Here is a 56,814-nt window from a genome sequence, read left to right as displayed (position 1 = left end):
TCATGACCATAGATCGCCGCCTTTGTCAAACTGGAGGTGACAATTGATTTGCTCAGTATAACCGCCTGCTCCTTGCTCTGGGCACCTGTCACCCTGACCTCAAACAATGCGGTTGCACCCTCTCCGTCTCCCGCAATTGCCTTTGCCAGATAGGTATTGACATAGTCAAGTGCCTCTTTAAAGATTACATAATCCTGATTTTTTTCTTTGATTTCCAGGTTGCAGGCAAGACCGTTTGCCATTAGCAGTACCGTATCATTTGTTGATGTATCTCCATCTACAGAGATCATATTATAGGTGTCCTTTACACTGTCGCTCAAAGCCTCCTGGAGCAGTTCCTTGCTGATCTCCACATCAGTCATAATAAAGCTCAGCATAGTACACATATTCGGATGTATCATACCCGAACCCTTGCACATTCCCCCAATGGTTACTTTTTGACCGCCGATCTCCACTTCCACGGCAATCTCCTTTTTCACAGTGTCTGTTGTCAATATGGACTGGGCAGCCAGAGAGCCGGCCTTTCTGCTTGGAGAGAGCAGCGGAACCATGTCCTTTACTCCCTGTGCCAGAATATCCATGGGGAGCTGTTTCCCTATGACTCCCGTAGAGGCAACCAACACCGACTCTGCAGGTATATGAAGTGCTTCACCTGCAGCTGCAGCAGTTTGTCTGCAGTATCCATAGCCTTCCTCCCCTGTGCAGGCATTGGCAATTCCGCTGTTGCACACTACTGCCTGAGCAAAAGGCTCCTCGGCCACAATTTTCTGATCCCATTTTACCGGAGCTGCCTTCACCACATTCGTAGTAAATGTCCCCGCTGCTTTACATGGCACAATACTGTAAATCATAGCCATATCTTTTGTGTTTTCCTTTTTAATGCCTGCTGCAAGGCCAGCCGCCTGAAATCCCTGAGGAGCGGTTACTCCTCCCTCAAATACTTTCATGATTCACTCTTCCTTTCTCTTATTGTTCTGTGTTTTTATGGAAACATGGGAACCAAATCCAGACCTTCCCATTCTTCAAATCCAAATAGCAGGTTCATATTCTGTACCGCCTGACCGGCTGCTCCCTTCACCAGATTGTCCAGAGCACCCATCATTATGATACGGTTCGTTCTGGCATCAATCTTAAAGTTAATATCCACGTAATTACTGCCTTCTACCCACTTCGTCTGGGGATATATATCCTTATCCAGTACCCGCACAAACTTCTCCCCGGCATAATACTTATCATAAGCTGCCTTTACGTCCTCATACGAGACGTCCTTCTTCAGTCCAGCATAGGCAGTAGCCAGAATTCCCCTGTTCATGGGCACCAGATGAGGAGTAAAATTGATTTTAATTTCTTCCCCGGCCGCGTATCCCAGCTGCTCTTCAATCTCCGGCGTATGACGGTGGGTAGCCACCCCATATGCCTTCATATTTTCATTCACCTCACAGAAAAGGTTATCTACTTTCGCCCCTCTTCCTGCTCCGGAGGTACCAGACTTAGCGTCTATGATAATGGTATTGGGGTCAATGATCCCTTCTTTTACCAAAGGATACACCGTAAGAATACTGCAGGTCGTGTAGCACCCCGGATTAGCTACCAGTCTGGCCTTCTTTACCTTCTCTCTGTTAATTTCACACAGCCCGTACACCGCCTCCTCTATAAACTGGGGGGATTTATGCTCTATCTTATACCACTCCTCATAGGTTGCTACATCCTTAATCCTGAAATCTGCACTCAGATCTACAATTTTAACTTTTTCCAGCATCTTCTCATTCAGCATAGATGCACAGAATCCCTGGGGGGTAGCGGTAAAAATCACATCTACCTGTTCTGCCAATGCTTCCATATTATCATCCATACATACATCATCTACAATTTGAAACATATTCTGATAAACTTCACTGTATTTTTTGTCTATGTAGCTTCTGGATCCATACCATGTAATCTCTGCCTCTTTATGTCCCTGCAACAGACGTACCAGCTCTGACCCCGCATAGCCGGTAGATCCGATGATTCCTGCTTTAATCATTGATTTTCCCTCATTTCTTTCTATTTTTTACAGTAGTCCTGCTTACTCATTCTTAATGATATAATACTTCTCCGGGCTTTTCAAGATATGATATTCAGTTTTGCCCGGCAGAACACTTCGCAGAACAGTGATGTGAGAACTGTGGCAGCTTTCTTTTCATTTGCATAATTATACATTATCATTGTATATTATGCAACCTTTTTTCTGTTTTTTCATTAATATAGAAGCGTCCGCTTAAATTTCCTCTGTTATAAAGGTTCCTGCAGATACCCGGTATAAAAAAATTCATCATTTTTGCTATTTATACTTGCATAATTATAACAAATGATGTATATTAACCATTAGTATAAGGCACGCACAAAAGACGGCCGTATAAATTTAGGAGGATATAAGCATGAAAGAAAAGGTAATTTTAGCATATTCCGGCGGACTGGATACCACAGCGATCATTCCCTGGTTAAAAGAAAACTTTGACTATGATGTAGTATGCTGCTGCATAGACTGCGGACAGGGCAACGAATTAGACGGACTGGACGAAAGAGCCAAGCTTTCCGGAGCATCCAAGCTTTACATAGAAAATGTAATAGACGAATTTTGTGACGACTATATTGTACCATGCGTACAGGCCAACTCAGTCTATGAAAATAAATATTTGCTGGGCACTTCCATGGCTCGTCCAGTTATCGCCAAGCGTCTGGTGGAAATTGCCAGAAAGGAAGGCGCAACTGCCATCTGTCACGGAGCCACCGGCAAAGGAAACGATCAGATCCGTTTTGAACTTGGCATCAAGGCGCTGGCCCCCGATCTTAAAATTATCGCCCCCTGGAGAATGACAGATGTCTGGACTATGCAGTCAAGAGAAGACGAAATTGAGTACTGTAAGCAGCACGGCATTGACCTGCCTTTCTCCGCAGACAGCAGCTACAGCCGGGACCGAAATCTATGGCACATCAGCCATGAAGGTTTAGAACTTGAGGATCCTGCCAATGAGCCTAACTATGAACATCTGCTGGTACTTGGAGTTACTCCTGAACAAGCTCCCGAAGAAGGAGAATATGTAACCATGACCTTTGAAAAAGGTGTTCCTGTGCGTTTAAACGGAGAAAGTCTAAAAGTTTCCGAGATCATCACCAAGCTGAATGAACTGGGCGGAAAACATGGCATTGGAATCGTAGACATTGTAGAAAACCGTGTGGTTGGAATGAAATCCAGAGGCGTCTATGAAACTCCGGGAGGAACTATTCTGATGGAAGCTCATCAGCAGCTGGAGGAGCTTGTATTAGACCGGGCAACTATGGAGACTAAAAAGGACCTGGGAAATAAATTTGCCCAGATCGTGTATGAAGGTAAATGGTTTACACCTCTTCGCGAGGCTATCCAGGCATTTGTAGAGTCAACACAGGAATATGTAACCGGTGAAGTTAAATTTAAGCTTTACAAAGGAAATATTATCAAAGCCGGAACCACCTCACCGTACAGCCTGTACAGCGAATCCTTAGCCTCCTTCACCACAGGCGAGCTATACGATCACAACGATGCCAGCGGTTTTATTACCCTGTTTGGTCTTCCCTTAAAAGTGCGCGCTATGAAAATGGCCGAGGCTGAGAAAAATAATAAATAATTTTGTTAATAAAGAGGTATGCCGCTCATCACGCGGCATACCTCTTTATTTATCCATCTTTCATTCTAACATCTATTCTCCACATATCTCTGAATATTAGAAGCATTTACATACTTTGTGGCTTCTCCCTGACTTACCACCACCAAAGTGGGAGCCTGCATAATTCCATATTTCTGAGCAAGATCCGGGTGCTGCTCCGCATCAATAATCTTAAACTCTTCCCCTTCCAGCATCTGTTTCGCTATCCGGCAGTTGGGGCAGGTGCTTGTGGTAAACAATAATTTCTTGTCATCAGCCACTGGTGTCACCTCCACAGTTTCCTGGGATATCTTAACCAGACTCTTATGGGCAGGCTTCATCTGGGAGTGAGACACATTGTATAGTTTTCTGTTTTTATATTCCTGGCTCTTACCGTCATTCCAGTTTTGAACCGGGCGATAATATCCGGTAATACGGCTGTATACCTCTGCGGATTTACCGCAGGTGGGGCATATAAAGTGTTCCCCTGCAATATACCCGTGTTCCTTGCACACAGAATACGTTGGAGACAGTGTATAGTAAGGCAGTTTATAATTTTCCGCAATCTTGCGCACCAGCGATGCCGCTGCTTTCCAGTCCGGAAGCTTTTCTCCCAGGAAAGCATGGAATACGGTTCCGGAAGTGTATAGTGTCTGAAGTTCATCCTGAATATCCAGGGCGTCGAATATATCTTCCGTATACTCAACAGGCAGGTGAGAGCTATTGGTATAGTATGGTGTATCCCCTTCAGCGCCTGCGGTTTTAATATCCGGCCACTGTTCTCTGTCATGCTTTGCCAGACGGTAGGTAGTGGATTCTGCCGGAGTTGCCTCCAGATTGTAGAGTTCACCGTATTCCTCCTGATAATCAGAAAGACGGTTTCGCATATAGTTCAGCACTTCTTTTGAAAATGCCTGAGTCTTTTCATCTGTCATATCCTGTCCCAGCCATTTTGCATTCAGCCCAACTTCATTCATGCCAATTAAGCCAATGGTAGAGAAATGATTGTCAAAGCTGCCCAGATACCTCTTGGTATATGGATAAAGTCCCTCGTTCAGAAGCTTTGTGATAACCGTTCTCTTAATATGGAGGGAACGTGCGGATATATCCATCATATGATCCAGATGCCTGTAGAATTCTTCTGCAGTATTGGAGCGGTATGCCAGCCTTGGCATATTAATGGTAACAACACCCACAGAGCCTGTACTTTCCCCGGAGCCGAAGTATCCCCCGGTTTTCTTTCTGAGCTCTCTCAGATCAAGTCTCAGACGGCAGCACATGCTGCGCACATCGCTGGGCTCCATATCACTGTTAATATAGTTGGAGAAATACGGGGTTCCGTATTTGGATGTCATTTCAAACAGCAGACGGTTATTTTCTGTATCAGACCAGTCAAAGTCAGAGGTAATGGAATAGGTCGGAATGGGATACTGGAAGCCCCTGCCGTTGGCGTCACCTTCGATCATGGTCTCAATAAATGCTTTGTTGATCATATCCATCTCTTTTTTACAGTCTTTATACTTAAAATCCATCTCTTTTCCGCCTACAATTGCGGGAAGCTCCGCCAAATCGTCGGGAACTGTCCAGTCCAGTGTAATATTGGAAAACGGCGCTTGTGTCCCCCATCGGCTCGGTGTATTCACTCCATATATAAAGGATTCAATACATTTCTTCACTTGCTGGTAGCTCAGGTCGTCGGTCTTTACAAAAGGCGCCAGGTAAGTGTCAAAAGAGGAGAATGCCTGGGCTCCTGCCCATTCGTTCTGCATAATGCCAAGGAAGTTGACCATCTGATTGCAGAGCACGCTCAAGTGTTTGGCAGGAGCGGATGTTATCTTTCCTTCTATTCCTCCCAGGCCTTCCTGAATCAATTGTTTCAGAGACCACCCCGCGCAGTAGCCGGTAAGCATAGATAAGTCATGAATATGAATATCAGCATTGCGGTGTGCCTCAGCAACCTCATCGTCGTAAATCTCAGACAGCCAGTAATTAGCTGTGACAGCACCGGAGTTGCTGAGAATCAGTCCTCCTACGGAATAGGTTACTGTGGAGTTTTCTTTTACCCTCCAGTCTTCTATCTTAACATAGCTATTTACAATATCCTTGTAGTCTACAATGGTAGATTTCATATTGCGGACTTTTTCTCTCTGTTTTCTGTAAAGAATATATGCTTTTGCCACTTCAGAATATCCGGTTTGGATCAGAACATTCTCAACACTGTCCTGGATATCTTCCACCGTTATCTGGTTGTCTCTGATCTTTTTCTGAAAATCTGAGGTTACGCGCAGTCCTAATAATTCCAGCATATCATCGCTGAAATGTTTCTCATTAGCAGCAAAGGCTTTTCCGATGGCACGGGTAATTTTGTTCATCTTAAATTCTGCTATTTCTCCATCTCTTTTTACTACCTGAAACATTGTATTTCCTCCTCGATCTATGTAGTGTTTTCCCTTAATTATCATTCCCCGGCACCTGCTTTTGCTTATCTGTTCCCTTCCAAGGCAGGTTCCTGTACGTAACATTGTATCAGAGACATATGGGAGAGTCAAGAGCAAAAAGCACCATATATTGTGTCTGCTTTTATGAAGAAACAATATATGGTGTAATTTTGACTACTATTTTCTATCTTCTATTTTGTAAAAGCTGTTGCTGAACAAGAGATTTTTCCGTAAATAGCAAATACTGCCGAACATTTACTGCCTTCCTCCACCTCAGATCTCTGTCTTCAAAAAGTTGTCCGCATTTACGAATTACCCTTTACTAGTTATGGTATTATTTACCAGTTTCTTTGTGCAACATTCACAATGCGCCTAAATCTTAGGGTAAATTTCCTTGGAGACAAATGCCTTAACGGAAATCCCTTCCGGAAGATATTCCTCTTCTAACAACTCTCCTCCCTGTCTGATAAGCTGAAGAAGCCCTGCTTTTTCATAAGGATAGAGCCTTTCAATATAAATCTGGCCTTCTCTGAGAATCTCTGCCAGTACTTCTCTTAGCTCCTCCAGGCCCTGTCCTGTTTTTGACGAGGTTAGAATAGAATAATCTGCCCGAAAATCCCGGAAGCCTCCCGGTACACACAGTCTGTCCTGTTTATTGAACAATGTAACTATGAGCTTATTTTCTACCTGCAGCTGGCGGAGAGTCTCATACACTACATGCATTTGTGTATCCATCCGGGGATTGGAAGCATCTACTACATGTATAATAATATCCGCATACCTGGCTTCCTCCAGAGTGCTCTTAAATGCCTCTATGAGGTGATGAGGCAGCTTTTGTATAAAACCTACGGTATCTGTGAGCAGGATCTCCTGCTTGCCGGAAAGCTTCAGTGCCCTTGTGGTGGTATCAAGTGTAGAGAACAACATCTCATCCTCATAGATGCCGGCATCTGTAAGGGCGTTCAGCATACTGCTTTTCCCAGCCGATGTATACCCCACCAGTGCTGCCACCTTTTTATGCGTCTTTGCTCTCTGCTTTCTTATTAGCTCCCGGTGCTGCTTTACATCCTCCAGTTCCCGTTTGAGCAAACCAATCCGAGTGTGGATCAGCCGTCTGTCCATCTCTAATTTCTTTTCTCCCGGCCCCCTGGTTCCTATTCCGCCCCCAAGGCGTGACAGCGAATTGCGCAGTCCCACCAGTCTTGCAGCTCTGTACCTAAGCTGTGCAAGCTCTACCTGAATCTTACCCTCACTGCTGGTAGCTCTGGCGGCAAAGATATCTAAAATCAGCAAAGTCCTGTCCATGATCTTACATTCCAGACTCTGCTCCAAATTTCTCAGCTGCACTGCAGACAATTCATCATCACAGATAATTCCTGTGGCGTCCAGTGCATAAACAAGCCCCTTCAGCTCCTCCAGCTTTCCTTTTCCTACATATGTGACAGGATGTATGGCTTCCCTGTTCTGGATTAGCGTACCTGCCACCTGTGCCCCGGCGGTTCTAGCGAGTTCTCCCAGTTCCTCCAGAGATTCCTCTGTATTCTCCCTGTCGTTCTCCTGTACTCCCACCAGGATGACTCTCTCTTCAATCTGACTCATATCGTATAACTGCATGGTATAGTCTTATTCTTCCTTTCCCTTGGGTTTTCATAGATATTATTATAAGACTTTTTCCCAATTGATATTCCCGCTGGCTTTTCATTCCCTCACTCAGCGCCTTGAGAAATCGTTCTGTAATCACAGGCTACCACAAGTATAGCAGCCTGTCCACCTCTGATTCCCAGTTCAAATGGCAAATATGAAAAAGATTGACAATAAAATCAGAAAGCTTTATACTTATCAATAGTGCATTTATTAGTTGGCGACTCAACTAATAATTTTTTTAATCTATGGAGGTATTATATGGAAAACACACGTGCACCGCAGGCAGAGAACAAGATGGGCGTTATGCCCGTACCCAAACTGCTTCTTACCATGTCACTGCCAATGATTATTTCTATGTTGGTACAGGCTTTATATAATGTTGTAGACAGTATGTTTGTAGCACAATTGAATGAGAATGCTCTGACTGCGGTATCTTTAGCTTTTCCGGTACAGAACTTAATGATTTCTATTCTCACCGGTACAGGAGTAGGCATTAACGCGCTTCTATCCAGAAGCCTTGGGGAAAAGAAAATTGATCGGGCAAATAAAGTAGCCAATCACGGAATTATCCTCACCATTATCAGTTTTGTTGTATTTCTTTTAATAGGTATCTTTTTTTCTAAATTATTTTATACCATTCAGACCCAGGATGCCCAGATAGTATCATACGGTACATCCTATATGAAAATTTGCTGTATTTTTTCCTTTGGTATGTCTCTTCAGATAACCTTTGAACGTCTTCTGCAGTCCACAGGAAAAACCTTCTATACTATGATTACACAGGGCCTGGGGGCAATTATCAATATTATTCTGGATCCCATTATGATCTTCGGACTTCTCGGTTTTCCTAAGCTGGGAGTGGCAGGAGCTGCCATCGCAACTGTAACCGGCCAGATCATCGCAGCCATCCTGGCTGTCTGGTTTAACCTGAAAAAGAATAAGGAGTTACATATCACTCTCCGCGGTTTTAAGTGGTCCGGTAAAATTATTAAAGGGATTTACTCCGTGGGTATTCCTTCTATTATAATGGCATCTATCGGCTCCGTTATGACCTTTGGCATGAATAAGATTCTGATCGCATTTACCTCTACAGCTACAGCTGTATTTGGTGTCTATTTTAAGCTTCAGAGCTTTGTATTTATGCCTATATTCGGACTGAATAACGGATTGGTTCCAATCGTTGCCTATAACTACGGGGCAAGAAAGAGCTCACGGATTAAGCAGGCAGTCCTTGTCAGTGTCATTGCGGCAGTGAGTATCATGCTTATAGGACTGGCACTTTTCCAGCTCATACCCTCCCAGCTTCTGAATATTTTTAACGCCTCTGACAACATGACCGCTATTGGGGTACCGGCCCTCAGAATCATTAGCCTGAGTTACCTGCTGGCCGGTTTCTGTATCATATCGTCATCCGTTTTCCAGTCTCTGGGTCACGGAATGCTGAGCCTTTGGGTATCCGTCATCCGGCAGCTGGTTGTTCTTCTGCCTGCAGCTTATCTCCTCGCCAGAGTTGGTGGCCTGTCTGCGGTATGGTGGGCATTTCCCATAGCAGAATTGTTTTCCTTTGTACTGTGCGTGCTGTTTCTGCGTCATACAAAGAAAAAGGAAATTGACACTTTAGAACAATAAGATATTGTATCCACGGTTTTCTTGTGTAAGGCTTCACGAATCTATATCAGCTATCTGTCATCTGATATAGATTCACACAGCCATCTGCAGTTCCGTTCTCTACTGTAAATGAAATGCCTGCCCTGTCATTTACCGGGTATACTCTGCCTGACAGAACCGTGCTGTCATTTACGAAAACTTCTAAAACGGAATTGTCAATAAAGGCACGTATAGACACATGCTGTTCATCTCCCCGATACCTGCTATAAAGAGAGTCTTTCACAACTTCAGGAATCACAGAAGATCTTTCACGGTATATCCAAATTGTTTTTGCCCTGGACAGGATCCAGATATCTGTATATTCAGTCCCGTCTTCCGAGTCAAGTACCCGTATTCTGATATCTCCGTCTGTCTTTAAGAAGCATTCTACTTCTGCTGTCATAGAATGACAGGACATCTTTTTTGTGCCTGAAAACCCACAAAGCTGATGTGTTTCTGTAAGCTTTCTCAGTAATTTAACCTCCTCTGCGCAGGAGAAACTTACCATGTCTCCGTCCTCCAATGTGACTACTCTGGGGAGAGAGATGGCGCCGGACCAGGGTCCGTCAGTGATAAGTTCATTTCTGTCATCTTCCCGCAGCCATCCCCACATAATATAGCGCCCCTTGGGATCCTTGAATACATTAGAGGCACAAAAGCAGCCACTATCTATAATTTCACCGTGCCGGGTCACATGAAGCGAATAGTCTTCATTTAAAGTCCCCACAACATACTGTGCATTTTCCTGAAAGCAAGTATAGACAAATACAATTTTCTCCCCAAAGACCATCACATTGGGACACTCATAAATTGTTGTTCTGCATTCTGTATAAAAGCAGTTCTTATATTCCCAATTGCGGTAATCCTTTGATTGGTAGATATGAAATGCCGCCTTCCAGCCATCTACAATTCCTGAAATGACCATTAAGATCTCTCCCCCATACTGAAATACAAAAGGGTCTCTCCAATGGGTCAGATATTTTCCCTGCCTTCTGTTCTGTTCTGGGGATAAAATAGGATTCTCATCTATCTGTTTCCAGGTCTTCATATCCTCCGTGACGGCTATCCACTGCTCCGCGCCCTCAATATGTCCCCGCTCTCCATGTCCATAGGATCCCACACTTGTGTAGAAAATCTCTAACCGGCCGTCGTTTTCATATGCACAGCCCGAGAAGCAAAAATTTTCTCCCCTATCTTTTGCCGGATATAATGCAGGCTCCAGATGACTCCAATGGACCATGTCCCCGCTGACTGCATGGCCCCAGTGAAGATTCCCCCATTGATATCCTGAAGGATTATACTGATAAAAAAGGTGATACTTCCCTTCAAAATATATGGGTCCATTGGGGTCGTTGATCCAATTCTGCTCCGGCCTGAAATGATAACTTGGTTTATGTTTCATATAATCACCTCAATGTCTGAATGTTGAATGTATCTTAACTGCATTTCCCTTCTCCGAGGAGGCATACACACCTTCAATGATTTCTACCACATGGACCTGTCTTGTAATTGAACATCCATCCTCAGGGAATTTCTGATTCTTATCCACTGCCTCTGCAAACTCTTCCAAAATATCTATATTTAAATCTGACATATCCACTTGGATTTTGTAGCAATCTTTGAATCCGGCATAAGTGATTTTGGAATCACTTACTTTCTGATATGGAGAATACACAATTACCCGATGTTCAGAATCATTCATATTGATATAAATAATTCCTTTGTCCCCATAAATTCTAAACTCCCATACACAGAGATCCTTATCTGCAGCAGTACACCAGTTTGCACGTATGCTGGCCATTTTTCCGTCTTTCCAGCTCATGACTACCACTGCATTGTCTTCCACCGTGGGATTGAACTTTTCTCCTTTCAGACTGGTCCTCTCTCTTTGCATTATATTTGTTTTTCCATACACCTCGTCCACCGGACCGAACAGATATGTAAGCATGCTGATTGGGTATATACCCAAATCTGCCAATACTCCCCATTCTGCCACTGATTTATCAAAAAACCATGGTGCGTGTAATGGTCCCTGGTGAGCAAAGACTCCGTCTACTGCACAAACATTGCCTATAAGCCCCTGACCGATCATCTTTTTCACTTCTCTGATATGTGTATATGCATCGTTGGGGAGTGCCATAAATATTTTATTGGTCTTATCAGCTGCCTCTTTGATCATTAAAGCGTCCTTTAAATTAGTTGCAACCGGTTTTTCACACAACACATGTTTTCCCGCATTTAATGCCTCTGTAACCAAACGGGCATGGGTAGTGTGGTAAGAGGTTACGATAACCGCCTCTACCTCTTTGTCCTGCAGCAGTTCCTTCCAATCTGTATATTCTTTTACCCGAAGCTCTTCGGCTGTTTTATGAAGACGTTCACTGTCCGTATCATACACTCCAATTAATTCCGTTTTGTCTTTCATTCTTTCGAATGAATAAAAATACCTGCCTCTGGCTATATCACCGCATCCTGCTAACGCGCATTTAAGAATTCTCATAAAACCTCTCCTTACTTGTATTATTCATCTGCCTCTTCTTCTTTTAAAATTCTGCGGATATACTCTAAAGAATCTTTTACATATTTTTCAGGTCTCTTCAAGCCTCCCAGTTCCATGGAAAGAAATCCCTGATACCCTGTTTCCTTAAGTGCTCTGACAAATCCATTCCAATCAATTATCCCCAGTCCTACCGGGTATGAATAACAGAGCAGTCCATCTGTATCTCTAAGATGTACATGAAAGATTTTTTCTCTCAGTTTATAGACAGACCACGGAAGATATTCCCGCTGCATGGACTGCCATGCCGCATCAAAATTGGTTCCAAAATAAGGACTGGATATTCTGTCAAAAGCCCTGAGCATACCGTCTGTTGTGCCAATCACAACATTTGCATGGCCCTCAAGAGCAAATCTGATTTTATACTTTTCGCACAGCTCCACAGCTTTGCTTAAGGATTCCACATACCGCTCCCATACTCCTCCTGCGTCAAAGTTTGGAGGCATCTCTATCATATGTTTGGGCTCAAAAAGTTCAAATCCAGGCGCATACGGGTGTATAGATGACGGCAAATACGGAACGGGTGCTCGCAGTTCCTTAGGCCAGTTAGAAACTACATTAATCGTATCCGTACCAAGTTTGGCGGCAGTCTCTAATCCCCGTTCAAAAAAGTCTAATGCCCTGTCTCTTTTTTTGTCATCGTTGTCTAATAAATCTTCTACTGCATGTGCATATAAGATAAATTCTGACAGCTCCATGTTATAGCCCTTAATCATCCTGTCCAGTTCCCGGCAGCGTTCATCCGTATAATACTCATTTAAATCTTCTGCCGTATAGGCAATTAATTCAATGCCGTCAAATCCCAGTTCTCCAATCGTCTTAACCGCTTCTTCATACGGCGGTTCATAATGAGGATGTGTAAAGCATCCTACTGCTGCTCCTACTTTCATAAATTCTCCTTTCACTGTTCCTAGTCTTTCACGCCTCCTGCAGTTAGTCCCAAAACAATATATTTCTGGAAAAAGATTGCTAACAGCAGGGGAATCAAAGTTGCAATACAGCCGCCTGCCATCAGCATTCCGTAGTCTATCCCCCCATGAGTGGTACTAAATTGCGATAAAGCGACTGTAAGTGTAGTTGTCTCTTTTGAGTTCATAAAGATGAGTGCATACAAAAATTCATCCCAACACATTAAAAAGACCAACGTCCCAACTGCAACATATCCCGGTTTTGCCAAGGGTACAATAATTCTCAGGAATGCCTGAAAATAATTGCACCCGTCAATCCTGGCAGCATCCTCTAAATCAGGCGGTATTGATTTAAAGTAGCCGTGCAGTACCCAGATGGCATACGCCATTACCATTCCAAGGTATAAAACAACAAGAGTAACGATCCTGTCAATCATTCCGAGTCTGGAGACAGTCTCATACAGAGGTATCACCAATGACACAGTTGGCAGTAATTGAATAAACAATGCCAGAATCATCAGCATATTGCTGCCTCTAAACCTCAGTCTTGCAAAGGCATATGCTGCCATCCCTCCGATAAGCAGAGAAATACCTGTGGTAACAGCAGCAACTTTAAAGCTGTTAAATATGGAATGAATAAATACTTCTGATGTGCTTGCGATTCTTCCTCCACGGAATACTTTTATTATCGAAGAAAAGAACTCCCGGTATCTGTAAAAGGTGACATTCTCAGGCCAGACGACGGGCCCCCCCGTCAGCAGTTCACTCTTCTCACAAATAGAAGAATAAAACATCCAAAGCAAAGGAGCAAACGTCCATAGCAGCAGCAGTATTACCCCCAGATAGATTCCGACTCTTCCAATTCTTCTTTTTATACTTTTCCCTTTTTTCTTCATAGGCCATACCTTTGATTAAGCTTCCTTCAAAATCCTCAGATATAATAGAGTTATCAAAAAAATAATCCCTGCTATAACAATTGACAGTGTTGCACCCAAACCAAAATTCAGGCTTTTAAATGTTGTGTAATAGGTATAGAAGCTAATTACCATGGTGCCATTGGCCGGTCCTCCATTGGTAAGCATATATACAATATCAAACACCTTCATGGTCTGTGTGGTACGCATAATAAGCACCACCAGTATTATTGGCTTCATCTGGGGCAGAATAATGTGAAAAAATCTCTGAAACACGTTTGCACCGTCAATTTTCCCCGCTTCCAGGCTTACAGCAGATACAGACTGAAGCCCTGACAAGAACATTAATACAGTTAATGGCAGCATCCTCCAGGTATCAGCAAGTACTATCATAATCATAGCTATTTTCGCGTCGCCCAGCCATGCCACAGGTTCCGATATTCTCCCCCACTGCATTAAAAGTCTGTTAATCAATCCATAATTAGCATTCAGCATCCATCCCCAAAGTACTGCGTTTACCAGTGTGGGAACTGCCCATGGAGCAAGGATTGCTCCACGGACAAATCTTCTTCCCTTAAAATTCTGGTTAAGAAGAAGTGCAATCAGCATTCCAAAAAAGGATTGTATGGTCAGTGACATAATTACAAACTGCCCCGTGACCTTCACAGAATTCCAAAACTCAGAATTTGTCAGTACACTTATGTACTGTTCCAGTCCTGCAAACCCATTTTTGGAAGCATCCAGCATATTCTTCCATTGAAAACTGATAACAAATGTGTTGAGCAGAGGATAAATGTTTAATGCGAAGATAACGAGCATTGCAGGACAGATCAGCTTATATGCCGGCATTTGACGATTAAATTTTTTATTGTCAACCATTCTTTTCATGTTTTCTCCTATAACTCACTTCACATACGTATCACCCTTGATCCATGTTTCAGAATATCATCTACTTATATTCTTGGTTAGAGATACGGACGGCTTCATCCAATGCTTCCTGTGCAGTTACCTCTCCAGCCAGTGCTTTGCTCAGATTTAGCTGCAGCATTTTGCTCCATGAGCTGTAATCTGCTATGGTAGGCCGCCCATGAGCATAATCAAATTGCTTCGCCATAATCTCAAACTCAGGGTTGTCCTTGAGAATCTCAGGATCCTCTAAAACGCGTTTTAAGATAGGCATATTTCCAAACTTGTCGAGTACATCTTTTTGCACCTCATAGCTGATAGCTATTTTAATAAACTCCACAGCCCATTCCGGATATTTGCAGCTGGAGGTTATTCCCAATCCGCCACCTCCGGTTGTGGCAGAATACTCTACCTCCCCCTGACCTGGCGCAATCGCCACCTCTACCTTTCCTGCCACAGAGCTGTTCGCAGGATCATTGGTAAAATCATAAGCATAGGACCAGCAGGTCACAAAAGCAGTATCTCCTGCCATAAACGGATCCAAATTATCCCTGTCTGAGTAAGAAACAGACGCCGGATCCGCTGTGTTATCCTTCATAGAGTTAATAAACATGTTCAGGGCATCTACCCCCGCTTTGCTGTTAAACACAAAGTCTCCGTTTTCATTTATCCACTCTCCGCCATAAGCATATAAGGCAGCGTTGAAGTCACATACAAATCCTTCTGCCTGGGATGCCGCCCACGCAGTTCCATGTTTGCAGATCCCCTTGTCCATCATATTCCTGCTCATTTCCAGCATTTCATCATACGTTGAGGGCGGTGCGCTGTATCCGGCTTCCTCCAGCATTTCTTTATTATAGAAAAGCCATTTTCCTTCGGTCATTGTAGGAATCGCATATATATCATCCCCCACTGACATTTCATCCACAAATGCAGGGTATAGCTGTGCTATCTCTTCCTCTGTAAAGTATTCGTTCAGGGGTCTGGCAATCCCTGATTTTGCAAATTCCCCCGGCCACACAGTGTCAACCGTCAGAATATCCAGCTGGCTTCCCCCGAGCGCCATGGTTACTTCTTTGTCATGTACATCTGCATATGCCAGTGAAATAATATCTACATCAATCCCATACTTTTCATAAAATTCATCCGCTACATAAGAATATAAGTCTTCGTGATCTGTAGTAGTGACCATGACAAGTTTTTCTGGCTTATCTTCCGCCTTCCCCTCTGCCTCAGTCCCAGCTTTGCTGTCTGTTGTCTCCTTCCCTGCCTTTCCCTCTTTTCCTGAATTCCCGCATGCTGCCAATGATACTGTCAAGGCTAACGCCATCAACAATGCTAACTTTCTTTTCATCTTATTCTCTCCTTTCCTATATGGTTAAGTAGCACACTTTTATGGGTGTATTACAAATACCTTTTCAGAGTCTCAATGCTTAATGCCGCAGCCTCCAGTTCGTCATATCCATCCGGTTCGTCCTGTTCTACAATCAGCCACTGAGCACCGCTTTCTTCTGCCGCTTCCACTAATTGCCCTATATCCTGACAGCCATATCCCAGGGGACTATACGTAAACCCTTTCTGTATCTTATGAGGGCCATCCTTTGTCTCTTCCTTTAACAGTCCATAGGGTACTTCCCCTTCTTTACCGCTGCTCATGTAGTCTTTCAAATGTACTACCGGACATTGACCTTTATATCTGCGGATATAAGCAGCCGGGTCAAATCCCGCGTATTTAATCCAACAGGTATCCAGTTCCGGCAGCAGACATTTGGAAGGAATACTGTCCATCAAAAAATCCAGTCCTTTTTTTCCTGAAACTTCTCTGAATTCAAAATCATGGTTATGGTACAGCAATTGCATCCCGGCCTCCCGGGACCTCTCTCCCCATTCAAACAGCCTGCAGATGATATTTGAAAACGCCGGGTTCCCTGGCCGATACTCCTCGTCCAGATATGGGATGGCAAGGTATTCACATCCGAGTATTCTGTGTTCCTGGATGACTTGCTCCACGTCCCTCTCCCATGCGGTCAAAGGGACATGACTGGAAACGGCACTTAAACCTTCGCGGTCCATCATCTCCCGCAGTTCCTCCGGTTTATGTCCGTAAAACCCGGCTAATTCCACCCCGTCGTAGCCGAATTCGGCTAGACTGTGCAGGACGGCTGAGAGATTTTTCATTGCTGAATTTCTGCAGGAATACAATTGATATCCTATCTTCATATTATCTTCTCCCTTTCTCTCTTGTCAGCAGTTACTTTATGACCTGATTATATAATCCCTTACCTGTTTTATCTACATCCATACTGTAGTTTTCTTTAACAATTTTATCATTTTAGAAGTTTTGTCCAAAATATTCCATTTAATGTTATACTTTTTTAATTATTTATATTATTTTCATCTATTATCGTTGACTTTCCCGTTGTGCTTTAATATTATTAAAATAACACTCTAAGTTTCTTTAGTTTATACCCAAGGGCACCCCTTTATACCTGCCCTTCCCCATATGGTATCGTATAGGAGATGGATTTATGTACTTAGAAAACAGTATTACAAACTCATTGCACAGTGAAGATTCGCAGCTGCCTTTTTCAGTTTTTTTCTATCATACAAACAGTTCCTGGCATTGGCATGAATTCCTAGAACTCATCTATTGTCTGAAAGGAGTCTATCAAATATGGGTCAATGATTCCTGTATCCCATGTATGCCGGGAGACTTTGTTATTATTGATGCCAGAGAACCACATGCAACAAAAGCCATGGAGCCAGATTCTGAAATCATGGTCATACAAGTAGAATCCAATACATTTTCTCTTACATTTACAGAATCAATGATATCAAGGTATCACCATTATTTTGACAGCAGCCCTTCTAATTTCCAGCGCAAGATACAAATTACAGAAAACGACGTGCTTTATCATCTTTTTGGGGATTTAAAAAATGAATTTTTTCAGAAAGAAGTGGCTTTTGAGTTGAGTATGAAAGCTGATATAGAAAAAATATATGTATATTTATTGCGGAACTGCCAGATTAGACAGCCAAAAATATTTGGAACACAGCTAAAAGATTTGATACGTCTCCAGCCGGTTTTGGACTTTATAGAAATGAATTACCGTAAAACCATCAGACAAAAAGAAATGGCACAGCTGATCTTCCTCAGCGGTGCCAGTTTCTGCCGTTTGTTTAAAAGAGTAATGGGAAAAACATTCTCAGAATATATAAATGCTCTGCGCATAAGAGAAGCCAAAAGATTATTGCTGGTTACAAATGAAAAGATTATCAATATTTCTACCACTGTAGGATATGATAATGTCACATACTTTAATAAAGTTTTCCTCCGGGAATGCGGCCTCTCCCCGGGTTCATACAGAAAAAATGCATTCTCAGCACTATCATGAATCGGGACAGTCTATTTCCTATGCCTGAGGAGAGTCTGCATCTTCACTCTCTCCTCTCATTGGACTGCCTTATGCTTTTTATATTTTATCCTGATTGATTTAAAGACCACGATTATAACAAAGACCAGTACCCCTGTCAGCACAATTGTCCCACCCGGTTTTAGTTTCCCGTAATAAGACACGGTAAGCCCCGCCACCGTAAATAAAACTGCTAAAATTATAGAGAGGATGAGAGTATTACGGTAACTCTTTCCAATCTGCATCCCACAAGCAACAGGCACTACCAGCATAGATGAAACAATCAGAGTCCCTACGGTCCGAGAGGCAATGGAAACAGTCAGAGCGGTTAACAGAGTAAAAACAAAATTAACCGTTTTTACCGAAACTCCGGATATTCTGGCTGCCCTTTCATCAAACCCCACATAGAACAGTTCTTTGTAAAGAAGTAAAAAAACAAGCAATACAAGAACACTCACAAGAATCACCATCCAGAGCTCCAGATCGCTTATGGCCACAATGCTTCCGAATAAAAAGCTGTTAAAATTAGCACTATTTTTTACAAATCCGGACAACACCCCTGCCAGCCCAATTCCGGCAGACATAACAATAGCGATAGCCATCTCCGAATATCTGGGAGTTTTCTTTCGAATCCCTTCAATGCCAAGGGCTGCAAAGATGCAGAATGCGGTAGCTCCCAGTACAGGGTTGATACCCAGAAGGAGGCCAAACGCCACTCCTGCCAGCGAGGAATGCGCCAGGGCATCCCCGATCATAGACATTCGCTTTAATACAATAGTCATCCCAATACAGGGCGTTATAATTGCCAGAAGAATCCCTACGATAAAGGCCTTCTGCATAAAAGCGTATTGAAGTACACTCATTCCTCTGCCACCCTGCCTTCCTCTATGCGGAAAATCCGGTTGATTCCCTGGCATTCCCGCAGCGCTCCGTGTGTCACCATCAGTATCGTAAGCCTCGCCTCCCGGTTGAAACTGCACAGGATCTCATAGAACTCTTCTATAGACTTGGAGTCCATGCCGGTAGTAGGTTCATCCAGTATGAGCAGAGAAGGCTCCCCCACCAATGCCCTAGCCAGCATAACCCTCTGCTGCTGGCCTCCTGAAAGCTCTCCAATTCTGCACTTCCTATATTCCTCCATCCCCATCCTGCCCAGCATCTCTGCCACCTTTTTCCTGTGAACGGCTTTGGGGAAATGAAACCTTCCAATTTGCGCATAAAGCCCGGTCAGCACAATTTCCTCCACAGTTGCAGGAAATCCCTGATTCAGGGCAATGCTGTTCTGGGGGATATATCCAATCTGGCAGTTTTTAAATACTTTTCCAGGGTCTGTCCCAAATATCCGCACCTCTCCCACTGACGGGGTAAGTTCTCCCAGAACCAATTTTAACAGAGTACTTTTACCCGCACCGTTTTCCCCTACCAGAACAGCAAAGTCTCCTTCTTCTATCCTCAGGTTTCCCCTGCAGATAACCGGGGCTCCTTCATAGGAGAATTCCGCGTCCTTCATCGTTATAACACTCATACTGTCTCTCGCTCTCCTTTTATCACTGTAAAGCTTTCACCAAAGCCTGAAGATTCTCTCTCATAACAGAAAAATAATCTTTTCCTTCCTCTATCTCTTCCTCCGTCAGTCCCTCCAAAGGATTCAGCACCGCTGTGTCAGCTCCTGTTTCTTTTGCAATGGTATTCGCCACCTTAGGACTGGTCAGCTCCTCAAAAAAAATGGTTTTCACCTTATTTTCCCTGGCAAACTCTATAATTTCTTCCATCCTGGCAGGATCCGGCTCCGAGTCCGGGGAAAGCCCCTCTATACCTATCTGATTCAGTCCATAAGCCCTGCACAGGTACCCGAATGCCTCGTGTGCCACAATAATGTCTTTCCCCGGCAGAGGTTCCAGCTGTTCTTCAAACTCTTGATCCAGTTGAGCAAACTCTGTTTTATATTTGCTGCAGTTTTCCCGAAAATACTCCTGCTTATCCGGCGCCGCTTTTTCCAGTGCCTCCCCTATTGTCTCCATCTGCTTTTCGGCATTCCGAGGATCCAGCCACACATGGGGATCATAGACTCCCTCTTCCCCCTGATGCCCATGGCTTCCCAGCAGTTCTATGTCCTCTGCAGCTTCTACTACAATTAGCTCCTTATTTTCTAATGTGTTAAGCACATCTTTCACCCAGTGTTCCATCTTAGCACCATTGTAAATAAATACATCAGCCTCCTCCAGTGCAGCAATATCCTGAGCTTCCGGCTCCCAGTCATGGGGTTCTGTTCCCGCAGGAACCATAGTCGTAACCTCAACCTCATCCCCTCCGGCTTTCTGGGCAAAATCACCCATGGTGTAGAAGCTTGCCATAACCTTTAATTTTCCATCCTTTTCTTCCCCAGCCTCTGGTTTGCATGCCGATAACACACATACAGCTATGAGGCCTGTCAAAACCAATCCTGTTACTCTTTTCATTTATCTGTCTCCTGTCCTATTGTCCCTCTGTCTGCACGCTCTGCAGTATCCGTAGAGCTCAATGCGGTGACCGGTAATATCAAATCCATCCTCCGCCACCTGAATTCCTCCGCTCTCAAAAGGGCATTTGCTGATAGGCACTCTTTTATGGCATACCAGACAGACTGCATAATGCTCGTGAATATTTCGCTCCAGCTCATAGCGGGCCATATCCTCCCCCGGAAGAAAACTTTTCTTCACCAAATGATGCTCTTCGAAGGCATTCAGAACTCGATATACAGTAGACAATGCATATTGGCATTCTTTGGGTTTTTCCAGCAGCAGTATCTTATAAATCTCCTGGGCAGTTACGGGAACCGCCGATTTTTCCAAAATCCCGTATACCTCTTCTCTCTGCTTGGTGCGCTTAAACCCCCGTCCCCATATGTTCTCTGTCTGTTTTTCTTTCATCCCATCACTCCTTATGCAAATGCTAATCATTCGCATGTATTATGATACCATGCACGCAAAATTTGTCAAGGGGCTTTGCAATATTAAAAAAGAGCCTGGTTATTCTATACTGACCCCCAAAAGTTAGACCAAAAATCTAACGATTGGGAGGTCGGTATTTTTATGGCAAAATATAGTTTTGAATTTAAGAAGAAAGTAGTTATGGAATACTTGCAAGCGAAAGGGGGATTGGCTTATCTATCTAAAAAACATGGTATTAGTTCAAACGGAAATAAAACGATGCTGCAGAAATGGGTTAATGCCTATAAGGAATTTGGTGATGATGGGTTAAGACGTTCAAGAAAAAACGATATATACTCTTTTGAATTTAAGATTCATGTGGTAGAGTTATACCTATCAACAGAGGTTTCTTATCAGGAGTTGGCATTGACTCTAGGAATGAATAATCCTCCACTTATTGCAAAGTGGGTCAATGATTTTAGAATTGCTGGCCCTGATGCTTTGAGACCTAAGAAGAAAGGTCGAAAAAAATCATTGGAATCAGAGAATAATAAGGAAAAAATAGTATCTTCTCCTGAGAATGCATCCGTAGATACAAGTGCTGAACATGTAAAACAGTTGGAAGATGAACTTTTAACACTACGAATTGAGAATGCATATTTAAAAGAACTGAGGAGGTTGCGTTTAGAGGACGAAGCACGTCTGAGAGAACTGCAAGAGTCATCCACAGCCTCCGAAGAGACTTCAAACTGAAAGATGTTCTCTCGTATACAGGATTTCCTAAAGCTACATACATGTACTGGCAAAAACGCTTTGACAGAGAAAATCCAGATACTGAACTGGAAGAAATCATCACAGGAATACGTAAAGAAAACAAAGACTTTGGCTACCGAAGAATATATGGAGAATTAAGGAAACGAGGTAGGATTGTTAATAAAAAGAAAGTCCAACGAATTATACAAAAACTGGGCCTTCAGGTGACATCGTTTACAAGAAAAAGTCGTAAATACAGTTCTTATAAAGGGAAAGTAGGCCGAATTGCTCCAAACAGAATTCACCGTCGGTTTCACACCTGTATCCCACATCAGAAGATAACCACTGACACGACTGAATTCAAGTATTATGAAGTGGATGATAAAGGACGAATGACAATACAAAAGTTATACTTTGACCCATTTATGGATATGTTTAATTCAGAAATACTAAGTTATGTCATTGGGAAACAGCCTTCCGCTCAAAATGTAATGGCAGCATTAAACGAAACAATCAAACGAACATCTGACTGTCCCTACAGAAGAACATTTCATTCAGATCGTGGCTGGGCTTATCAAATGAAAGCTTACAGTAACACTTTAAAATCGAACCGTATATACCAAAGTATGTCACGAAAAGGAAACTGTTATGACAACTCTGTTATGGAGAACTTCTTTGGCATCATGAAGCAAGAAATGTATTATGGCTGCGTTTATTACAGCTATGAAGAATTAAAGGATGCAATAGAAAAGTATATAGATTACTATAATAATCAAAGGATCAAGCAAAAGCTATCTTGGATGAGTCCTGTAGAATACAGACTTAGCCAGGCGGCATAAAATAGCGAAGCAGTAAAAAACTACTTCGCTATAAAGTCTAACTTATTGGGGTCACATCATTCTTAAACCGGCTCTTTTTCTATATTTATCTGGTCTGCAGAAATGTACTTTCTTTGATCGCATCCTGATCTGAAGGATATTTTTCCAAATATGCAGCAATCTTTTCCTTTGCAGTCCCATACTCCTGCTTTTTCTCGTACACCACCACTTCATTGTACAGCAGACTTTGATTTTCCTGAGGATCGTTGAGTTCCAGACCCTTCTGGATATTCTCCAGGGCACTGTCGTATTCTCCGTCCGCAATATCGCAGTATGCCATGCCATTATATGCCTTGGCGGATTCCCCTTTATCCGCCAGATACTGCTGATACATTTGTCTGCCGCTGGAGGTATCCCCCATGGCCACATACACCTTGCCCAGCAGAAGTGCGGCATCCGGATTCCCGTTATTCATGGAATGAATCAGTTCTTCTTTGGCATTCTCAAAATCTTCCAGATAATAGTAAACTCTTCCTCTGTCATATTCATCCTGTTCGTCCCTGGCTTCAATTTTCAGAGCTTCCTCCAGATATTCTTCCCCGTCCGCTTTCATATCCTTTTCCCGATATGCACGGTAAACATTAAGAAAATCCTCGTAATCCTCTGATTTATCTACTGCTTTCTGAAAATCCGACTTGGCATTATCATAGTCATCCTGTGCCAGATAAATCTGGCCCCGCAGAAAGTAAGCATCCTTATCTGTCTCCATGTCCAGTATATCGTTGCAGGTATTCAGCGCGTTATCCAGAATCCCGGCCTGGTATTCGGCTGTGGCCAGATAATACCTGATATCCTTCTGCATCCCTTCTTTTTTGCCATCCAGACTCTTCAGAGCACTCTGGAACGCCGTAATTGCTTCCTCATAGTTTCCCTGCTTGAGATAAGCGATCCCTTCTCCCCGATAGGACTCTGCCACCTTTTTGTCATCTGCCACAGACAATTCAAAGCTCCCAATGGCATCCTCATAGCTTTCCTGCTCCAGCGCCTGTACGCCTTCTTCGTAGTGGCTGAGCTTATCGCTTCCACAGCCTGCCGTCAGGCACAGAACACAGCTCATAATAAGTATCCCCTTATATTTTATCATTCTGCGTTCCTCTTATTATTCAGCGATCAACTGTTCTCTTTCCATTACCTGAATGACTCTGTTAACCTGTTCCCTGCAGATGTCATCCGTGGCGGCCTCTACCATAACACGGACCACCGGCTCTGTTCCGCTCTCCCTTACCAGGATACGGCCTTCATCGCCCAAATCTTTTCCCACCTGTTCTACAATCTCAACTACCTTCGCATTCTCTCTGGCTTCCTGCTTATTAAAGACTCTTACATTCTTTAACAGCTGAGGATAGATTTTAACTTCACTGGCCAGAGTGCTGAGCGGCAGTTTCTTCTCCAGCACAGCTTCCATAATCTTCAGAGAGGTAAGGATTCCGTCACCGGTAGTGGCATGGTGTGCAAATATAATGTGTCCTGACTGTTCGCCTCCCAGCATATGACCGTTATCCATCATATTCTCGCAGACATACTTATCTCCTACAGCTGTCTTTTCATAAGAAATCCCTTCTCTGTCACAAGCCTTATATAAGCCCAGATTGGACATAACAGTAGTAACAATAGTATTGTTGTTCAGTTTTCCCTGCTCCTTCAGATATTTGCCGCAGACATAAAGGATAATATCGCCGTCTACAATATTTCCCTGATCGTCAATTGCAATACACCTGTCGGCGTCTCCGTCATAGGCAAAACCAACATCCAGCTGTTTTTCCTTTACAAACTCCTGAAGAATTTCAATATGGGTAGAGCCGCAGTTGGTATTTATATTGGTGCCGTCCGGCTCATTGTTGATCACATAGGTCTTAGCTCCCAGTGCATCAAATACACTTTTTGCGATAGCGGATGCACTCCCGTTGGCACAGTCAAGACCCACTCTCATATTTTTGAATGCTCTTGTAGGAATGGAGATAAGGTATCCGATATAGCGGTTTCTGCCCGCGGAGAAATCTACGGTGCGACCGATATTCTCCTTCAGCGCAAAAGGTATCTCCGGGATCTTTCCATCAATATATGCCTCTATCTGCTCCTCCACGGAGGCTTCCATCTTCTGTCCCTGTCCGTTAATAATTTTGATCCCATTGTCATAGAAAGGATTATGGCTGGCAGAGATCATAATTCCACAGTCAAAGTTCTCAGTGCGCACCACATAGGATACACTGGGGGTTGTTGTCACATGCAGGAGATATACATCTGCCCCTGACGCAGTCAGCCCTGCAACCAGAGAATATTCAAACATATAACTGCTTCTTCTGGTATCCTTTCCAATTACGATCTGCGCCTTATGATTCTGGCCAAAATACCATCCCAGAAATCTGCCGACTTTATACGCATGCTCTACAGTAAGATTAACATTTGCTTCTCCTCTGAATCCGTCTGTTCCAAAATATTTGCCCATACTTCTACTCCTCACTTATTCAATTAATTTGTCTGCTGTATGCGGTTTCCAGTTATCAAAAAAGCTTTTCCTTATAAATCCCTTTGCGGATTAATTCTGCAAAGGCATCCACAACCGTCTGCTTATCCTCTTTGTAGGTCACCCCAAACCAGGTGTCTCTGGTCTCCAAGAGAGTCACTTCTGCTCTCTTCTCTCTGATAAGCCCATCCACGATGGTTGGCAGAAGATATTCCTTCTTCGTATCTTCCGGGGTAAGGCCTGAAAGGAACTCCACAAATCCCGTTTCCAGAACTTCGAGAAATTCCGGGGTAAGCCCCCACATGTTCATAGACACATAACTGTCCGCATCCAGAGGAAGGATACTGCCGTCCTCCTGCAGCACTCCTGCCCCGCCTTCTGTCTTTACAATATTGTGTGTCTCCGTTACTTTTACCAGATGACTGTCTTCGTCTACCTGACACACACCTCTTGTCACCGAACCGTTATCACTCAGGGTATTTCCCAGAATAAAGCCCGCCATACAGATGGAAAGAACCTCTTCCTGTCCCGGCTGTTCCTTTACCAGATAATCATGCACTTTGACAAACGCTTCTTTTCCGTAGTAATCATCTGCATTAATTACCGCAAAGGGCTCCCTTATCAGTTCTCTGGCGCTTAACACTGCCTGCCCTGTTCCCCAGGGTTTTGTACGATCCTCCGGCTTTTGAAAGCCTTCCGGGAGCTGGTCTAGTTCCTGGTATGCGTACTCTACCTCAACAATTTTTTCTATTCGCCGGCCGATAATCTCTTTAAAATCCTTCTCCAGATCTTTCCTGATAATAAATACCACTTTATTAAATCCCGCTTCTAAGGCGTCATAGATGGAGTAGTCCATGATAATTTCACCATTCGGCCCAACAGGTGCCAGCTGTTTAACGCCGCCGCCAAATCTGCTTCCGATTCCTGCCGCCATGATAACTAAAGCTGTTTTTTTCATCTGTTCCTCCTGTACCCTCTCAAAGTATTTCTTAGTAATCTTCCTGAAGATTGCTAAGCTTAGCCGCCTGGTCTGCTGCGATCAGACTGTCGATAATTTCTTCCAAATCTCCGTTCATTATACTATCCAAACGGTGCAGCGTCAATTTAATCCTGTGATCTGTTACCCGGCCCTGAGGGAAATTATACGTTCGTATCTTTTCTGACCGGTCTCCTGTTCCAACCTGGCTTCTTCTCGCTTCCGCCTCCGCATCGTGCTGTTTCTCCAGTTCCATCTCATACAGGCGGGAGCGAAGTACTTTTAATGCTTTATCTTTATTTTTCAGCTGCGACTTTTCATCCTGGCAGGAAATAACAATTCCTGTAGGAATATGGGTCAGACGGACCGCTGAGTCCGTAGTGTTTACACACTGGCCTCCGTTTCCGGATGCCCGGAACACATCGAATTTACAGTCATTCATATCCAGATGGAAATCTATCTCCTCAGCCTCCGGCATAATGGCTACGGTAATTGTAGAAGTGTGAATCCGTCCCCCGGACTCTGTCTCCGGTACTCTCTGAACCCGGTGCACACCGCTTTCGTATTTTAATTTGGAGTATGCACCGCTACCGTTGATCATAAAGGTAACTTCTTTAAATCCCCCGATCCCGTTCTCGTTCAGACTCATCATCTCTGTTTTCCAGCGGTTAGTCTCTGCGTACTTTACATACATCCGGTAAATTTCAGCAGCAAAGAGGGCAGCCTCATCTCCCCCGGCTCCTGCCCGTATCTCCACAATTACGTTTTTGCTGTCATTGGGATCCTTGGGAAGCAAAAGTATCTTCAGCTCATGCTCCAGCTCCTCAATTCTCTTTTTTGCAAGGGACAGTTCCTCCTTCAGCATCTCTCTCATTTCAGCGTCCGACTCTTCCTCCAGCATGGAAACACTGTCCTCCGCGGTCTGTCTGCTCTCCTTGTACTCCTTGTAGGCATCCACAATAGGCTGCAGATCGCTCTGCTCCTTCATAAGCTTCTGGAAACGGCTCTGATCATTGGCCACTGTAGGCTCATTTAATTCCCCCAGTATTTCCTCAAAGCGAATTAAAATATCTTCTAATTTATCAAACACAGGTTTTCCTCCTCTAACTCTTCCACTGGCCTACCGCAACCCGGTCAAGTCCGGCCAGATCTTGTATAATCTGAATCTCCTGAAACCCTTCCTCTTTGAGAAGATCTTCCAGCCCCTTTCCCTGATCATATCCAATCTCAAAGCAAAGCCATCCTCCCCCGCGCAAATATGCCGGAGCCCTGCGGATAATTTTTCGATAGAAATCATACCCATCCTCTCCACCATCCAGAGCCATTGCAGGCTCATGAGCACGCACCTCTTCCATTAGGCCATCTATAACGCCGGAAGGTATATAGGGGGGATTAGAAACAATCATATCAAAGGTTCCCTCAATCATTTCAAACAAATCACTTTGTACCAGTTCAGCCTCAATTCCCAGTCTCTCCCGGTTCTTTTCCGCCACTTCCAGAGCCGGGGCAGAAAGATCGGCGCCCACTCCCCGTACAGAGCCTCCTCTCACTGAACGCAGTTCATGGAGAATACTCAGAAGAATACATCCGCTGCCGGTGCAGAGATCCAGGATACGCTCAGCCTTACTCCCCCGTTTCAACACCTCTTCTACCAGACATTCTGTATCCTGGCGGGGAATCAATACATTCTCATTCACGTAAAACGGCAGCCCCATAAACCATGCCTCTCCTGTCAGCTGCTGCAGGGGAATATGTCTTTTTCTCTTCTCTACCAGCAGCCGGTATTCTTCCGCCGTTCCATCCGTTACCGTCTTCTCAGGGTGCACATAATAGAAGCTTCTGTCTATGTTACATACATGCTCCATAAGCAGCCATGCATCATGAGCTCCGTTTTCTATACATCCCTCAGTTAACGCTTTCTTCCCGTAATCCAGAAGTTCTTTCAGCGTAGTCATGCCGATTCTTCCTTCGCTTTTTCCCCAGAACGGGTAAAATTTTCCTCCAGATAAGCCCTCCAGTCAAAAACAGCCTCCACAGCGGCAATGGCCACCTCAGCCATATCCGGATCCGGTTCTCTGGTTGTGAGCTTCTGCAGGGCCATACCTGGTTTGCTTAAAGCGGTAACCAGCGGATTCTCACTGCTGCCCGCCAATCTGATAAATTCATAGGAAACACCCGCAATCACCGGAACCAGCAGCAGGCGGACTACCACACGCATCACGGGAGAAGGAACTCTGATAAACAGGAAGAAAATAATACTGACTACCATAACAATCAGTAAAAAGCTGGTTCCGCAGCGCTTATGAAGCCGGGAGCTTTTCATTACATTCTCCACCGTCAGATCCATACCGTGTTCCACACAGTTGATACACTTATGTTCTGCACCGTGATACATAAATACTCTCTGGATATCTTTCATTTTAGAGATTGCCACCAGATATAAAAGGAAAAGACCGATCCGCATAAATGCCTCCGCAATGGCAACCACGGTGTCCGACGCATTTACCTTGTGAAGCAGGCTGGCAATGAAGTAGGGAAGTATCATAAACAGGCCGACAGAAATCACCACGGATAGTATTACAGTGACTGTCATTAATATTTTATTCTGTTTTTCCTGTTTCTCCTCATATTTCTTTAATTCTTCACAGGTAAACTCCTGTTTTTTCTGCTCTTCCTCCTCGTCCTCTTCAAAAAATGAGGCGGAATACATCAGGCACCGGGTTCCCACGACCAGAGAATCAATAAAATTAAGCACACCGCGGACAATGGGAATTGTAAGAAGCTTTTTACTTTTTATAAAACTTTTATAATCCTCGACCTTTACTTCAATCTCCTGGTCAGGCTTACGGACGGCGATAGAGTACTTATCTTTGTGCCGCATCATGATTCCTTCCATAACAGCCTGTCCGCCAATATTAGATGATTTCATGCACATTCCTTTCTGCCTATGCTCATTGTTCATTTACCGCACTTAAGTTTCCTGTAAATGAACAAAAGAACTACTCGCGCAAGCACGGGTAATTCTTTTGTTATATGCTGTCGCACGACTTTCTGCCGGCGTACACCAGTCCAATTATTATTTTGTGATACCGTATTTCTTGTTAAACTTATCAATACGTCCGCGAGCCTGTGCAGCTTTCTGCTGTCCTGTATAGAATGGATGGCATTTGGAACAGATTTCTACGTGAATCTCCGGTTTGGTAGAACCTGTTGTAAACGTATTACCACAGTTACAAGTTACAGTTGCCTGGTGGTACTCTGGATGGATACCTTCTCTCATTTTTTTCACCTCATCAATCTATTTCATTCTTGTTACTTTGTGTTTTGATATTTAAACAGCTTTCAAATTATATCATAATCCATTATAAATTGCAAGTTCTTTAGACAATTTTTTGCTTTTTAATCATCTGTATAAATTCCTGGTTATTCCTGGTGCGGACAAACATATTCAAAATGTTCTCTACCGCTTCATCTGTCTTCATTCCGTTCAGTGCCCTGCGCATGGAATCCACAGCATCCTGTTCCTCTCTGGATAGGAGGAGATCTTCTCTCCTTGTGCCAGATTTAGGAATGTCAATAGCAGGAAATACCCTCTTTTCTGAGAGTTTTCTGTCCAGTACCAGTTCCATATTACCGGTGCCTTTAAATTCCTCATAGATCACGTCATCCATCTTGCTTCCTGTGTCCACGAGGGCTGTAGCCAGAATAGTAAGGCTCCCCCCTTCCCGCATATTTCTTGCAGCTCCGAAAAAGCGTTTTGGCATATGAAGGGCAGCCGGATCCAGACCTCCGGACAAGGTACGGCCGCTTGGGGGTACGGTAAGGTTATAGGCCCTGGCCAGACGAGTAATACTGTCCAGAAGAATGGTGACGTCTTTTTTATGCTCTACCAAACGCTTTGCCCGTTCAATTACCATCTCGGACACTCTTTTATGGTGATCCGGAAGCTCATCGAATGTAGAATATATCACTTCTACATTCTTTCCCTGTATGTTTTCCTTAATATCTGTCACTTCCTCAGGCCGTTCGTCTATCAGAAGGATAATCAGATGCATCTCCGAATTATTTCTCAGTATGGACTTGGCTACGTCCTTCAAAAGAGTTGTTTTTCCTGCCTTCGGCGGAGATACAATCATACCTCTCTGTCCCTTTCCGATAGGACTCAGCAGATCTACAATCCGCATAGCCACACTTCCGCCCTGGCGCTCCAGGCGAAGTCTCTGATTGGGGAAGATAGGCGTCATATCTTCAAAATTGTACCGTTTCACACTCTCATTGGGTGAGATCCCATTAATAGAGGTCACGTACAGCAGGGCGCTGAACTTCTCATTCTGGCTCTTCACTCTGGTGTTGCCCTTCAGGATATCACCTGTTTTCAAATTAAAACGGCGGATCTGGGAAGGAGATACATAAACATCATTCTCCCCCGGAAGATAATTGGCACACCGGATAAACCCATAGCCGTCCGGCAGCACCTCCAGAATCCCGCAGGCTGTCTGTCCGCTGTCCAGCTGTGACTGGTCCATAGGAGGCTTCTCGTCTTGTCTGGCATCATTCTTTCTTTCCGTTTTCACATAAGTCTGGTCCGGACGCTGAGTATTCTCTGTTCTGTGGACACGCTCAGACCTCTGGGAATGGTCTGTTTTGGATGCATTCTCAGGTTTCACAGCTTGTTCCGTTTTTGGCGTCGGCTCAGACTTCTGTACAGGATCCGCCTTCCCTTCGGTTCTTTCCTCTGTCTCTTTAGGCATTTCTTTTGCCGTTTTCTCTTCTTTTTCGTCTTCTTCCAGCATTCTGTCAATCAATGCACTTTTCTTCAAGGTAGAAATCCCCCTCAGTCCTCTTGCCTTAGCTACTTCTTTCAAAGCACCAAGGGACAGGGATTCATACTTTTCTCTCATCATAGTCTTGTCCTCTCTTTTTTAGAAATGCTTCTACTGGATTTCTTGTCTGAAACGACAGCGATCATAAAGATTTATATATAGTCTATAAAAATCAAGATATTGTTATCTTTGATTATCCTATCACATTTCAATATAAAAAGAAAGCAGAATTTAAAAATGCAGGAGCACTGGGCTCCTGCCTGGTATGATGGTTATTCAAACGGCTTTTCTTTTTTCACTCTGCACCAGATAAGATAGCCGACTCCAGCCACCAGTAAAGCTATGGCGATCCCCTCAAGGAATCCAATGGTAAAGTCGCTCAGATAGGCAAACTGTTTACACAGCAGTGCCAGCAAGAGTACAAGAAACCCCAGAGGAAGGCACATCTGAAACTTACGCCTCAGCTTCCCTTTCTCCTCTTCCCTCTTTTTATCCAAGTCTGCTTTATTACTGTTTATCTTCATATGTATCACCTTTAACTTGTTCTCTTTTTCAGACATCTATTTTCATTATCATCTTATATCCTCTCTGGTACTTTGTCAAGAAATCCGGCAAAAGGTGATTCCAACTTTATTTTATCTAGGCGATCTGAATCACAGCTTTTACTATGTCAGCCTTATTGTTCACGCTGTAGTCCATTGCTTTTTGTACCTCGTCCAGGGGAAATACATCTGTTACAATCCCTTTCAAATTCACTTTGCCGGATGCCACTGCTTCAATAGCCATTGGATAGATGTGACGATAGCGGAATACGCTCTTTAGGGTTAGCTCTTTATCCAGAATCAAGCTCATAGGCAGTGTTATCTCACCGCTTTTACTGTATCCCACCAAAACAATATCAGAGCCTTTTTTAGCAATCCGGACTGCCTGCCTTGTGGTAATCTCTGTCCCTGCGGCCTCAATAACCAGATCCATCCCCCTATTGTCTGTAATCTCTTTTACGCGTTCGATTACGTCCTCCTCCGCACCGTTAATCACCCCGGCTGCTCCTAATTCCATTGCCTTTTGAAGACGTTTTTCCATAATGTCTACCACGTATACCTCAGAAACCCCTCTCGCCTTTAACGCCATCATGGAAACCAGACCGATACATCCAGCTCCCATTACCACAGCTTTCTGGCCAAGGTGCGCATTCCCCTGAATGGCTGCGTGAAATCCAACTGCCAGCGGTTCAATGAGTGCCCCTTCCAGGGTACTTACATTCTCTGGAAGTTTGTAGCACAGGTCTGCTTCATGTGCCACATATTCCTGAAAAACACCGTCTACAGGGGGCGTGGCAAAAAACACCACATCAGGACAGAGATTGTATTTTCCTTCCCTGCAGAATTCACAGTGTCCGCAGGTTTTCCCCGGCTCCAGAGCTACCCTGTCCCCCGCTTTTAAGTGTGTTACCTGTTTCCCTACCTCCACAACGGTTCCTCCCGGCTCGTGTCCAAGAACAAAAGGCGGTTCTACCACATAGTCACCAATTGCACCTGTCTCGTAATAATGGAGATCACTCCCGCAAATTCCTACATATTCGAGCTTTACCAATACTTCGTTATCACCCACTTTTGGAATATCGCGCTCCTCAAATCCCATATGTCCTATTCCAAGCATTACTGCCGTTTTCATCTTACCTTCCATGTTGTCTCCTCCCTGTTTTATTTCTTCTTTTATAAATCATTTTATCAAAGTAATTTCATTATTGCCTATTATGCCATATATGTCAATCCCCCTGCAGCAGAATCTATATATTAGTCAATTATTATATCTTTTTTTAGTAAAAATGTACAAAGGCATCTTCCCCAATATAGGAAGATGCCTTTGTACACCATATCTATACATGATCAAAAAATGAATCCACAAATCCCAATGTAGCCCCATACGCAGATGCTTCAAATTTATATTTCCCTGTCTTAAGATAGGAGGTATCCAAATCAAACTTATTGTCCTGCAAAACTCTTTTTGCCAGCTCCGGCATGAATTCTTCCAGGTATCCTCCTACATATCCTCCCAGAACTATACTGCAGTCAAAGGCCATCCGCAGATTTGTAACTGCAATGGCCAGGCTGTCCAGATAGTCATTCCAAACTTCCTGAACCTCAGCATCCTGCCGCCTTACCTTCTCAAAAAAGTCTTCCAGACTGCCGCCGGCATAGTCCTGCAGAATTTTTGCCGAACAGTAGGCGTCAATACACCCTCTTTTTCCGCAATAGCAAGTCCTGCCATCGCGCTCTATTACCATATGTCCAAACTCCCCGCTTCTAAAATTTTCTCCTTTGTACAGCTGCCCCCGAAGGCAAATAGCACCGCCGATTGTATTACTTAGAGAAAGATAAACCGCATTCGTGATTTTATCATCCAGCTCCGCACACGCTGCACTGTTTGCGTCGTTTTCCAGCTCGCATGGAAGCCCCAAGGAGCTTTCCAGATCTCGAAAGCTGACATTCTCAACATTTAGTGTATGGGAACGTATGAGGATTTTTTGCGCTTTGTCCACAATACCCGGAAGGGAAAAGCCAATCCCTAGGATCTTACTTTTCTCTGTCCCTGCCCTCATAATAAATTCCCGGATCCCCTGTTCCAGACACTCATAGTATTGGATACTATTTTGGAAAGTCCGGCGTATTCTGTCTGATTGGATTATTTCTTTTCTTGTATTTACTATAACCATAGTAATATGGTTATTTGTAATGTCAACACCGACTGCATACCCGGCATCCCTTACAATTGACAGAGCCTTTGCTTTTCTGCCGCCGGTGGATTCATATTCCCCCTCCTCCGCCACGATCCCTGCTTCTACCAATTCCTTTACATTCTGCAGTGTAGTAGGCATACTCAGATTTAGTTTGTTTGCGATCTCCGCCTTTGAGGTACTGCCCTGGACAGATATAAACCTGGCAATTCTGGCTTTATTCATGCGCTTTGTCTCTAATATATTTACCGGCATATTTCATCCCTTCCACTTTTATCATTCATTTTATAAAAAACATTATAGATATAAGCCATAGAAAATGCAAGAAAATGCACAGAAAAAAAGAGCCTTCCCCCACCATTGGGTAAAGACTCTGTGCATTCAGAAAAGCTGAACATTTCTTATTTCCAAACGTACTGCGGATAACAGGACTTGAACCTGCACGGTCTCCCACCAGAACCTAAATCTGGCGCGTCTGCCAATTCCGCCATATCCGCATATAGCTCTATACTGTGCAGCATTTTTGAACGCTTCCCTTTCGGGCAGGCATACGGCTTTGCCGTATAATAAAAGGTATAAACCAAAAGTTTATACCTTTTACAATGAGACATCGGGGATTCGAACCCCGGACAACTTGATTAAAAGTCAAGTGCTCTACCAACTGAGCTAATATCCCATAGTCTGGTCCTGTCTCCAATCGGCAAGGTCCCAGAACTGGGCTAGCTGGATTTGAACCAGCGAATGCAGGAGTCAAAGTCCTGTGCCTTACCGCTTGGCGATAGCCCAATAAAAAAAGCTGTACACTCATCAGTACACAGCGCAAGGTGGATAAAGGGATTCGAACCCTTGGCCTCCAGAGCCACAATCTGGCGCGCTAACCAACTGCGCTATACCCACCATACAACGTGCCTGGAGGGATTCGAACCCCCGACCCACGGCTTAGAAGGCCGTTGCTCTATCCAGCTGAGCTACAAGCACATTTCCTCTCTAATGAGATTAGAGAAGCGGGTGATGGGAATCGAACCCACGTATCTAGCTTGGAAGGCTAGTGTTCTACCATTGAACTACACCCGCACAATGTTGTCGTTTCTATTGCGATTGCTTTACGACAGTCGGGGTGACAGGATTCGAACCTGCGACCTCCTGGTCCCAAACCAGGCGCTCTAGCCAAGCTGAGCCACACCCCGAGATGTATTTTGTTGTCTGCTGAGCTCACTTTACCTCTTTTTTTGCTCAACGCAAGATATAATATACCATAGCATTTTCCATATGTCAACACTTTTAATCAACAAAATACATATTTTTCTAATTTTACTTTTTCAGTTTTTCAGGTAATTAATAGTATAATGGGCCTCTCCTTTTCTGTCAATCTCCATGATAAGAAAGCTGGGTTCCCTTCCTATCTGTCTGGGATATGACAGGCTCCCCGGGTTCAGGATCGTGATATCCTCCAGCTGTTCAATCAAAGGCCTGTGCGTATGACCATACATTACGATCTGTACCCCCCGAACTCTCCCTTCTTCCTCCAGCCGCTCTGTTCCCATGGAAACGCCGTAATAATGACCGTGAGTCAGCAGTGCTTTGTAATTTCCCAGCTGAATTTCCCTTTCTCTGGGCAAATCAGAAAAAAAATCATTGTTTCCGGAGACAATATAGGCAGGACACCCCGCCAGGCATTCTATATAATCCTCATGGCCTTCTACATCTCCCAGATGAATCAGCGCGTCTACCGGAGCAACTTTCTCCAGTACCCGTTCCAGATTCCGTTCCCGTCCGTGGGTATCACTAACCACTAATATCTTCATCCGCAGCCCCCTCCCTGTTTACATAAGATGTTCCCGACACATCTTTTCTTTCAGTGCCCGCAGAGCATTTCCGCGGTGGCTCAGTTTATTTTTAACATCCATAGGCAGTTCGGCAGTACTGCATCCATATTCCGGCAGATAGAAGATGGGATCATATCCAAACCCATTGCTTCCCCTCTCCTCCCAGCCGATGATCCCTTCGATGGTTCCTCTGGTAGTAATTACCCTGCCATCAGGAAAAACCGCACCTATAGCACAGACAAATCTGGCAGTTCTCTTATCCTCCGGGACTCCATCCAGGCGTTGGATAATATTCTGATTTTTAATTCTGTAAGAAGTATCCTCTCCCATGTACCGGGCAGAATAAATTCCAGGTTCCAGATTCAGATAATCAACCTCCAGCCCGGAATCATCCGCCAGTACAATGTCTCCGTGTGCCCTGCACACATCTGTCTGCGCAATGGCTTTGGCTTTGATCAATGCATTCTCTTCAAACGAGCTTCCGTCTTCTACAATATCAAGTTCAATACCAGCCTCTTTCATTGACAGTATATCCATATTCAGGTCCTTGAGGATTTCCCGGATTTCACGCATTTTACCCTCATTGCCGGTTGCAAATATAATACGACTCATTCCTGCACCTTCTTCTTTTATATAATACTTGCAAGAATTTTACCACAATTCCAGGGGCAGGACAACTGCTTTTATCAACATGGAACTGCCTTCTTTATGGGAAGCTCAATTTTATTCCGGTTTTGTCTTTTTGGGAGGCTTCGGCCCCAGAAACTGATAGAAATATGTCTTCAGCATCCCATTATAAATTTTCCTGTTTTTATCTGCTTTTCTGCCAATGTATTTCTCTGCATCCTCATAGCTGGTGATTAGGTACATGGACCAGGAATCAAGTGCTGCAAAGCTCTCCCCTATCTCTGTATACAGGCCCGGCAGCTCGCTCCGTTCCTCCAAACGTTCTCCGTAAGGAGGATTGGTTATCAGGAATCCATATTTCTTAGGATGCCGAAGTTGGCTCACTTCCCTCTGCTGAAAATGTATCAGATGCTCTACACCTGCGGCTCTGGCATTCTCTCTTGCAGATCGAACCACGTCGCCGTCGATATCATATCCCTGGATATCCACGTCTATCTTCGTATCCATCCGTTCCCTCGCTTCATTAGCAGCATCATACCAATACTTTCTGCCCACTACATTTTTCCAGTCTTCTGCCAGAAAGGAGCGGTTCATACCCGGGGCCATGTCTGCCGCCAGCATAGCGGCTTCTATAGGAAATGTGCCGCTGCCGCAGAACGGATCTACCAGGATTCTGTCTTTCTTCCAGGGGGTGAGCATAAGTAAAGCTGCTGCAAGTGTCTCTGTAATAGGAGCCTTGGCAGTCAACTGCCGGTATCCCCGCTTATGAAGAGAAGTTCCGGTAGTATCAAGCCCTATAGTAGCCACATCTTTTAGAAAAGATACACGAATAGGATAGCTGGGACCGTCTTCCTCAAACCATGCTACGTGGTATTTTCCCTTTAAACGCTCGACAATTGCTTTTTTCATAATACTCTGTATATCTGACGGGCTGTACAGCTTACTCTTTATAGAATTTGCCTTCGCCACCCAAAACTTCCCGTCCTTGGGTATAAAGTTTTCCCAGGGAAGCTCCTTTGTCTTATCAAAAAGTTCCTCGAACGTTGTCGCCTTTATCTTTCCTACTTTAATCATTACTCTCTCTGCAGTCCTGAGAAATACATTGGCATAGGCTATTGCCTCTGCATCCCCCCAAAAAGTCACCTTTCCGTCCTCCACCTGGCTGATGTCATACCCCAAATCTATGATTTCTCTTTTCAGTACGGCCTCCAGCCCAAAATGGCAGGGGGCAATTAATTCCAATCGTTCCATTCTTGTCCTCTTTTTCTTAATTATAATTGAATCTCTTTCACCACGGTTCCGTCAAATCCCTTGATGCTGAACCTTCCATTCTCTAACACAGCATAGGTGGGAATATTCCCTTCCTTCGGAAGGGATACACTTCCTGGATTCAAAAGCGTATAGCCTGTCCTTCGCTCTGCCTTAAGTACGTGAGTGTGACCGTGCAGAAGCACATCCCCATCCTGCAGCGGGGGCAGATGATCCTGGTTATAAATATGGCCATGGGTCGCATAAATAGTTCGCGTTTCTTCTATTATAATGCAGTAATCCGCCATCACAGGAAATTCCAGAACCATCTGGTCTACCTCCGCGTCACAGTTACCTCTCACATTGTAAATTTTCTGTTTATAATTGTTCAGCATATGAATTACTTCCTTGGGAGCATATTCCCTGGGCAGATCATTGCGCGGCCCATGGTATAAAAGATCACCCAATAGAAGTATTTTATCTGCACCTTCCTGTTCATAGGCCTTCAGCATCTTCCTGCAATAGTAGGCTGACCCATGAATATCTGAAGCAATCAAGTATTTCATAAAAGTTTCTCCTTTGAACAGTTATTACCTCATTCTACTATGATTACCGCCAAAATACAAGTTAGGTCCTTTATAAGCCCGAAATCCGCCAACGACAGACTTTGTCCGATACCCTTTTTTCATCAATTCCCGGGCAGCGAACAGACTGGCACCCCCTCTGTCACAATAAAGAATCAATGTCTTGCTTTTTGGAAACCTTTTAGCATATTCTAATTCTTCGTAGGGAATGTTCACAGCTCCTTTAAAATGACTCTCTTCAAATTCCTCTCTGGAGCGCAAATCTATAATAATAACGCTATTATCACCGCAATAGCTGTCTAACATACTTACTGAAATTGTGTCTACTGTTACCATACCAAATTTATCCTTTTTCTTTCAGTATATGTTGAGAAAATTTACCTGTGTGAGCTCCCAAACGGAAAAAAGGCGCGGCAACTTACGTTGCTGCGCCTTTACGTCCAAGATTAGAATCTGGATTCTGCGTTGTTAGAGCTCTTATTTGAAGATTTGTTAGAGCTTTTGTTCTGAGAATTGCTGTTCTGAGAATTGTTGTTCTGAGAATTGCTGTTCTGAGAGCTTCTGTTCTGGGAGTTGTTGTACTGAGAGTTATTGTTCTGGGAATTGCTCTCGCTGTTTGAGTAGTTGGAAGACTGGTTATTGTACTCGTTGTTCATTTTGTTTTTGGTTGATGTTTCGTCACTGTAATTTTTGGACATAATTACTACCTCCTGAATAACGTTTTTTGTTACGTTCTTATTATTCCTTGTTATCCGGGAAATATTCCTCATAAATCCTGCCAAATACTTTAAGGTACAAAAATAAATTAAATTATTGCTTTTTTCTTCCTTTTATATTATAATAATCTAGTAAAAAGAATTTACCCTTCAAAAAATTTTTTTTACATTATAACCCCTTATTTAATTATTTATACTCCCCTCGAAATAGCCGGTAGCTCCCCTACCGGCTATTTCTCTTTGTATTTATGACGAAGCATGAAAAATCTGAGTTTTCAAAAAGGGACCGCCTTACAGACAATCCCCTTTTTACTACCGTCTTTTTGAAAAATATGAAATCACAAAGCCAATTAACACAATCGGCAGTATAATCGGAATCAAAACCCGCAGAATGCTGAACAGCACTGCCAGGATCACTAATACGATTACCAAGATCTGCCAGGTTTTCATTGTTTTGCTCCGGCCAAAAGATCTGCCCCGGGATTCCTGCGGATCTGTCTCATAGGAATACGCAGTGCCGCTGTCAGTGGCCTCACTGCATCCCTGCGTATCGATAATTGTCCTTGCTATCAGAAGGGGATCTCCCAGCATCTGTATCACATCCTGCTCGGCAATGCCCGTTCTAACTTTATCATTAATATACTGGCTGTAGTAATCTATGTTCTCTCTTACTTTCCCCGGAGGGATTTCCCCGGTTAACTTACTTCTTAAAGTATCTAAAAATTCCCCTTTACTCATTTGAGTGACTTTCCATCCTTTCCTGCGGTAACTCATGGTTCTGTCTAATCTGCTGTCTGCATTCACAGCTCTGGGATACATATTCCGCCCATTCGCCGAATGCCATCACTTGCTTCATTTCTGTTATTATATCATAGGGCCGCTAAGATACAATGGTATTTTTTCTGAAGGTTTTATAAACAGAATTAATTTTTTATTTCTCTAAAAAACACAGGCCTTGCCTTCACCTCAAATAGAAAATGGACTATAATTTGTACTATAGTCCATTATGCCCAAACCTTACTTTGTAAATTCCTGTAAATAACTTTATTTTCCCGTGCGGTAAGCAGCCTCCAGAATATCCAGAGTCCCCTCAATTCCAAACCGGCAGCTGTCCACGGATAAATCATACCGGCTCAAATCCCCCCACTTCTCATCTGTATAATAATTATAATAGTACCTTCTCTGCTTATCCATCTTCCGGATCAGTGTGGCTGCCTCCTTCTCGTCCACAGAAGCCCGTTCCATAATTACCTTGATCCTCTCTTCCAATGCTCCGTATATAAATACTTTGATGCAAGAGGGATAAGCTCTCAGTACGTAATCTGCACACCTTCCCACAATGACACAGTCTTCTTTTTTGGCCAGGTCGCGGATTACCTTGGACTGCTCGCTGAATAAAACGTCATTCATTGGTTCAAACCGGAATCTGCGTTCCATCTGCACATCATCCTCAACCGGATATCGCCAGGGGTTGGCCCGTTTTTCATCTACTTTTCGCAATTCTTCGTAAGGTATGGAACTGTTCTGACCAGCCAAATCCACAAGCTCACGGTCATAATAATGGATTCCCAGCCTTTCTGCCAGTTTCTGAGCTATAATTCTGCCGTTGCTTCCATATTGTCTGCCAATAGTAATAACTCTGTTTCCCATCATATGCATCGCTCCATTCTCTTTGTTTTGTATGATCTAATCTTATCATATAATTCATATTCACTCAACGGAATTCTCTTAACTATTTTGTATATGTCGTGTATTATTTTGTCAATTTTACCATTTTTGAGTTAACACAATTTCATCCTCTCCTGACAGCATCAGAAAATTTATTTTTTTAGAAAACCTATTGACAACTAATATTTTCTGTTGTAAAATAACTAATGTTGCTACAGGACAGCAACTAAAGTGTGCGTTTAGCTCAGCTGGATAGAGCGTTTGGCTACGGACCAAAAGGCCGGGGGTTCGAATCCTCTAACGCACGGCAAAAGCCTTGTTTATTAATTAGACAAGGCTTTTTTTGTGTTTATTTGCCCATATACCTTCCAAATGTCAGCAGGGCTTCCTTCTGTTTCGGAGTCAATGTCTTTGGAATTCCCACTTGGAGTGTTACATAGATATCGCCTCTGCCTCCTCCTGTTTTCTTGGGAGCCGGAAGTCCCTTGCCTGCCAGGCGTATTCTTGTTCCCGCCTCTGTTCCGGGCGCCAATGTGTAAGAGACAATCCCCTCAAGAGTCTTTACATGTATCTCTCCGCCCAAGGTCATAGTTACAAAATCCACACTCATAGATGCATGTATATGATAATCCCGCCTCTCAAAATGAGGATGCTCGTCAATGAGCACAATTACAAACAAGTTCCTGAGCTCCCTGTCAAAACCTGGCTCGCATACAATATCCTGAAAAAAATAAAACTGACCGGGACAGGAGTTAGGAGGTATCTTCACTTTAACCTTTTGTGATACCATAATATAACCTCGTCCCCCGCATTTGTGACAGGCCTTTTCCGGAACCTCTCCGGTTCCCTGACAGGTACGGCAGGTTTCTTCTCTCCTCCCGGAATCATATCTTGCATTTACATATACCATGTTTCTTCCGTGTCCCATACATTCCGGACACACTTTCCCCCCTGTACCGGGTTCCTTTCTGCTTCCGTGACAGCAGGGGCATTGCTCCTGATACTGAATAGCAATCTCCTTTACCACTTCCTTCAGTGTTTCTTCCATGGTAAGATGTACTGCTGCGCGAATACTGGATGGGGGAATCTCTTCTGGCTCCTCTTCTCTGGTACGTCCTTCCCCGCAGGCCCCGCAGTGTCCTTCCTTTGTGTGGCTGTGGCTGCTTCCGCTGCTGTGATCATGCCCGCCGCAGGAACCGCATCCGGAACAGTCTTCTTCCTTTTCCTCATAAGAATACGTATACTGATAATAAAAACTGTTTCGTCCGTGGCTTTTCCGGAAGGCCTCATGTCCCATATAACGATATTGCTGCCGCAGCTTTGGATCACTCAGCACCCTGTATGCCTCAGCAATCTTCTGGAACATTTCTTTATTTTTCCCGTCACTGTCGGGATGATACTTTTTTGCCAGCCGTCTGTAAGCCTTTTTGATCTCAGACTCGTCTGCATGGTAAGAAACTCCCAGTATCTGATAATAATTCTCCGTCACCATACAATCACCTCCCGTCCTGCAGAGCTGACAGGGCCATTTTAATCCACAGCTGGCTGTTTTCTAGATCAGCAATGGACTTCTGCAGATAGCCTTCTATCTCTTCCATCCCTGACAGCTTCACCAAGGATATTAATTCATCCAGATGCAACAGATTATTTTTATTACAGATATCTACCTGCTGTATATATTCCAGAATAGAACCTGGCTGATTCCATATCTGCTTTTGGCTGTAATGATACTCCATGGCTATCCCTCCGTCTCTTGTACCCTGCTCTGCTTTCCTGCTTATCTATATTTTAAGTCAAATGATACGGAATATCAACTAAAATCATCCAATTTCCTAATATTACTTTTTCCGGATTCCAGAATCCTCTGTCCGGGGAACCAGGATCTGGTATGTATCAATATCCAGATAGGTTCCAAACTTATACCCTGCCTCTTTGACTTTTCCACAATAGGAGAATCCCAATTGTTCATGGAGCTTCAGGCTCCTGTCATTACTTCCCGTGATAACGGAAACTACTGTATGGACAGCAGGATTCTCTCTGGCAATCCTTAAGATTTCCTTTATCAGCTCTGTCCCGATTCCTCTCCCCTGATACTTTCTGTGAACGTAAACCGACAGCTCTACGGTGCCCAGATATGCTTCTTTTTCTCTGTAGGGAGATAATGTGGCATATCCTACCGCCCTGCCATCTTCCTCCCATACTCTTAAAGCATAATTGCCGGTATGAAGAGCATACCATGCTTCCCACTCTCTTATAGTCTTTTTCTCCAAATCAAAGGTTGCCGTCCCATAAAGTACCTCATCATTATAAATCTCCAGCAGCGCTTCTAGATCTTCGCGCCTTGCTAGTCTTATCATAGCCAACTCCTCCGTCTCAGCAATTTTTTGTTATGCCTACAGTATAAGCTTATCTTAGCCTGTTGTCATCTGGTAATCTCTCCGTTTCTGCGCTATAATGGATCAATACATTTCTGTTCACCTTGTTCCCGGCAGTATGTTTTGCCGGGAAGCACCGTGTGAATAGCAAGGAAAATGAACAATAATTACAGGAGGAAATTATGGGACTGACAACACTATGTTATATTGAAAAGGATGAATGCTATCTGATGCTCCACCGCATCATGAAAAAAATTGATATAAATAAGGATAAATGGATCGGCGTGGGCGGGCACTTTGAGGACGGTGAGAGTCCGGAGGAATGTCTGCTCAGAGAGGTGAAAGAAGAAACAGGCCTGACGCTCACCTCTTATTCCTTTCGGGGATTGGTTACCTTCCTTTCTGACCGCTGGCAACCGGAATATATGTGCCTTTATACGGCAGACAAGTATGAAGGAGAGATGATATCCTGTGACGAGGGCATCCTTGAATGGGTACCCAAAGAACAGCTCTCAAAGCTAAACCTCTGGGAGGGTGACCGCATATTCTTTCGTCTGCTGGAAGAGAATGATTCCTTCTTCTCGTTAAAACTGCGTTATGAAGGAGATACCCTTGTAGAGGCCTGCCTGGACGGCACTGATATCCTCCATTAAAAGAAGCCGGGGAATGAACTCCCCGGCCTTTCCAGTCTAAAATTTTCCCTCCGCGCACAACTTCCATGTTTTTACTGTCTGTTCTTTTAAAAACTGTATGAATCCTTCAATATTTGAGGTCTCGTCAAACTTATGCAGCTCTGCAAAATACCTGTCTTTATCCTCCACGAATATAATTGTAGGCGGATAGTTATGAGTGATAAGATAATAGTTCATAAGTATCTCCCCTACACGTCCATTGCCGTCAGCAAACGGCCGGATCTCTTCAAAGTTCAGGTGAAAATAGGCCGCTGCCCGAAGGATTCCATCCTGACTGGTCTGATTCACGGTGGAACATACATCCTCCAGTTCTACGCGCACGGCGCAGCCCCCTTTTTTGAACTCTCCTGCTCTCTCTCCTTTGGTATATATCTCACTGTCATAGCATCTGTCCATCAATTTTTTATGTACTGCCCTCACCAGTTCTACAGACAGAGGCTCTCTCGATTCTACCTTATCCTTCAGATAAACTGCCATATACTTTTGATTCTCGATCTCAATGAGCGTATGCAGGTCTCCGGTAAAGTTAGAAACCCCTCCGTGTTCATAGATTCCTTTTGTCGCCTCAAGGGTTGTCTGCGGGTTGCCAATGGCATTGCAGTGATATGCGAACAGCATGCAGAATTCTTTTAATTCCAGTTCCGATACCTGATTTGCCTGCCAAAATGCTACAACATCTTCATACATAAGAATCAACCTCCTGTTTTCTTGTGTGTAAACGGACAGCCCCCACCGTCCGTTTACCGTCTGATTTGCTACACTACTTTCTCTAAAAAGACAGCAGACGGTTTAAAGACTTCTATGAAACCCCACAATCACTGATAGATTTCTTTCAAACTGCTGCTTGCACTCATTCTACCACAGAATCCCGGGAACAACAATACAAATTTCAACTTTTTTGGTTTACACTAAAAAATTTTTGCATTCTTTTTTATACAATCTATTTTTTCTACACTTTTTAACCACATACACCTTAACCAAAACTGGCTTGGTTAAATATTCTATATCTGGTCTTTTTAATATATCCACTTTTATGATATGATATCATGCATAGCAAGAAAAACGCGTATATCTGCTTACGATGCAATGCACACTTATAAAATACACAAGGAAACAAGGAACTAAATTATGACGAAGAAGATTGCTGTAATTAACGATTTATCCGGATTTGGCAGATGCTCACTCACGGCTGCCATATCCGTGCTGTCGGCCATGGGGGTGCAGGCCTGCCCTCTTCCCACTGCTCTGCTCACTGCCCAGACAGGCTATCCCAGTTACTACTGTGATGACTATACGGATAAAATGGAGCATTACCGCCGGGAATGGAATAAAATGCAGGTGAATTTTACCGGGATCTATACTGGATATGTGGCCAACGAGCGGCAGATCCATGAAATTTTTTCATTTCTGGATACCTTCTATCAAAAGGAAACCTTTCTTCTGGTAGACCCTGTGATGGGGGATAACGGACATACCTATGGAATGTATAATGATGAGCTTTGCCGTCTGATGAGATTATTAGCCGCGAAGGCAGATCTTATAACGCCTAATCTTACAGAGCTTTGTCTCCTATCCGGTACCGATTTCCATGATCTTCCGGAATCAGGAAAGCCACAGGCCCTTCTGGATACAGTGAGAGAGATGGCCCAGGCACTCTGTGAAAAAGGAACCAAGTCCGTAGTGGTGACCGGAATTCATTTTCAGGATCTTGCGGACGGCAGCAAAAAAATAGGGAATCTTTATGTATCTCCTCTGGAAAGCGGTCTGGCCTCCTTCCCTGATATGGAGGGCAGTTTTTCTGGTACCGGCGATCTCTTCGCCTCTGTGCTCGCCGGGGGATATGCACGGGGAGATTCTCTCTCTCAGGCAGTCCTTCTCGCCGGTTCTTTTCTGGAAGACGCACTTAGGGATTCTGTCAGAGAGGGGATCCCTTACAACGATGGGGTGAATTTTGAAAAATATCTGTATTACCTGCTGCCGAAGCAGTAAGAGAGGAGAATAGAGGATGAAAGAACAAAATACCAAAACGACTGTACTGCTCACGTTAACAGGACTTTTTGCCTCCATGATTACAGTAATGACCGCCTATATCTTTCACGTCCCTTATGGGGCAAACGGCGGATACATACATTTCGGAGACGCTTTGATCTATGTGGCAGCCGTAATCCTGCCCCGTCCCTACGCACTGGCGGCTGCAGCCATCGGAGGCGGCCTGGCGGATCTGCTCACTGCTCCTATGTGGGCGCCTGCTACCATCATCATTAAAATGTTGATTGTACTCCCATTTACAAGTCAGGCAGGAAAGCTTTTAACAAAAAGAAATATCATCGCACCTTTCCTCTCCGCTCTGCTCTCAGCTGCGGGCTATTACCTGGCAGATTACATCTTGTTCGGTGCCTTCGGCGCACTACTGGCATCCCTCACAGGCAGTGCCATCCAATCCGGGGGCAGTGCCCTGGTATTCTTGGTGTTCGCAGCTGCCCTGGATAAGGTCCACATCAAGTCCAGAACAGAGCAGTTAATCCATCCGATGAAAAAAACGGCTCACGCCGATTAGAAAGGAGCCTTTTACTTATGGCTGAAATCTTTTATACATACAAGCATCAGGTGTATGCTAACATTACAAATAAGTGCAACTGCAGATGTACCTTCTGCATCCGGGGACAGGAGGAGGGAATTGGGGATGCCCAGACCTTATGGCACCAAAAGGATCCCTCTCTGGACGAGATTCTGACTGCAATGAATACGTTTGACTTTACCGGATACAAGGAACTGGTCTACTGCGGCTATGGAGAACCCACCTGCGCTCTGGAGAATCTGCTGGCATCTGCAGCTTATGCCAGGAAAACCTATGGGCTGTCCATACGTGTAAACACAAATGGCTTGGGAAATCTCTATCACAAGAAAAATATCGTCCCTCTCCTGGCAGGCACTGTAGATGCTGTCTCTATCAGCCTAAATGCGCCGGATGCAGAGAGATATAATGCCGTATCCCGTCCGTTTCGGCCGGATGCCTTTCAGGGGCTTCTGGATTTTGCTACCGCCTGCAGAGGAAACATTCCTTCCGTAAAGCTTTCCATCGTAGACGTACTGCCCCCTGACGAGATTAAGGACTGCCAGGCTCTGGCTGATTCCCTGGGGATCGAACTTCGGATCCGGCATTTTTCCTCCTAGACAGCAATTGCCGGTTCTGCGGATTGGAGGCGGCAGGGGGCCATCCCCCTGTTCGCTCCTCCCAGATGTAAAAGCTTACCCTGATAATTAAATAGTCCATGCAAATAAATTGAAGCTTTATCTGTCCCGCAGCCTAACCTCTTAATCACTCATTGATTTCCTGTATTATATTCCCCTTTACAATCTCCCGGGAGGGTAGTATGACCGCCGCCGTACTTACCAGCAGATTTACCCCTATCACCCCGGCGATAATCCCCGGGCTCACACTTCCTGTAGGCTGAAGATAGCGGTAAACATGGACCATCAGATACAGAAGAACTTGCTTTGCCGTCAGGTACACTGCCAGCATAAGAAGGCTGGCAAAGATTCCGTATAAAATCCCCTCCCGCAGCATCATTTTATAAAAGCCCGAATCTGTAATGCCCATAGCTCTCAGAATCCCGAATTCATGGCGCCGTGAGAGCACCAGATACTGCATGCTGTTCATAATATGAAACATACTGATAACAAGGATCAGCAGAGAAATTCCATAAAAGAAATACATTTTCTGCTGCAGATATGCATTCTGTGTTTCAATAGCCCCTGTATAGTCCTGCAGCATACATTTGGGGATATCCTTTATCTTCTGAGCCAGGGCCCTGCCCACATCCTCCCCCGAAGCCTGCTTTTCCTTCTGAATGCATATTCTGTTGTAACCCACTATCCCGAAATTCTCTTCCATCTGCGCATTAGTCATTATCAGCCCCAGGTCTGAGGTCCCGTCATCCCCTATGAGCTGATCATTTTTCCCCATTGGCCGGCTCACGATGGCCGCAATGGTGAATTCCTTTTTCTCGTACCACGAATCCTCCTCCAGAAACCGCAGCACAGTATCCGGCACATCGGGACTTTCGGGGACTTTCACGGTTAACGTATCCCCCGGTTTCAGATCCAGCCCCCCATAATTCCCCTGACCATCCATCCAGGTTTTCAAAATTACAGCATTATCCTCTAAAAGACTCTTGGGATCGTAATGTCCCTCCAGCAGATAGTCCTTCAGTTCCTCCAGCATACCGTCATCATAACCGTAGATATTACATTTCATCCGGTAATTTCCGCTCTCGTCTCTCAGGCACCTGCCATTATACTTTTCCATCACCATGGGATCTGGCTTCCATCCCGGGTCATCTGCCAGCTCGGCGCAGTACTTATCCCACAAGACCTGATTCTTTTCCAGGGGGATCTCCCCCAGATAGTAGCTTACGGGATAAGCCGCCGCGATTCCCGGAATCATTGCGATCTCTTCTGCAGTTTTCTTTGGAATCATATAAGCCAGGTTATCGGACTCCTCAAACACCTGATATTCTGAGCCCAATCCATCATCTGTTTTAAAGGAAAGCTCATTGTGAATCTGTGTATTCACTGTAACATAGCTGCAGCAAAGGAAAATACATCCTCCAAGAGCCAGAGAACACAAAATACTGATAAAGGTTCCTCTCCCGAATAGCATAAATTTTCTGGTTAACACACCGGTTAGTCTGCTGCTGTGAATGCTGTGAATTTTCCTGCTTCTCCCTCTGTTCTTTATTTCTTTCTTCAGCATCTGCATTACTGTGAGTCTGTATATCCTCCCGGCTATTTTCAGGCATACAGCCAGCAGAAGGATTACCAGCAGCACTCCCCCAAAGCAAATAGCATATCTGCTCACATAGAAGTCCCCGCTCTCAAATGACGCATTCACCTTAAACGCTTCTGTGTTCCCTACATGCACTCCATTCTGCATCGTCCCTGTATCTTCGCGCACAAACACCTTATCGAATTTAGAGTACAAAACTTTGGCTGTGCTGTTTCCCAAGAGACAGCCCAAGGGATACCCTAAAATTAGAATACCGAACAGCTCTGCTGAAAGCACCTGAAAGATCTGGCTCTGGCTGATTCCCAATGTTTGAAGAATCCCATACTGTGAGATCCTTTTCAAAACTGAAATATGAAATACACTGTAGATGATGAACACACAGAAGAGCCCCAACCCCAAAAGGATCCCTTTCTCCTGCAGATGAAAATTTTCTTTCATACTGGCAAGTATATAAGTAAGCCTTCCCTCTGGAAGTGAAAAACCGGTTTTCAGAATAGAAAAAAACAATTGCATATTTCCGCCCCCCAGGTATTCCACCAAGGCGCTGTTTGTACGCATATGCTCCGCAGAAATATGCAGCTCTTTTATGAATCTATCTGCCTGGGGATACAGCTTTCTTTCTTCATCAAACTTTAGATAATAGCATTTGGGAATTCCTTCTCCGGGAAAGTTCTTACTGACAAAAACCCGCATCTCACCTACATCTGCGGACCATTGATTTTTCAGGATTCCGCACAATGTATACACTTTTCCGTTTAATTCCACAGCTTCCCCCAGTTCTGCATCCAGCCCCAGGTTCGTAATAGTATAGGTATCTAAGGCCACCTCCTCCCTGGACTTGGGATATCTGCCTTCTTCTATCTCCTGTCCCAGCATGGCAAGATATTGCGTATCCCCATAGAGAAATGTCAGTTTATAGGGTTCTTCCTCTACACTTTTCTTTTCCATCACTCCAATCTCCTGGAGGTCCCCTTCTCTGTCTTCCCCATATTCCCGAATCATTTTTCCCTGCTCATCCGATGCATACAGATAGTAGTGCCAGTCCCCGTATACCTGCCTGTCTTTTTCCAGACTACTCCTTTCCCCGCTGTACACCAGAGAACCGATACCCGTTAAAAGCGCTATGGATAAGACTATCCCCAGAAAGATTGCAAATGTCTGTTTTTTGTAATATGTCACATTTTGAAATGCCAGCTTTACCGCAGCCTTCATGAGAGCGTCCCCTCCTCTCCGGAAAGCTGTCCGTCCTTCATACACAGGACTCTGTCACAGCTCTGTGCCAGTGCCTCATTGTGTGTTACCATCAGGATAGTCTGGTGATACTTTTCCCCGCTGGCTTTCAGAAGTCCCATCACATCCTGAGTGGTAACCGAGTCCAGATTTCCCGTAGGCTCATCTGCCAGCAGTATGGCGGGCTTATTGGCAAGTGCCCGGGCGATCGCTACCCGCTGCTGTTCACCGCCCGAAAGCTCTGCGGGATATTTTGTTCTTTTTTTCCACAAACCCAGTTCTTTCAGTATATCCTCTATATACTGGTGATCCACCCGCCTCCCCCGGTCAAAGGTTACCGGCAAAGCTACATTGTCATATACATTCATCACCGGCATCAGACTGTAATTCTGGAATACAAAGCCTATATTTCTTCTCCTGAAGATTGTCAACTCTTTCTTTTTTAAGGCTGCCACATTGTGATCCCGAATATAGATTTCACCCTTTGAAGGAATATCCAAACCTCCAATCAGATTCAGAAGTGTACTCTTTCCGGAGCCAGACTGGCCTACCAGAGCAATGAATTCCCCCTGCTTTGCGGAGAAGTTCACCCGCCGCAGGGCTTTGACTGCTGTCTCCCCTGTTCCATAGATTTTCTCTACATTCTTTACCTCTAATATCTTCATACGGACTCCTCATTTCCTGTCTTGATACCTCTATTGTAACAGCAGGTTCTTTCAGAAATCCTACAGGAATCTTTTCAGTTCTTACAATTTTGTAAGAATACCTGAAAGCAGCTTCCTCTCCCGTACTCGGACTCCACAGTAAGATACCCCTTTTCCTTTTCCAGAATCAATCGTGACAGATAGAGGCCGATACCGGATCCCTCCAGATTTCTCACATCATTGCTTCTGTAGAAACGTTGAAAGATACAGGAAAGCTCTTCCTTTGCTATTCCCCGTCCGTTGTCGATGATTTCCAGTTTACTGTAGAGTTCATATGGGACAAGGCGTACAACAATCCTTCCCCCCGGGTCCGTATATTTTACGGCATTCTCCAGCAGATTTCCCAAGACTTCTGCCGTCCATCTCGGATCGTGGTATAACGTGCTATCCGGAAATTCTTCTGTAGTAATCTTTATGTTTCTGCGCTGTGCCTTTTCATAAACCCCGCTGAGGGCCCTGCTGAGCGTTGCTTTTATATTTTTTTCTTCCGGCTGCACCCGAATAACCCCGTTTTCCAGATTCACCATCTTAAATAGGGACTGGAGAATCCAGTCTATCTTCTCAGACTGTGTCTTCAGCTTTTCCAGGAACTTCTTCCTCTGCTCTTCTTCCAGGGACGAACTTTCCAGAATCTCCTGATACATCATAACATTGGAAAGAGGCGTCTTAAGCTGATGGGACATATTGGAGATTAGGCTCTTCACCTGTTCTTTTTCTTTCCTGGCAGACTGTACTTCCAGATTTAACTTTTCCTGAATCCGCCGGGCTTTGTGTGACAGCTCTGCAATCTCCCCCTCCTCCAGATCTGACTGAGAAACCGGGCGTTCATTTAATATCTCATCCAGCATGCATTCTATCTGCCGGTACTGTCTTTTACTTTTCTCTCTGTAATACCATACAAGCCCAAGGCATACAGCACAGCAAAGTATTACAGCAGCAGTCTCGTTCATGGTATTTCCCTCCACAGATACCCAAGCCCATGCACCGTTTTTATGTACGCAGGATGATCCGGATCGTCTTCTATCTTCATACGGAGTCTGCGTATATTGACAGAGACGGTATTGTCATCCACAAATCTGCCCTCGCTGTCCCAGATCCTTTCCAGAATCTGCTCTTTAGCCAGAACCTGTCCCCGATTTTCCAGAAGATACGTCAACAGCTTATATTCCATGGCAGAAAGTGAAACCTCTTTTCCACCTTTGTGCACTTTACAGCTGTCCTTATCCACCACAACTCCGTTAGAACTCACCTTATTCTGCTTTTCTCTGCGTTTCAGAAGGTTTCTAAGCCTTGCTCTCAGAACAGAAAGGGAAAAGGGCTTGCGCATAAAATCATCTACTCCCAGTTCCAGGGCTTTGATCTCATCCATCTCCGTCTCCCTGGCAGTAAGCATGAGCATAGGAATCTGGGAAAATTCCCGGACACGACCGCAAAGCTCATATCCGCTTCCATCCGGAAGATTACAGTCCAGGAGAATTAAATCAGGGTCCCTTTCTTTTATAAGTTCCATTCCTCGCTTAATGGTACCTGCCCCGAAAGCCCGGTATCCCTCTGTCTCCAGCATAAATAAAAGTCCTTCTAACAAATCACTATCATCTTCAATTACAAGTATCTTATTCATAGTCACCTCCGGAATCACATAAAAAGGGACGAAGAACACCCCGGTTCCCGTCCCTTTCTTGTTATGCTACAATATTTTGAGGATTCTCTGACAGAAATCCCTGTATATTGTCTTTTAGAATCTGTACCAGCCGTTCCCTTGTCTCTAATCCCTTCCATCCCATATGAGGGGTAAGGATTACGTTTTCCAGGTTATACAGGGGATTGTCCTCTGCAGGGGGTTCGGTCTCCTGGACATCCAGGCCGGCACCCGCAATCTTCTGCTCCTGAAGCGCCTGAATCAATGCCTTCTCATCTACCAGAGCACCTCTGGAGGTGTTAATCAAAAATGCCGACGGCTTCATCAGTTCCAGTGCTTCCCGATTAATAATATGCTTTGTCTGAGGTGTCAGCGGACAGTGCAGAGATACATAGTCACTGTTTTTCATCACTTCTTCGAATGTCGTATACCGCATGCCCTCCTCATCCGTACCCGGCGTTCTGGTGTAGATCAGGATGTTCATTCCCAGAGCTCTTCCAACTTTTATCACTTCCCGCCCGATATTGCCGGCACCAATAACGCCTAATGTTTTTCCGTTTATTTCCACATGCTCTACCTGCAGACATTTGGTAAAATTACGCTTATCTCCCCCGGCCAGCATACGCATCTGTTTCTGCATGGATGAACTGAGATTCAGCAGCATCATTACCGCTGTGTGAGCCACTCTGCTGGAACTATAGGCCGGTATGTTGCATACCTGAATTCCCTTTGCCCTGGCGGCATCCAGGTCGATATTATTATAGCCCGTTCCTGCCTCACAGATAAGTTCTACAGAATCAGGAAACTGTTCGATTATCTTCCTCTTTAAAGGCATCTCTTTGGTCACAACAATCCTGTGCCCCTGTATTCGCTCCAGAATATCCTCTTCCCTGGTATCCCCATATACGGTTACTTCACTGGCTAACACAGAATAATCAATCCTACCGTCATAATTTACCTTTTCCCCGTTTAAAACTACTACCTTGTCGCTCATAATTTTTCCCTTCCCGCTCCATTTATTCTGATTGCATTATCTTATTGTATTTTAGTATACCACATTTTAATCGGGCAGGAAAGACTTGAGACAGGGAAGCTTACCCTGCATTCCCCCCAAACCTTCTCTGATATTCCGGAATCCTCTCCAGGCCATCCCCCAGAATCTGATTCTTTACATATTGTATTCCCCCTTCCTCCGTAAATCTTACGGTAAGCTCATGACTCATTGCCTTATCATTCCCCGTCATTACACAGACTGCATCCACCGTCAGTGTAACCGTACCGTCTTCATTTTCCCTCATGTCCGTAATCTCAGGCTCCGAGTTCCCGAATGCATTGGGAATATAATTGCCGCAGCCAAGCCTCACCCACCCATATCTCTGCTCCTTTGGATCATAAACCGCATATTCCTTCAGCTGTTCTCCGGTAACCGGCAAATATTTGGTAAGCAGGTTCTCGAACTCTTCGCCGGGGATTCCCTCTCCATACTGGTCCGAGGGAAAATTTTTCTGATATTCCATAGGATACAAATATTGAAAAATTCCGTTATAATCCAGTTCTTCCATATGATTCTCATCCCAATTGGAACAGAATAGATTATTTCCCTGATATCCTACCGGTTTCAAATATTTTGCTGCTGTCTCTCTGTATTCTTCTTTTATGGGCTTTACCCGTATGGTAGTATTACCGTTCATAATACTGTCTGTGATATCCGGCGCTTCCGGCAGTTCATAGCTGAACCAGCCCTTCTCCGTGTACACCCAGTCTCTTATCCGGGTATAAGAGGTTGCAGAGATCAAAGGGGTAACTGAGCTGCTCCAAGCTGCATTGGTATACCATACATATATATGTTTCCCGTCAAATCTAAATTTTTTTCTTCCGATTCCCCCGTCTGGGTAAAGCTCAAAGAGAGTTACCTCTCCCTCTTTCCCATTTACAGAAGAGGTCAAAAAGCGGTCCATGTGCTCATAGTTCTGCATATTATAACCATATCCCAGATCGGCAGCCGGGTTTCCTAACTCTTTTAGCTCTTCCAGCATTTGCCTGGCAGTCTCTCTCCCTATAGCTCCTCCGGAAGCATTCCCACAGCCGGCATTAAGATACGTTTCCCTTACTTTTTCCATTGCGTTTTGGCAGTCTGCCTCTGCTTCTTTCCTGTCTTTATCCTCAACAGGAAGATCATACCCTCTTTCCGAACCACACGCTCCCTTGCTATCTTCAGATGCCGACTTTATAGTTTCTGCTTCCTGACGGGTCTCCGGCTTATGGTTCTCTTTTTCCTGGCAGCCCCCCAGCAGAAGCAAGCCGATAAGGAGCACCGGCTGCCACAAAGCCTTGTACCCTTTTACTGTGTGTTTCTCCCCATTTTCCATAGGAATTTCATTTCTGTCTTTCATCGTACCTCCCCCATTTATTAACTTCGAATATTGTATCTTGTCTTCCTCTGCAGCATATTGTTTGCATTCCCTACACATGTAATATTTCTGTTCAAATGTATCTGCCAATGCTTAAACGTAAACTCTTTCTAATAAATATTACACCTGTAATATTTAAAAATCAAGCATATTCGCTCATTTTTTCTTTCACCAGGAACTTTTTTTTCTAATCCTCAAAGCATTCCTGCTTTCCTGCACCCTGAATTCCCGGATCTGTTCGGCAATCAGATTATAGTCCCTCTCAAACAATTCCTCACTCATCTGCGGTTTCAAAATCTCAGCAGGAATCTTCTCCCCTATCTTTTCAATAACAAACTTTTTGCTTTTCTCCTTATACTTTGCCATGCCGTTCAGATTCTGGATATGAGCCAGCTCCGGCCGCCACAGAAGGGATAACTGTTTCTTCAAACTGACCCCTTTATTCGCCTGCATTTTGCGATACATATAGAAATCAATGGAATTGTCTGCCTCCTCAGCTGTTATAATTCCCCACCATTCAGGAACATGCTCCTTAATATGTATCCCATGAGTTGTGCCAGTCACAACAATATTATAATCGAAAAAAAGATCATAATCCTTAACTTGTCCTGCAAGTCGTGCATACGTATCTGCGTCGCTCTTAATCTCGATTCCCACCAGTGCTTTCTCCATTACCATTACAATATCAGCCCTGGATTTTCCTATTTGCTTTTCTTCTAAAATTCTTACCTTCCCAAAATAGCCCTCCAAATAGTCAAATAGAGGCTCTCTTAAATCCTTATCATATAACATACGTTACTCCACCCTTATCTTACCGTGAAACAATTCTGTGTGAGGATGGTCTACATCTGCATGGTATATATTAATATGATATTCATCCCCGCTACGGTTTTTAAAAGCTGGAAACAAAAATCCGGATTCAGGTGCTTCCGCCTCATATTCACCATGAACCGGACAAATGGCACCGATTAGAAAAGAATATATTTCTTCTGAATCCCAAAGAGCTTCCTTATCATTTGCTTTTAACGGGACATCATATGCTCCAAAAAACAGATAAACAGCATACGGTCTATCTGATTTATACCGTTCACTGACAAAATCATAAAAGGTATCCAGCAGAGCATCATTCTTTAATTCACATGACTTTAGTCCCATAAAAAGCTGCCATAAATCCCCTGAACCTTTTGCCTCTTCAGTGAATCCGTACTCTTTAATATTTACATTTGTATTGGCAAATGGTATTGCCTTTGCAATTTGCAGATTGGCGGCCTGATCTGATGGTGATAATTTCAAAAAATTAGTATTAAAAGTACCGTCTATATAACCTTCCTCGTCAATATATGCTCCTGCAATCCTGCTAAAACAGTTTCTCTTCACAGTCATACGCCGGGTAAGCTCTAACATATCCTCTCTGTTCATTTTATTCATTCTGTCTTTTCACCCTTCCTGCTTTTTAGTTCTTTATGTATAAATGCATTATAGCGCGGAACCGCCTCCAAAGCTACCCCGTTCTGCTTCTCCAGCAGTTGGGGCGTAGACAAAAAAACCTCAGATTCTTATGAATCTGAGGTTTTTCGCTTAAGTGCCGCAGACCGGAATCGAACCGGTACGAAGTTTAACCCTCGCAGGATTTTAAGTCCTGTGCGTCTGCCAGTTCCGCCACTGCGGCATGTCCTGATACAATCACGGCTCGGACTTTTCCGTGAAAATGGGACCTATAGGGCTCGAACCTATGACCCTCTGCTTGTAAGGCAGATGCTCTCCCAGCTGAGCTAAGATCCCATAATCAAATTGTTAGTAATTCCAGCGACCCAGAAGAGACTCGAACTCTCGACCTCCGCCGTGACAGGGCGGCGCTCTAACCAACTGAGCCACTGGGCCATAAACCTATTAAATTAATACAATGGACCTTCGGGGACTCGAACCCAGGACCGACCGGTTATGAGCCGGTTGCTCTAACCAACTGAGCTAAAGGTCCAAAATAACATGTGTATTATTCACAAGTCCGAGAAGACCTCGCCAAGTGTTTCATACAAGCCGATGATCGGACTCGAACCGATAACCTGCTGATTACAAATCAGCTGCTCTGCCAATTGAGCCACATCGGCAATAGTTATTGCCGACAACATAACTATTATCTTACATAATTAGTTATTTGTCAAGTGACTCCAAGGGGATTTGAACCCCTGTTACCGCCGTGAAAGGGCGGTGTCTTAACCGCTTGACCATGGAGCCTTCTCGTTTCTTTACAGTAAAAAAGCTCCCCGAGTTGGGCTCGAACCAACAACCCTTCGGTTAACAGCCGAATGCTCTACCATTGAGCTATCGAGGATTACTTCTCTTTATTAAAAGTATTTCCATACCTTCAAAACCACATACACGATTATACATCTTTTTTTTCCACTTTGCAACACTTTTCCGTTGTACTTAGATTTGCCTCTTACCAGTTCCGGCTCAACTTGCGTCTCGCCTCACTGCCTTTGGCTTTCCCTAAGTGTTCAGGTCAAGCCCTCGACCGATTAGTAACAGTCAGCTCCATGCATTGCTGCACTTCCACCTCTGCCCTATCTACCTCGTCGTCTTCAAGGGGTCTTACTTCTTCTAAAGAATGGGATATCTCATCTTGAGGGGGGCTTCACGCTTAGATGCCTTCAGCGTTTATCCCTTCCCGACTTG

The 56,814-nt window shown here is 44.2% G+C and carries 54 protein-coding genes, 15 tRNA genes and 1 rRNA gene (1 of these 70 only partly in view); 9 read left to right on the top strand and 61 right to left on the bottom strand.

Annotated elements, in window-relative coordinates; genetic code table 11:
* Positions 1–947, bottom strand: the 5' portion of a protein-coding gene (gene argJ / locus BUA56_RS16905; protein WP_072853850.1) for a bifunctional glutamate N-acetyltransferase/amino-acid acetyltransferase ArgJ. It extends 277 nt beyond the left edge of the window; 947 of the gene's 1,224 nt are visible here — the first part of the coding sequence; it begins with the start codon at positions 945–947; its stop codon lies beyond the left edge, outside the window.
* A 35-nt stretch (positions 948–982) separates the two neighbouring features.
* A complete protein-coding gene (argC, locus tag BUA56_RS16900; RefSeq protein ID WP_072853848.1) occupies positions 983–2,023 on the bottom strand; it encodes an N-acetyl-gamma-glutamyl-phosphate reductase in 1,041 nt (346 codons plus the stop codon).
* A gap of 394 nt (positions 2,024–2,417) precedes the next feature.
* On the opposite strand from argC, the gene BUA56_RS16895 reads away from it, so the two are divergent.
* Positions 2,418–3,644: an argininosuccinate synthase gene (locus tag BUA56_RS16895; protein WP_072853846.1), complete on the top strand. Its 1,227-nt coding sequence runs from the start codon at positions 2,418–2,420 to the stop codon at positions 3,642–3,644.
* A gap of 65 nt (positions 3,645–3,709) precedes the next feature.
* On the opposite strand, the gene BUA56_RS16890 is transcribed toward BUA56_RS16895, so the two are convergent.
* Positions 3,710–6,079 carry a ribonucleoside triphosphate reductase gene (locus BUA56_RS16890; protein WP_072853844.1) on the bottom strand — a complete coding sequence of 790 codons (2,370 nt, stop codon included), beginning with the start codon at positions 6,077–6,079 and terminating at the stop codon, positions 3,710–3,712.
* Positions 6,080–6,472: 393 nt separating this feature from the next.
* A complete protein-coding gene (gene hflX, locus BUA56_RS16885) occupies positions 6,473–7,699 on the bottom strand; it encodes a GTPase HflX (protein ID WP_341443514.1) in 1,227 nt (408 codons plus the stop codon).
* A 303-nt stretch (positions 7,700–8,002) separates the two neighbouring features.
* On the opposite strand from hflX, the gene BUA56_RS16880 reads away from it, so the two are divergent.
* On the top strand, positions 8,003–9,373 hold the full coding sequence (locus tag BUA56_RS16880; RefSeq protein ID WP_072853840.1) for an MATE family efflux transporter: 1,371 nt from the start codon (positions 8,003–8,005) through the stop codon (positions 9,371–9,373).
* A gap of 46 nt (positions 9,374–9,419) precedes the next feature.
* On the opposite strand, the gene BUA56_RS16875 is transcribed toward BUA56_RS16880, so the two are convergent.
* The 7 genes from BUA56_RS16875 to BUA56_RS16845 form a co-directional block, all read right to left on the bottom strand.
* On the bottom strand, positions 9,420–10,793 hold the full coding sequence (locus BUA56_RS16875) for a glycoside hydrolase family 32 protein (protein WP_072853838.1): 1,374 nt from the start codon (positions 10,791–10,793) through the stop codon (positions 9,420–9,422).
* A gap of 9 nt (positions 10,794–10,802) precedes the next feature.
* Complete coding sequence (locus BUA56_RS16870) at positions 10,803–11,891, bottom strand: Gfo/Idh/MocA family protein (protein ID WP_072853836.1); 1,089 nt, start codon at positions 11,889–11,891, stop codon at positions 10,803–10,805.
* Positions 11,892–11,911: 20 nt separating this feature from the next.
* Positions 11,912–12,838, bottom strand: coding sequence for a sugar phosphate isomerase/epimerase family protein (locus BUA56_RS16865; RefSeq protein ID WP_072853871.1), 927 nt, complete (start codon positions 12,836–12,838; stop codon positions 11,912–11,914).
* Between the two features lie 20 nt (positions 12,839–12,858).
* Positions 12,859–13,752 (bottom strand): carbohydrate ABC transporter permease, encoded by an 894-nt coding sequence (locus BUA56_RS16860; RefSeq protein WP_072853834.1) that lies wholly within the window; start codon positions 13,750–13,752, stop codon positions 12,859–12,861.
* 15 nt (positions 13,753–13,767) lie between these two features.
* Positions 13,768–14,658 carry a carbohydrate ABC transporter permease gene (locus tag BUA56_RS16855; RefSeq protein WP_242946784.1) on the bottom strand — a complete coding sequence of 297 codons (891 nt, stop codon included), beginning with the start codon at positions 14,656–14,658 and terminating at the stop codon, positions 13,768–13,770.
* A gap of 61 nt (positions 14,659–14,719) precedes the next feature.
* Complete coding sequence (locus tag BUA56_RS16850) at positions 14,720–16,030, bottom strand: extracellular solute-binding protein (protein WP_072853832.1); 1,311 nt, start codon at positions 16,028–16,030, stop codon at positions 14,720–14,722.
* Positions 16,031–16,080: 50 nt separating this feature from the next.
* A complete protein-coding gene (locus BUA56_RS16845) occupies positions 16,081–16,896 on the bottom strand; it encodes a sugar phosphate isomerase/epimerase family protein (RefSeq protein WP_072853830.1) in 816 nt (271 codons plus the stop codon).
* A gap of 308 nt (positions 16,897–17,204) precedes the next feature.
* Here BUA56_RS16845 and BUA56_RS16840 point away from each other — a divergent pair, with 308 nt between their 5' ends.
* Positions 17,205–18,071 (top strand): AraC family transcriptional regulator, encoded by an 867-nt coding sequence (locus BUA56_RS16840; RefSeq protein WP_072853828.1) that lies wholly within the window; start codon positions 17,205–17,207, stop codon positions 18,069–18,071.
* A 56-nt stretch (positions 18,072–18,127) separates the two neighbouring features.
* On the opposite strand, the gene BUA56_RS16835 is transcribed toward BUA56_RS16840, so the two are convergent.
* The 4 genes from BUA56_RS16835 to BUA56_RS16820 are packed head-to-tail and all read right to left on the bottom strand — an operon-like array spanning position 18,128 to position 20,998.
* Entirely contained in the window at positions 18,128–18,952 is an 825-nt protein-coding gene (locus BUA56_RS16835; RefSeq protein WP_072853826.1) for a metal ABC transporter permease, read from the bottom strand.
* Positions 18,949–19,614 carry a metal ABC transporter ATP-binding protein gene (locus BUA56_RS16830; protein ID WP_072853824.1) on the bottom strand — a complete coding sequence of 222 codons (666 nt, stop codon included), beginning with the start codon at positions 19,612–19,614 and terminating at the stop codon, positions 18,949–18,951. Before BUA56_RS16830 ends, BUA56_RS16835 begins: the two co-directional genes overlap by 4 nt.
* Positions 19,615–19,636: 22 nt before the next feature.
* Positions 19,637–20,548: a metal ABC transporter substrate-binding protein gene (locus BUA56_RS16825; protein ID WP_072853823.1), complete on the bottom strand. Its 912-nt coding sequence runs from the start codon at positions 20,546–20,548 to the stop codon at positions 19,637–19,639.
* Complete coding sequence (locus BUA56_RS16820) at positions 20,549–20,998, bottom strand: Fur family transcriptional regulator (protein ID WP_072853821.1); 450 nt, start codon at positions 20,996–20,998, stop codon at positions 20,549–20,551.
* 162 nt (positions 20,999–21,160) lie between these two features.
* On the opposite strand from BUA56_RS16820, the gene BUA56_RS22660 reads away from it, so the two are divergent.
* Positions 21,161–22,590, top strand: a protein-coding gene (locus tag BUA56_RS22660) for an IS3 family transposase (RefSeq protein ID WP_242946783.1) whose coding sequence is annotated in 2 segments (ribosomal slippage) — positions 21,161–21,659 and positions 21,659–22,590 — 1,431 coding nt in all. Because the reading frame shifts where the segments join, the coding sequence is not laid out codon by codon here.
* A gap of 85 nt (positions 22,591–22,675) precedes the next feature.
* Here the strand turns inward: BUA56_RS22660 and BUA56_RS16805 are convergent.
* From BUA56_RS16805 to BUA56_RS16680, 26 genes are all read right to left on the bottom strand, one after another.
* Positions 22,676–23,713, bottom strand: coding sequence for a tetratricopeptide repeat protein (locus tag BUA56_RS16805; RefSeq protein WP_072853815.1), 1,038 nt, complete (start codon positions 23,711–23,713; stop codon positions 22,676–22,678).
* Between the two features lie 15 nt (positions 23,714–23,728).
* The gene (glmM, locus tag BUA56_RS16800; RefSeq protein ID WP_072853813.1) at positions 23,729–25,075 is read right to left on the bottom strand and encodes a phosphoglucosamine mutase; all 1,347 of its coding nucleotides are present in this window, start codon (positions 25,073–25,075) and stop codon (positions 23,729–23,731) included.
* Positions 25,076–25,130: 55 nt separating this feature from the next.
* Positions 25,131–26,051 carry a nucleotidyltransferase family protein gene (locus BUA56_RS16795; RefSeq protein ID WP_072853811.1) on the bottom strand — a complete coding sequence of 307 codons (921 nt, stop codon included), beginning with the start codon at positions 26,049–26,051 and terminating at the stop codon, positions 25,131–25,133.
* A 31-nt stretch (positions 26,052–26,082) separates the two neighbouring features.
* Positions 26,083–27,159 (bottom strand): peptide chain release factor 1, encoded by a 1,077-nt coding sequence (prfA, locus tag BUA56_RS16790; RefSeq protein WP_072853809.1) that lies wholly within the window; start codon positions 27,157–27,159, stop codon positions 26,083–26,085.
* Between the two features lie 13 nt (positions 27,160–27,172).
* Complete coding sequence (gene prmC, locus BUA56_RS16785; RefSeq protein WP_072853807.1) at positions 27,173–28,024, bottom strand: peptide chain release factor N(5)-glutamine methyltransferase; 852 nt, start codon at positions 28,022–28,024, stop codon at positions 27,173–27,175.
* Positions 28,021–28,998: a DUF1385 domain-containing protein gene (locus tag BUA56_RS16780; RefSeq protein ID WP_072853868.1), complete on the bottom strand. Its 978-nt coding sequence runs from the start codon at positions 28,996–28,998 to the stop codon at positions 28,021–28,023. The genes prmC and BUA56_RS16780 overlap by 4 nt, the downstream gene beginning before the upstream one ends.
* Before the next feature lie 147 nt (positions 28,999–29,145).
* Positions 29,146–29,349, bottom strand: coding sequence for a 50S ribosomal protein L31 (gene rpmE / locus BUA56_RS16775; RefSeq protein WP_072853805.1), 204 nt, complete (start codon positions 29,347–29,349; stop codon positions 29,146–29,148).
* Between the two features lie 100 nt (positions 29,350–29,449).
* Positions 29,450–30,973 (bottom strand): transcription termination factor Rho, encoded by a 1,524-nt coding sequence (rho, locus tag BUA56_RS16770; protein WP_479724301.1) that lies wholly within the window; start codon positions 30,971–30,973, stop codon positions 29,450–29,452.
* Positions 30,974–31,164: 191 nt separating this feature from the next.
* Complete coding sequence (locus BUA56_RS16765; protein ID WP_139249502.1) at positions 31,165–31,416, bottom strand: hypothetical protein; 252 nt, start codon at positions 31,414–31,416, stop codon at positions 31,165–31,167.
* Between the two features lie 115 nt (positions 31,417–31,531).
* Positions 31,532–32,578 (bottom strand): NAD(P)-dependent alcohol dehydrogenase, encoded by a 1,047-nt coding sequence (locus BUA56_RS16760; protein WP_072853800.1) that lies wholly within the window; start codon positions 32,576–32,578, stop codon positions 31,532–31,534.
* A 193-nt stretch (positions 32,579–32,771) separates the two neighbouring features.
* The gene (locus BUA56_RS16755) at positions 32,772–33,884 is read right to left on the bottom strand and encodes an ROK family transcriptional regulator (protein WP_072853798.1); all 1,113 of its coding nucleotides are present in this window, start codon (positions 33,882–33,884) and stop codon (positions 32,772–32,774) included.
* A 162-nt stretch (positions 33,885–34,046) separates the two neighbouring features.
* Positions 34,047–34,126, bottom strand: a tRNA-Leu gene (locus tag BUA56_RS16750).
* Positions 34,127–34,232: 106 nt separating this feature from the next.
* Positions 34,233–34,305, bottom strand: a tRNA-Lys gene (locus tag BUA56_RS16745).
* 38 nt (positions 34,306–34,343) lie between these two features.
* Positions 34,344–34,415: transfer RNA gene (locus tag BUA56_RS16740), tRNA-Gln, on the bottom strand.
* 37 nt (positions 34,416–34,452) lie between these two features.
* Positions 34,453–34,526: transfer RNA gene (locus tag BUA56_RS16735), tRNA-His, on the bottom strand.
* A 7-nt stretch (positions 34,527–34,533) separates the two neighbouring features.
* A tRNA-Arg gene (locus tag BUA56_RS16730) sits at positions 34,534–34,607 on the bottom strand.
* A 25-nt stretch (positions 34,608–34,632) separates the two neighbouring features.
* Positions 34,633–34,703 (bottom strand) — tRNA-Gly (locus BUA56_RS16725).
* A 38-nt stretch (positions 34,704–34,741) separates the two neighbouring features.
* Positions 34,742–34,816: transfer RNA gene (locus BUA56_RS16720), tRNA-Pro, on the bottom strand.
* A 132-nt stretch (positions 34,817–34,948) separates the two neighbouring features.
* Complete coding sequence (locus BUA56_RS16715) at positions 34,949–35,434, bottom strand: metallophosphoesterase family protein (protein WP_072853796.1); 486 nt, start codon at positions 35,432–35,434, stop codon at positions 34,949–34,951.
* Between the two features lie 18 nt (positions 35,435–35,452).
* Entirely contained in the window at positions 35,453–36,067 is a 615-nt protein-coding gene (gene rdgB, locus BUA56_RS16710) for an RdgB/HAM1 family non-canonical purine NTP pyrophosphatase (RefSeq protein WP_072853794.1), read from the bottom strand.
* Between the two features lie 111 nt (positions 36,068–36,178).
* Entirely contained in the window at positions 36,179–37,333 is a 1,155-nt protein-coding gene (locus BUA56_RS16705; RefSeq protein ID WP_072853792.1) for a THUMP domain-containing class I SAM-dependent RNA methyltransferase, read from the bottom strand.
* Between the two features lie 20 nt (positions 37,334–37,353).
* Positions 37,354–37,896, bottom strand: coding sequence for a phosphodiesterase (yfcE, locus tag BUA56_RS16700; RefSeq protein ID WP_072853790.1), 543 nt, complete (start codon positions 37,894–37,896; stop codon positions 37,354–37,356).
* Between the two features lie 24 nt (positions 37,897–37,920).
* Entirely contained in the window at positions 37,921–38,250 is a 330-nt protein-coding gene (locus tag BUA56_RS16695) for a rhodanese-like domain-containing protein (RefSeq protein WP_072853788.1), read from the bottom strand.
* A 110-nt stretch (positions 38,251–38,360) separates the two neighbouring features.
* Positions 38,361–38,612, bottom strand: coding sequence for a hypothetical protein (locus BUA56_RS16690; protein WP_072853786.1), 252 nt, complete (start codon positions 38,610–38,612; stop codon positions 38,361–38,363).
* 330 nt (positions 38,613–38,942) lie between these two features.
* On the bottom strand, positions 38,943–39,449 hold the full coding sequence (locus tag BUA56_RS16685; RefSeq protein WP_072853785.1) for a DUF1700 domain-containing protein: 507 nt from the start codon (positions 39,447–39,449) through the stop codon (positions 38,943–38,945).
* Between the two features lie 225 nt (positions 39,450–39,674).
* Complete coding sequence (locus tag BUA56_RS16680; RefSeq protein WP_341443513.1) at positions 39,675–40,283, bottom strand: cytidylate kinase-like family protein; 609 nt, start codon at positions 40,281–40,283, stop codon at positions 39,675–39,677.
* 248 nt (positions 40,284–40,531) lie between these two features.
* Here BUA56_RS16680 and BUA56_RS16675 point away from each other — a divergent pair.
* Positions 40,532–40,605 (top strand) — tRNA-Arg (locus BUA56_RS16675).
* Between the two features lie 42 nt (positions 40,606–40,647).
* Here the strand turns inward: BUA56_RS16675 and BUA56_RS16670 are convergent.
* From BUA56_RS16670 to BUA56_RS16660, 3 genes are all read right to left on the bottom strand, one after another.
* Positions 40,648–41,790 carry a DnaJ C-terminal domain-containing protein gene (locus tag BUA56_RS16670; protein ID WP_072853783.1) on the bottom strand — a complete coding sequence of 381 codons (1,143 nt, stop codon included), beginning with the start codon at positions 41,788–41,790 and terminating at the stop codon, positions 40,648–40,650.
* A 4-nt stretch (positions 41,791–41,794) separates the two neighbouring features.
* Positions 41,795–42,034 (bottom strand): hypothetical protein, encoded by a 240-nt coding sequence (locus BUA56_RS16665; protein WP_072853781.1) that lies wholly within the window; start codon positions 42,032–42,034, stop codon positions 41,795–41,797.
* Between the two features lie 102 nt (positions 42,035–42,136).
* Positions 42,137–42,655, bottom strand: a complete 519-nt coding sequence (locus BUA56_RS16660) for a GNAT family N-acetyltransferase (RefSeq protein ID WP_072853779.1) — start codon at positions 42,653–42,655, stop codon at positions 42,137–42,139.
* Between the two features lie 200 nt (positions 42,656–42,855).
* Between BUA56_RS16660 and BUA56_RS16655 the strand changes: the two genes are divergently transcribed.
* Positions 42,856–43,326: an NUDIX hydrolase gene (locus tag BUA56_RS16655; RefSeq protein ID WP_072853777.1), complete on the top strand. Its 471-nt coding sequence runs from the start codon at positions 42,856–42,858 to the stop codon at positions 43,324–43,326.
* Positions 43,327–43,362: 36 nt separating this feature from the next.
* Here the strand turns inward: BUA56_RS16655 and BUA56_RS16650 are convergent, their stop codons facing one another.
* Positions 43,363–44,052: a Fic family protein gene (locus BUA56_RS16650; RefSeq protein ID WP_072853775.1), complete on the bottom strand. Its 690-nt coding sequence runs from the start codon at positions 44,050–44,052 to the stop codon at positions 43,363–43,365.
* Positions 44,053–44,493: 441 nt separating this feature from the next.
* Between BUA56_RS16650 and BUA56_RS16645 the strand changes: the two genes are divergently transcribed.
* Genes BUA56_RS16645 through BUA56_RS16635 form a run of 3 tightly spaced genes read left to right on the top strand, consistent with a single transcriptional unit; the run spans position 44,494 to position 46,539 of the window.
* Positions 44,494–45,354, top strand: a complete 861-nt coding sequence (locus BUA56_RS16645; RefSeq protein WP_072853773.1) for a pyridoxamine kinase — start codon at positions 44,494–44,496, stop codon at positions 45,352–45,354.
* Between the two features lie 16 nt (positions 45,355–45,370).
* Entirely contained in the window at positions 45,371–45,922 is a 552-nt protein-coding gene (locus BUA56_RS16640) for a TIGR04002 family protein (RefSeq protein ID WP_072853771.1), read from the top strand.
* Between the two features lie 17 nt (positions 45,923–45,939).
* Positions 45,940–46,539: a TIGR04100 family radical SAM protein gene (locus tag BUA56_RS16635; RefSeq protein ID WP_072853769.1), complete on the top strand. Its 600-nt coding sequence runs from the start codon at positions 45,940–45,942 to the stop codon at positions 46,537–46,539.
* A gap of 145 nt (positions 46,540–46,684) precedes the next feature.
* Here BUA56_RS16635 and BUA56_RS16630 read toward each other — a convergent pair whose 3' ends face one another.
* From BUA56_RS16630 to BUA56_RS16555, 16 genes are all read right to left on the bottom strand, one after another.
* A complete protein-coding gene (locus BUA56_RS16630; protein ID WP_072853767.1) occupies positions 46,685–49,366 on the bottom strand; it encodes an ABC transporter permease in 2,682 nt (893 codons plus the stop codon).
* Entirely contained in the window at positions 49,363–50,049 is a 687-nt protein-coding gene (locus BUA56_RS16625) for an ABC transporter ATP-binding protein (RefSeq protein WP_072853765.1), read from the bottom strand. Before BUA56_RS16625 ends, BUA56_RS16630 begins: the two co-directional genes overlap by 4 nt.
* Positions 50,050–50,123: 74 nt before the next feature.
* Positions 50,124–51,038, bottom strand: a complete 915-nt coding sequence (locus BUA56_RS16620; RefSeq protein WP_072853763.1) for a sensor histidine kinase — start codon at positions 51,036–51,038, stop codon at positions 50,124–50,126.
* Positions 51,035–51,709: a response regulator transcription factor gene (locus BUA56_RS16615; protein WP_072853761.1), complete on the bottom strand. Its 675-nt coding sequence runs from the start codon at positions 51,707–51,709 to the stop codon at positions 51,035–51,037. The genes BUA56_RS16620 and BUA56_RS16615 overlap by 4 nt, the downstream gene beginning before the upstream one ends.
* A 61-nt stretch (positions 51,710–51,770) precedes the next feature.
* Positions 51,771–52,721 (bottom strand): NAD(P)-dependent oxidoreductase, encoded by a 951-nt coding sequence (locus tag BUA56_RS16610; RefSeq protein ID WP_072853759.1) that lies wholly within the window; start codon positions 52,719–52,721, stop codon positions 51,771–51,773.
* A 100-nt stretch (positions 52,722–52,821) separates the two neighbouring features.
* On the bottom strand, positions 52,822–54,120 hold the full coding sequence (locus BUA56_RS16605) for a DUF6070 family protein (protein WP_084068041.1): 1,299 nt from the start codon (positions 54,118–54,120) through the stop codon (positions 52,822–52,824).
* Between the two features lie 186 nt (positions 54,121–54,306).
* Positions 54,307–54,930, bottom strand: coding sequence for a sce7726 family protein (locus tag BUA56_RS16600; RefSeq protein ID WP_072853749.1), 624 nt, complete (start codon positions 54,928–54,930; stop codon positions 54,307–54,309).
* Between the two features lie 3 nt (positions 54,931–54,933).
* Positions 54,934–55,566: a DUF4317 family protein gene (locus BUA56_RS16595; RefSeq protein ID WP_072853747.1), complete on the bottom strand. Its 633-nt coding sequence runs from the start codon at positions 55,564–55,566 to the stop codon at positions 54,934–54,936.
* Positions 55,567–55,721: 155 nt separating this feature from the next.
* Positions 55,722–55,807: transfer RNA gene (locus tag BUA56_RS16590), tRNA-Leu, on the bottom strand.
* Between the two features lie 40 nt (positions 55,808–55,847).
* Positions 55,848–55,920, bottom strand: a tRNA-Val gene (locus BUA56_RS16585).
* A 25-nt stretch (positions 55,921–55,945) separates the two neighbouring features.
* Positions 55,946–56,019 (bottom strand) — tRNA-Asp (locus BUA56_RS16580).
* A gap of 23 nt (positions 56,020–56,042) precedes the next feature.
* Positions 56,043–56,116 (bottom strand) — tRNA-Ile (locus BUA56_RS16575).
* A 57-nt stretch (positions 56,117–56,173) separates the two neighbouring features.
* Positions 56,174–56,246, bottom strand: a tRNA-Thr gene (locus tag BUA56_RS16570).
* A 55-nt stretch (positions 56,247–56,301) separates the two neighbouring features.
* Positions 56,302–56,373 (bottom strand) — tRNA-Glu (locus BUA56_RS16565).
* Positions 56,374–56,398: 25 nt separating this feature from the next.
* A tRNA-Asn gene (locus BUA56_RS16560) sits at positions 56,399–56,470 on the bottom strand.
* Between the two features lie 167 nt (positions 56,471–56,637).
* Positions 56,638–56,814: ribosomal RNA gene (locus BUA56_RS16555) — 23S ribosomal RNA — on the bottom strand; the annotation flags it as partial.

This window comes from Lactonifactor longoviformis DSM 17459 (genome assembly GCF_900129135.1).
Classification (GTDB): Bacteria; Bacillota; Clostridia; order Lachnospirales; family Lachnospiraceae; genus Lactonifactor; species Lactonifactor longoviformis.
Note: the sequence above shows the minus strand (reverse complement) of the source record. Positions and strands in the feature narration are given on the sequence as shown.

What these genes read in the sequence shown, in the direction of transcription:
- BUA56_RS16620 (WP_072853763.1), bottom strand. Translation starts at nt 51,038, where the DNA reads ATGAACGAGACTGCTGCTGTAATACTTTGCTGTGCTGTATGCCTTGGG.
- BUA56_RS16825 (WP_072853823.1), bottom strand. Translation starts at nt 20,548, where the DNA reads ATGAAAAGAGTAACAGGATTGGTTTTGACAGGCCTCATAGCTGTATGT.
- BUA56_RS16625 (WP_072853765.1), bottom strand. Translation starts at nt 50,049, where the DNA reads ATGAAGATATTAGAGGTAAAGAATGTAGAGAAAATCTATGGAACAGGG.
- rdgB (WP_072853794.1), bottom strand. Translation starts at nt 36,067, where the DNA reads ATGAGTCGTATTATATTTGCAACCGGCAATGAGGGTAAAATGCGTGAA.
- BUA56_RS16830 (WP_072853824.1), bottom strand. Translation starts at nt 19,614, where the DNA reads ATGAGTGTTATAACGATGAAGGACGCGGAATTCTCCTATGAAGGAGCC.
- hflX (WP_341443514.1), bottom strand. Translation starts at nt 7,699, where the DNA reads ATGAGTCAGATTGAAGAGAGAGTCATCCTGGTGGGAGTACAGGAGAAC.
- BUA56_RS16715 (WP_072853796.1), bottom strand. Translation starts at nt 35,434, where the DNA reads ATGAAGATATTAGTGGTTAGTGATACCCACGGACGGGAACGGAATCTG.
- BUA56_RS16760 (WP_072853800.1), bottom strand. Translation starts at nt 32,578, where the DNA reads ATGGAAGGTAAGATGAAAACGGCAGTAATGCTTGGAATAGGACATATG.
- BUA56_RS16685 (WP_072853785.1), bottom strand. Translation starts at nt 39,449, where the DNA reads ATGTATCCCAGAGCTGTGAATGCAGACAGCAGATTAGACAGAACCATG.
- rpmE (WP_072853805.1), bottom strand. Translation starts at nt 29,349, where the DNA reads ATGAGAGAAGGTATCCATCCAGAGTACCACCAGGCAACTGTAACTTGT.
- BUA56_RS16840 (WP_072853828.1), top strand. Translation starts at nt 17,205, where the DNA reads ATGTACTTAGAAAACAGTATTACAAACTCATTGCACAGTGAAGATTCG.
- BUA56_RS16695 (WP_072853788.1), bottom strand. Translation starts at nt 38,250, where the DNA reads ATGGTAACAGTAGACACAATTTCAGTAAGTATGTTAGACAGCTATTGC.
- BUA56_RS16860 (WP_072853834.1), bottom strand. Translation starts at nt 13,752, where the DNA reads ATGAAGAAAAAAGGGAAAAGTATAAAAAGAAGAATTGGAAGAGTCGGA.
- BUA56_RS16890 (WP_072853844.1), bottom strand. Translation starts at nt 6,079, where the DNA reads ATGTTTCAGGTAGTAAAAAGAGATGGAGAAATAGCAGAATTTAAGATG.
- BUA56_RS16605 (WP_084068041.1), bottom strand. Translation starts at nt 54,120, where the DNA reads ATGAAAGACAGAAATGAAATTCCTATGGAAAATGGGGAGAAACACACA.
- BUA56_RS16850 (WP_072853832.1), bottom strand. Translation starts at nt 16,030, where the DNA reads ATGAAAAGAAAGTTAGCATTGTTGATGGCGTTAGCCTTGACAGTATCA.
- BUA56_RS16820 (WP_072853821.1), bottom strand. Translation starts at nt 20,998, where the DNA reads ATGAAAGAAAAACAGACAGAGAACATATGGGGACGGGGGTTTAAGCGC.
- BUA56_RS16670 (WP_072853783.1), bottom strand. Translation starts at nt 41,790, where the DNA reads ATGGTGACGGAGAATTATTATCAGATACTGGGAGTTTCTTACCATGCA.
- BUA56_RS16630 (WP_072853767.1), bottom strand. Translation starts at nt 49,366, where the DNA reads ATGAAGGCTGCGGTAAAGCTGGCATTTCAAAATGTGACATATTACAAA.
- BUA56_RS16660 (WP_072853779.1), bottom strand. Translation starts at nt 42,655, where the DNA reads ATGATAAGACTAGCAAGGCGCGAAGATCTAGAAGCGCTGCTGGAGATT.
- BUA56_RS16795 (WP_072853811.1), bottom strand. Translation starts at nt 26,051, where the DNA reads ATGAAAAAAACAGCTTTAGTTATCATGGCGGCAGGAATCGGAAGCAGA.
- BUA56_RS16640 (WP_072853771.1), top strand. Translation starts at nt 45,371, where the DNA reads ATGAAAGAACAAAATACCAAAACGACTGTACTGCTCACGTTAACAGGA.
- BUA56_RS16705 (WP_072853792.1), bottom strand. Translation starts at nt 37,333, where the DNA reads ATGGAACGATTGGAATTAATTGCCCCCTGCCATTTTGGGCTGGAGGCC.
- glmM (WP_072853813.1), bottom strand. Translation starts at nt 25,075, where the DNA reads ATGGGCAAATATTTTGGAACAGACGGATTCAGAGGAGAAGCAAATGTT.
- BUA56_RS16655 (WP_072853777.1), top strand. Translation starts at nt 42,856, where the DNA reads ATGGGACTGACAACACTATGTTATATTGAAAAGGATGAATGCTATCTG.
- BUA56_RS16835 (WP_072853826.1), bottom strand. Translation starts at nt 18,952, where the DNA reads ATGAGTGTACTTCAATACGCTTTTATGCAGAAGGCCTTTATCGTAGGG.
- BUA56_RS16595 (WP_072853747.1), bottom strand. Translation starts at nt 55,566, where the DNA reads ATGAATAAAATGAACAGAGAGGATATGTTAGAGCTTACCCGGCGTATG.
- BUA56_RS16805 (WP_072853815.1), bottom strand. Translation starts at nt 23,713, where the DNA reads ATGATAAAATATAAGGGGATACTTATTATGAGCTGTGTTCTGTGCCTG.
- BUA56_RS16870 (WP_072853836.1), bottom strand. Translation starts at nt 11,891, where the DNA reads ATGAGAATTCTTAAATGCGCGTTAGCAGGATGCGGTGATATAGCCAGA.
- BUA56_RS16600 (WP_072853749.1), bottom strand. Translation starts at nt 54,930, where the DNA reads ATGTTATATGATAAGGATTTAAGAGAGCCTCTATTTGACTATTTGGAG.
- BUA56_RS16665 (WP_072853781.1), bottom strand. Translation starts at nt 42,034, where the DNA reads ATGGAGTATCATTACAGCCAAAAGCAGATATGGAATCAGCCAGGTTCT.
- BUA56_RS16875 (WP_072853838.1), bottom strand. Translation starts at nt 10,793, where the DNA reads ATGAAACATAAACCAAGTTATCATTTCAGGCCGGAGCAGAATTGGATC.
- argC (WP_072853848.1), bottom strand. Translation starts at nt 2,023, where the DNA reads ATGATTAAAGCAGGAATCATCGGATCTACCGGCTATGCGGGGTCAGAG.
- BUA56_RS16765 (WP_139249502.1), bottom strand. Translation starts at nt 31,416, where the DNA reads ATGAAGATAAACAGTAATAAAGCAGACTTGGATAAAAAGAGGGAAGAG.
- rho (WP_479724301.1), bottom strand. Translation starts at nt 30,973, where the DNA reads ATGATGAGAGAAAAGTATGAATCCCTGTCCCTTGGTGCTTTGAAAGAA.
- BUA56_RS16615 (WP_072853761.1), bottom strand. Translation starts at nt 51,709, where the DNA reads ATGAATAAGATACTTGTAATTGAAGATGATAGTGATTTGTTAGAAGGA.
- BUA56_RS16755 (WP_072853798.1), bottom strand. Translation starts at nt 33,884, where the DNA reads ATGCCGGTAAATATATTAGAGACAAAGCGCATGAATAAAGCCAGAATT.
- prmC (WP_072853807.1), bottom strand. Translation starts at nt 28,024, where the DNA reads ATGACTACGCTGAAAGAACTTCTGGATTACGGGAAGAAAGCGTTAACT.
- BUA56_RS16895 (WP_072853846.1), top strand. Translation starts at nt 2,418, where the DNA reads ATGAAAGAAAAGGTAATTTTAGCATATTCCGGCGGACTGGATACCACA.
- BUA56_RS16610 (WP_072853759.1), bottom strand. Translation starts at nt 52,721, where the DNA reads ATGAGCGACAAGGTAGTAGTTTTAAACGGGGAAAAGGTAAATTATGAC.
- BUA56_RS16845 (WP_072853830.1), bottom strand. Translation starts at nt 16,896, where the DNA reads ATGAAGATAGGATATCAATTGTATTCCTGCAGAAATTCAGCAATGAAA.
- BUA56_RS16635 (WP_072853769.1), top strand. Translation starts at nt 45,940, where the DNA reads ATGGCTGAAATCTTTTATACATACAAGCATCAGGTGTATGCTAACATT.
- BUA56_RS16855 (WP_242946784.1), bottom strand. Translation starts at nt 14,658, where the DNA reads ATGAAAAGAATGGTTGACAATAAAAAATTTAATCGTCAAATGCCGGCA.
- BUA56_RS16780 (WP_072853868.1), bottom strand. Translation starts at nt 28,998, where the DNA reads ATGAAATCATCTAATATTGGCGGACAGGCTGTTATGGAAGGAATCATG.
- BUA56_RS16690 (WP_072853786.1), bottom strand. Translation starts at nt 38,612, where the DNA reads ATGTCCAAAAATTACAGTGACGAAACATCAACCAAAAACAAAATGAAC.
- BUA56_RS16880 (WP_072853840.1), top strand. Translation starts at nt 8,003, where the DNA reads ATGGAAAACACACGTGCACCGCAGGCAGAGAACAAGATGGGCGTTATG.
- BUA56_RS16650 (WP_072853775.1), bottom strand. Translation starts at nt 44,052, where the DNA reads ATGTATGAAGATGTTGTAGCATTTTGGCAGGCAAATCAGGTATCGGAA.
- BUA56_RS16680 (WP_341443513.1), bottom strand. Translation starts at nt 40,283, where the DNA reads ATGATGGGAAACAGAGTTATTACTATTGGCAGACAATATGGAAGCAAC.
- yfcE (WP_072853790.1), bottom strand. Translation starts at nt 37,896, where the DNA reads ATGAAATACTTGATTGCTTCAGATATTCATGGGTCAGCCTACTATTGC.
- BUA56_RS16865 (WP_072853871.1), bottom strand. Translation starts at nt 12,838, where the DNA reads ATGAAAGTAGGAGCAGCAGTAGGATGCTTTACACATCCTCATTATGAA.
- BUA56_RS16645 (WP_072853773.1), top strand. Translation starts at nt 44,494, where the DNA reads ATGACGAAGAAGATTGCTGTAATTAACGATTTATCCGGATTTGGCAGA.